The sequence below is a fragment of the Burkholderia sp. 22313 genome (genome assembly GCF_052045245.1).
Lineage (GTDB): Bacteria > Pseudomonadota > Gammaproteobacteria > Burkholderiales > Burkholderiaceae > Burkholderia.
The window spans coordinates 80,767-123,827 of sequence record NZ_JBQEON010000021.1 but is presented as its reverse complement, the minus strand read 5'-3'; the positions used below and the strand labels follow the sequence as shown (position 1 = coordinate 123,827).

Sequence of the window (43,061 nt, the reverse complement as noted above, 5' to 3'; positions counted from 1 at the left end):
GAACCCCTGTACTCACCGTGAAAGGGTGATGTCCTAGGCCTCTAGACGAAGGGGACAACGTACTGCTTACATCTTTAATACAAAAGCCCGCTCAAAAACGTCTTGAACGGGCTTCGTTCTGGCGGAGCGGACGGGACTCGAACCCGCGACCCCCGGCGTGACAGGCCGGTATTCTAACCGACTGAACTACCGCTCCAACTTTCTGCACCGTTACCTGCAGGACGTCGGTTACGTTCCTGCAAGCCTTGCGACACTTCTACGAAACGCCGCTAAAATCTGGCGTCCCCTAGGGGATTCGAACCCCTGTACTCACCGTGAAAGGGTGATGTCCTAGGCCTCTAGACGAAGGGGACAGGATCTTTTCAGATCTGTCTGACTTTCGCTATTCACTCATCGTCAACAGCGAAGGCCGAAATTCTAACTGCTTTAAATCATTCTGTGAAGCATTTATTACTACCACTGCTTCGCAAATCAATTCGGTTTGTTCTGATGGTGGAGGTAAGCGGGATCGAACCGCTGACCTCTTGCATGCCATGCAAGCGCTCTCCCAGCTGAGCTATACCCCCTTGCAGAACAGAAATGAGATTATATGGACCGAATTTGAACTTGTAAATACCCTTTTTGCGATTCGAGCGAAATTTTTTGCGAAGCCGCCGTCACGTCACGTCACGTCCGGACGGCCTCGCTGCCGCCCCAGCCTCAGGCCAGCGCAGCCTCGATACGCGACACGACGGCGTCGCGACCGAACAGCACGAGCACCGCGTCGATCGACGGTGTATGGGTCGTGCCCGCCACCAGCAGGCGCACCGGCATCGCGAGCTGCGGCATCTTCAGCTTGTGCGTCGCGAGCGTCGCCTTCAGCGCGGCAGATACCGCCTCCTTCGTCCAGTCGGCTGCCTTCAGCGCGGCGACCAGGTCGGCCAGCGCCGGACGCACCGCGTCGGTCACGTGCTGCGCGATCGCGTCGGCGTCCGGCGCCGGCACGCGGTAGAACATCGCGGCGCCTTCGGCGATCTCCTTCACCGTCGTCGCGCGATCCTTCATCAGGCCGACTACCGCGTCGAGCGCCGGGCCCGTCGCGATCGCCGTGTCGTCGACGCCGAGCGCGTCGAGGAACGGCTTCGCCAGCGCGGCGAGGCGTGCGTTGTCGGCTTCCTTGATGTAATGGGCGTTCAGCCAGCTCAGCTTGCTGTGGTCGTACTGCGCCGGCGACTTGCCGAGATGCTCGAGATCGAACCATTCGACGAACTGCTCGCGCGAGAAGATTTCGGCGTCGCCGTGCGACCAGCCGAGACGCGCGAGATAGTTGACGACAGCCTCCGGCAGGAAGCCTGCGTCGCGATACGCCATCACGCTCATCGCGCCATGCCGCTTGCTCATCTTCTCGCCCTGCTCGTTCAGCACGGTCGGCAGGTGCGCGTAGACGGGCGGCTCGCCGCCGAGCGCGCGCAGGATGTTGATCTGGCGCGGCGTGTTGTTCACGTGGTCGTCCCCGCGAATCACATGCGTGATGTTCATGTCCATGTCGTCCACGACCACGCAGAAGTTGTAGATCGGCGTGCCGTCCGGGCGCGCGATCACGAGGTCGTCGAGTTCTTCGTTCGAAATCTCGACACGCCCCTTCACCGCGTCTTCCCACGCGACCGTGCCGGTCAGCGGATTGCGGAAACGCAGCACCGGCTTCACGCCGGCCGGCGGCTCGGGCAGCACCTTGCCCGGCTCCGGACGCCACGTGCCGTCGTAGCGCGGCTTGAGGCCGGCCTCGCGCTGGCGTTCGCGCAGCGCGTCGAGCTCCTCGGCCGACATGTAGCACGGGTAGGCAAGACCCTGCTCGAGCATCTGCGCGAGCACCGCGCGATAGCGGTCCATCCGCTGCATCTGGTAGATCGGGCCTTCGTCGAAATCGAGGCCGAGCCACTGCATCCCCTCGAGGATCGCGTCGACGGCTTCCTGCGACGAGCGCTCGACGTCGGTATCCTCGATACGCAGCACGAACGTGCCCTCCATCTTGCGGGCGAACGCCCACGGATAGAGCGCGGAGCGGATGTTGCCGAGGTGGATGAAGCCGGTGGGACTCGGCGCGAAGCGGGTACGGACAGGACGGGTCATAAACGGTAACTCGAACGCCTGGGGCGCATGAATGATTCGACGCGGGATCGACGGCGACAGCCCGGACAGCATGGGGCCGGCCGCGCCCGGAACGGGAAAGAAGCCGGAATTATACTCGCGCCGGTCATCGCGCCAAGCGCGCCGCTTGCTTTATGATGTGCGCGCCGCGGCCGCCAGCCGGCGCCGCGCCGGCCGCACGGATCCCGCCGCACGGCCGCTTGGAACCTACTGCCGCCGCGGGCCGCACGGCCCCGCCGCCAAGCCGCCGGAGAATCATTCGATGTCGTCCCCTCGCCTGTCGCGCCGTCACTTCACGATCGCGTGCGCGTCCGCCAGCCTCGCCGCCTGCACGTCGTTCGGCGACAAGTCCCGTCCCGACAACGCCGCGCAGCCGCACGAGAAGCCCGTGAAGATCGGCATCGCGCTCGGCGGCGGCGCCGCCCGCGGTTTCTCCCACATCGGCGTGCTGAAGGCGCTGGAAGCGCGCGGCATCCCGGTCGAAATCGTCGCGGGCACGAGCGCGGGCTCGGTGGTCGGCGCGCTGTACGCATCGGGGATGAGCGGGCTGCAGATCAACAAGATCGCGCTCGACATGGACCAGGCGTCGATCAGCGACTGGGCGCTGCCGTTCCGCTCGCGCGGGCTGCTGCAGGGCGTCGCGCTGCAGAACTTCCTGAACAAAACGCTCAACAACCGGCCGATCGAAAAGATGGCCAAGCCGCTCGGCATCGTCGCGACCGATCTGCAAAGCGGTCAGCCGATCCTGTTCCAGCAGGGCAACACGGGGCTCGCGGTGCGTGCGTCGTGCAGCGTGCCGTCGGTGTTCGAGCCGGTGAAGATCGGCAACCGCGAGTACGTCGACGGCGGCCTCGTGAGCCCGGTGCCCGCGTCGTTCGCGCGCAAGATGGGTGCGAGCTTCGTGATCGCGGTCGACATCTCGTCGCGGCCGGACGGCGCGGCGACCAACAACCCGATCGAGATGCTGCTGCAGACCTTCACGATCATGGGCCAGACGATCAAGACCTACGAGCTCGACAAATACGCGGACGTCGTGATCCGCCCGAACCTCGCGGCGATGGGCGGCAGCGACTTCAACCAGCGCAATGCGGCGATCCTCGCGGGCGAGGAAGCCGTCGCGCGCATCATGCCCGAGCTGCAGCGCAAGCTCGCGGCGGCCCGCGGCGGCGCGGCCGCGTAAGCGGACGCATCGCCGTGCGCGGCGCGTGACGGCACGCGCCGCCGACACCCCCCACCCCATCGCGTGCCGTTTCCGCGTGCCCTGAAAACAAAAAACCCTGCCGCCTTTCGGTGACAGGGTCTTTTCGATCCGGCAGCGCGCCGGCGAGCGTCAGTTGCTGCCGTTCGCCGCGTCGTCGCCAATCGTCGCGCGCACGCGCTGGCGCAGGTCGTCTGCCTTCATCGGAAACTCCGATTCGAGCCGGCGCGCACCGGTGAAACGCTTTTCCCAATAGCCGCTGTCGAGATCGTCGACGCGAATCGTGCTGCCCGTCGACGGCGAATGCACGAACTTGTTGTCGCCGATGTAGATGCCGACGTGCGAGAACGTGCGGCGCATCGTGTTGAAGAACACGAGATCGCCCGGCTTCAGGTTGCTCATGCTGACCTTCTCGCCGACGCGGCTCATCTCTTCCGCGCGACGCGGCAGCGACATGCCGAGCGTGTCCTGGAACACGTAGCGCACGAAGCCGCTGCAATCGAGGCCGGAATCCGGCGAGTTACCGCCCCAGCGATAGCGCACGCCGATCATGTTGAGCGCGCCAACGACGACGTCGCCTGCCTTCCCCGCCATCCCGGCGAGGAACGACTTCGCGCCGCCGCTCGACGGCTGGGCACTGGTCTGCTGAAGGGAGGAAGTCGACCCGATTTGAGTCGAATTCGTGACATTCTGGTTAAAACTGCTGACTTCGTCGGCGAACGCGCCGGGAGCTGCTGCGAACAGGGCGCCGATGAACAGCCCGGCGAGGGTGCGCGCGCATGCCTGGGTCAGGGATCGATGCTGCATTGGTCGATGGAATTTGCTTAAAAATCAGCTGATTGGCGGAAAATTTCGGTCGATACTAGCCAGCGCGTAATCGTTTGTCAAAACAAATTAAAAAATACAATCGAGATGGTCAGACCATTGGACGCCTATCACGCTTTCCAGACCGCTTCCAACAGCTTTTGTGTGTAAGGATGTGACGGCTTCGTGAAGATGTCGGCGACCTCCCCGGACTCGACCACCACCCCGCCCTGCATCACCGCGACCCGGTGCGCCATCGCGCCGATCACCTCCAGGTCGTGGCTGATGAATACATAGCCGAGGTTGTATTTCTGTTGCAAATTCGCGAGCAGTTTCAGCACCTGCTGCTGGATCGACACGTCGAGCGCGGACGTCGGCTCGTCGAGGATCAGGATGCGCGGCTCCAGCACGAGCGCCCGCGCGATCGCGATCCGCTGGCGCTGGCCGCCCGAGAATTCATGCGGATAGCGATGCAGCACCGTGCGATCGAGGCCGACTTCGCGCAGCACGGCCAGCGACTTCGCTCGGCGCGCGTCGGGCGTCAGTTCCGGGCGGTGCAGTTCGAGCCCCTCGCCGACGATCCGCTCGATCGTGTGGCGAGGCGACAGCGAACTGAACGGATCCTGAAAGACAACCTGCATGTTCGAGCGCAGCGCAGTCTGTTCGCGACCGCGATAAGTCGACAGCGCACGCCCCTGAAACTCGATTTCGCCGTGCGCCGTCCGTTGCAGCCCGAGCAGCGCCATCGCGAGCGTCGACTTCCCGGAGCCGGATTCGCCGACGATCCCGAGCGTCTCGCCCTGCCGTACCGACACGGACACGTCCTCGACCGCCGTCACCGGCATCGTGCCGAACCAGCCCGCGAAGCCCGGCCGCTTGCGCGCGAACTGCACGCTGACGTGGCGCGCATCGAGCACGACGGGCGCGATCGGCATCACCGGCGCGACCGCACGTTGCGGCCGGCTGTTCAGGAGCCGCCGGGTATACGGATGCGCCGGCTCGGCGAAAATCCGCTCGACCGTTCCGCTTTCGACCAGCTTGCCGCGCTCCATCACCGCGACCCGCTCCGCGAAGTGCCGCACGAGGTTCAGGTCGTGCGTGATCAGCAGGATCGCCATCCCGCGCTTTTCCGCCTCCTCGCGCTGCAGTTCGAGCAGCAGGTCGACGATCTGCGCGCGGATCGTCACATCGAGCGCGGTGGTCGGCTCGTCCGCCAGCAGGAGGCGCGGCCGGCACGCGAGCGCCATCGCGATCATCGCGCGCTGCCGCTGGCCGCCCGACAACTGGTGCGGGTAACTGTCGACGCGCTTCTCCGGCTCCGCGATTCCCGTGCGCGCGAGCAGCGCGATCGCGCGCTTGCGCGCTTCGGCCGCCGTCACCCCGTCGTGCAGCACGATCGTCTCGCCGATCTGCGCACCGATCGTATACAGCGGGTTCAGCGCGGTCATCGGCTCCTGGAAGATCATCGCGATGTCCGATCCGCGCAGCCCGCGCATCTCGCGCTCGCTCTTGCCGGCGAGGTCGTGCCCGGCGAAGCGGATCGTGCCGCTCACGTCGGCGTCGCGCAGCAGCCGCAGGATCGACAGCGCGGTCACGCTCTTGCCCGACCCCGACTCGCCGACGAGCGCCACGCGCTCGCCGCGGCCGATCGCGAGCGTCACGTCGTCGACCGCCACCGTGTCGCCGAAGCGCACGTGCAGATGCTCGAGCGACAGCAGCGGTTCGCCCGCGTTCGCGTTCGATACGTTCGGGTCGCTCATCGCTGCCCTCCCGCCGCGCGCACGGAGTCGGCGATCCGCGTGTCGAGCGCGTTGCGCAGCGCGTCGCCCATGAAGGTCAGCAGCAGCAGCGTCGCGACCAGCACGCCGAACGTCGACAGCGAGATCCACCACGCGTCGAGGTTGCCCTTGCCCTGCGCGAGCAGCTCGCCGAGGCTCGGTGTCGGGGGCGGCACGCCGAGCCCGAGGAAGTCGAGGCTCGTGAGCGCAAGGATCGCGCCGCTCATCCGGAACGGCAGGAACGTGATCACGGGCGTCAGGCTGTTCGGCAGCACGTGGCGCCAGATGATCTGCCAGTTGGTGAGGCCCATCGCGCGGGCCGCGCGCACGTAGTCCTGCGTGCGGTTGCGCAGGAACTCGGCGCGCACGTAGTCGGCCAGGCCGATCCAGCCGAACAGCGACAGCAGCACGATCAGCAGCAGGAAGCTCGGCTCGAAGATCGACGCGAAGATGATCAGCAGGTACAGCTCGGGCAGCGAACTCCAGATCTCGATCAACCGCTGCCCGACGATGTCGATGCGCCCGCCGAAGAAACCCTGCACCGCGCCCGCGGCGATCCCGAGCAGCGTGCCGATCACGGTCAGGATCAGCCCGAACTCGACCGACACGCGGAACCCGTATACGAGCCGCGCGAGCAGGTCGCGCCCCTGCGCATCGGTGCCGAGCCAGTTCGCGCGCGACGGCGGCGCCGGGTTCGGCACGGTCGAGAAGTAGTTCAGCGTGTCGTAGTAATAGCGGTTCGGCGGATAGACGACGAAGTTGCCCGGTGCCTCGAGCCGTTTGCGGACGTACGGATCGAGATAGTCGGCCGGCGTCGGGAAATCGCCGCCGAAGGTCGTCTCCGGGTACGCATGGAACATCGGGAAATAGTACTGGCCGTCGTAGTGCACGACGAGCGGCTTGTCGTTCGACCACAGCGGCGCGGCCAGGCTCGCGGCGAACGCGATGACGAAGATCACGAAGCTCCAGTAGCCGAGGCGTTGCTGGCGAAACCGCTGCCACACGCGGCGCGCGGGAGACGGCGACACGCGCGCACGCGCGGCGTCGAGGCGGGACGACATGACGGCCCGGTTCATCGCGCACCTCGCCCGGCGAGCGCGGGCAGGCAGAGGGACGCGCCGGCAAGCAGCGTGCGGACGGACGGTTTCATGTCAGCGCTCCAGGTTGTCGAATTGAATGCGCGGGTCGACCCACACGTAGCAGAGGTCCGAGATCAGCTTGGTCGCCAGTCCGATCAGCGTGAACAGGTACAGCGTGCCGAGCACGACCGGATAGTCGCGCCGCACGACCGACTCGTACGACAGCAGCCCGAGGCCGTCGAGCGAGAACAGCGTCTCGATCAGCAGGCTGCCCGTGAAGAACGCGCCGATGAACGCGGCCGGGAACCCGACGATCAGCGGCAGCATCGCGTTGCGGAACACGTGCTTCCACAGCACGGTGCGCTCGGCGAGCCCTTTCGCGCGCGCGGTCAGCACGTACTGCTTGCGGATCTCGTCGAGGAATGCGTTCTTCGTGAGCATCGTGACGACCGCGAAGCTGCCGACGACCGATGCGGTGATCGGCAGTGCGATGTGCCACAGATAGTCGAGCACCTTGCCGATCGTCGACAGCTGCGAGAAGTTGTCCGACGTGAGCCCGCGCAGCGGGAACAGCTGCCAGAACGAGCCGCCGCCGAACAGCACGAGCAGCAGCACGCCGAGCACGAAGCCCGGAATCGCATAACCGACCAGCACGACGAGGCTCGTCGCGACGTCGAACGGCGAACCGTTGCGGACGGCCTTCGCGATGCCGAGCGGCACCGAGATCAGGTAAGTGACGAAGAAGGTCCACAGCCCGATGCTGATCGACACCGGCAGCTTCTGCACGATCAGCGACCACACGCTCTGGTGACGGAAATAGCTTTCGCCGAGATCGAAGCGCGCGAAGCGCTTCAGCATCAGCCAGTAGCGCTCGAGCGGCGGCTTGTCGAAGCCGTACAGCGCCTTGAGCTGCGCGAGCTGCTGCGCGTCGACGCCGGTATGCGCGCGCATCCCGAACGGCGCCGCGCCCTGCTCCGTCGCGCCCTTGCGCAGTTCCTGCACGGCCTGTTCGACCGGGCCGCCCGGCACGAACTGGATCACGGCGAACGTGAGCGTGAGCACGCCGACGAGCGTCGGGATCATCAGCAGCAGGCGTTTGAGGATGTAGCTCCACATAGGGTGTCGACTCGCGATCGTCAGGCTGGGTTGAACGAAGGGCCGGCAGGCTTCAGTGATCGGGCTTGGCCCACCAGGTCGACACGACCCAGCCCTCGGCCGAATAGTACAGCGGCAGCGTCTGCGGATAGCCGAGCGTGCGCTTGTACGCGATCCGGTGCGTGGTGCTGTACCACTGCGGGACCGCGTAATAGCCATGCATCAGCACGCGGTCGAGCGCATGCGTCGCGTCGAGCAGGTCATCGCGCGTCTGCGCGGTGCCGAGTGCATGCAGCAGTGCGTCGACCGCCGGCGACTTCAGCCCGATGAGGTTGTCGGAGCCCGGTTCGTCGGCGAACTTGCTGGCGTAGCGCGAGTACTGCTCGGCGCCTGGCACCTGCACGCCGGGCAGCCGGACCGTCGTCATGTCGTAGTCGAACGCGTCGAGGCGCTTTTGCAGCAGCGCGTAATCGGCGGTGCGAAAGCGCGCTTCGATGCCGAGCTTCGCGAGATTGCGCTGGTAGGCGGTCACGACACCTTCCATCGCCGCGCCGGAGTCGTCGAGGATCTCGAACGTGAACGGCTCGCCCTTCGCGTTACGCAGCGCGCCGTCGCGGTAGGTCCAGCCGGCCTGTGCGAGCAGCGCGCGCGCCTTGAGCAGGTTCGCGCGCAGCGAGCCCGGCGGATTCGTGTCCGGCTGCGTGACCATCGGGCCGAACACGGCCGGGTCGAGCTGCGCGCGCAGCGGCTCCAGCAACTTCAGCTCGCCCAGGCCGGGCGTGCCGGTCGCCTGCAGGTCGGTGTCGGCGAAATAGCTGTCGAGGCGCGTGTACGCGCTATAGAACAGCTGGCGGTTCAGCCATTCGAAGTCGAACGCCAGATCGAGCGCCTGGCGCACGCGCACATCGCGAAACAGCGGCCGACGCAGGTTCATGAAGAAACCCTGCATGCCCGCGCCGTTATGCTGGCGGAATTCGCGCTTGACGAGTTCGCCGCTGTCGAAGCGCTTGCCGACGTCGCGCCGCGTCCAGTTACGCGCGATGTATTCGACCAGCACGTCGTACTCGCCGGCCTTGAACGCCTCGAGCCGCGCGACGCCATCGCCGTACAGCTTGTAGACGATCCGCTCGAAGTTGTCGGTGCCGACCCGCACCGGCAGATTGGCGCCCCAGTACGCGGGATTGCGCCGATAGGTAATCGTGCGGCCGTTGTCGTAGCGCTCGATCAGGTACGGACCGCTGCCGATCGGCTGCTCGAACGCGAGCTGGTCGAACGGAATCCGCGAACCGTCCGCGCGCAGCCCCCACTTGCGCGAGAACACCGGCACGCCGCCGGCAATCAGCGGCAGCTCGCGATTCGCGCTGCGGAAGTCGAAACGCACGGTCGCGCGGTCGATCACCACGGCCTTCTCGATCTCCGCGAAATACGCGCCGAACTGCGGTGCGGCCAGCTTGCTCTTCAGCGTGTCGAACGAAAACTTGACGTCGTCGGCCGTGACCGGGTCGCCGTTCGAGAAGCGCGCGCGCGGGTTCAGGTGGAACCTGACCGAATGGCGGTCCGGCGCGATGTCGATGTCGTCGGCGAGCAGGCCGTACGCGGACGCCGGTTCATCCGAGCTGCCGGTCGTGAGGCTCTCGAACAGCATGTCGATGCCCGGCGCGGGGTTGCCGCGCATCGTGAACGGATTGAACTTGTCGAACGACGTCAGCCGGTTCGGGTTCGCGAGCACGAGCGTGCCGCCCTTCGGCGCATCGGGGTTCACGTAGTCGAAATGCTTGAAGCCCGGCGGATATTTCGGCTCGCCATACTGCGCGATCGCGTAGGCCGCGTGTGCGGCGGTGGCGGCCAGCACGGCCTGTATTGCCCATACTGCCGCCGTGCGGCCGGCGGAGCGTAACGCATGCGCGGCGCCGAAGCGGATGCGCGTGGCGGCGGCCCGGGGCGAACCCTTCGTCATAGAGGCCCTGTCGATCGATTGAGGGGGTTATCGTGGGTCGATTCTACCCATTCAATTCGACAGCGAGCCAACTCGCGGGTTTTCATGCGTGGCGCCGGCGCGTCGCAACATCCGCGTGCGGCTCGCGCGGGCCAAAAGAAAACCGCCACGCGGGCGGTTTTCCTGTCGTGCGCGCACGCATCGCGCGTGCGCCGTGTGTCGATCAACGCCAGCCGTTGTGGCGGCCGTTGTCCCAGTGACCGCGATCGCGATCGCCGCCCCAGCCGCGGCCATGATGGCGATACCACTCGTCGCGGCCCCAGTAGCGGCGGCCATCCCAGTAGCGATCGCCATGCCAGCCGATCACGATCGCCGGTGCGTAGACGGGCGCCGGTGCATAGACAGGCGCCGGCTGGTAGACGACCGGCGGCGGCGGCGGCGCATACACGGGCGCGGGCGCGACGTAGACCGGAGCCGGCACGCCGACGTTGATCCCGACATTGACTCCCGCCATTGCTGCGCCCGACACGAGCAAGGCCGTCATACCGGTCAAGAGCGAGGCAACACGCAAAGTCTTCATGGATTCCTCTTCGAGTTGTTTCATGTGTGATTCGACTATAACGGCAAGCGCCGTCCCGGCATATTTCAAGTTTGTAAGAACTGATGCGCGGCATCGCAACCGCAAGCGTGCGCTAACGTCTTGTAACAATTGACGGTCCGGAGCAGCGACGACCTTTTCCGCCAGTCGGTCCGAGATTTCGCGCCAGCCACGCCGCTGCCTTGTGTACTTCGCGCACCAGATCATACTGCCGGCTCCGTCCGCGGGCCAACGCCGTCGAAGCGGTGCGCCAGCATCCCGCAGGCGAAAAAAAGGCGACACTCGCGTGCCGCCTTCTCATGACCGGCGCTTCGCGCCGTGATGCCGCTTAACGCGACATCATGTTCATGCTGACGTTGTGCATCACCCACAGCGTGCCGACGATCAGGATCGCCGCCGTCAGCACGGTGTAGCTGAACGCCATGACGTTCCAGCGCTGGCCGGACGAACCGTTCATGTGCAGGAAGTACACGAGGTGCACGACGATCTGCACGAACGCGAGCACGGCCAGCCCGATCAGCGATGCGTGGGGCGACAGCACGCCGCCCATCACGAGGCCGAACGATGCCGCCGTGAGCAGCACCGACAGGATGAAACCGGCGACATAGCCGCCGACGCTGCCGTGCCCTTCTTCGAGTTGAGACGAATGCGAATGGGCCATTTAGATCACGCTCGCAAGATAGACAAAGGAAAACACGCAGATCCACACGATGTCGAGGAAGTGCCAGAAGAGGCTCAGGCACGTCAGGCGCCGCAGGTCGCGATCGGTCAGGTCGCCGCCGCGCATCACGATCTGCCCGGCGAGCACGATCATCCACAGAAGGCCTGCCGTCACGTGCAACCCGTGCGTGCCGACCAGCGTGAAGAATGCCGACAGGAACGCGCTGCGCTGCGGGCCCGCGCCTTCCGCGATCAGGTGCGAGAACTCGCGCAGTTCCATCGCGAGGAACGCCGCGCCGAGCACGAACGTCACCGCGAGCCAGGCGAGCAGCGCGCCGCGCCGCTGCTTGTACGCGGCGAGCATCGCGAAGCCGTAGGTGATGCTCGACAGCAGCAGCGCGGCGGTTTCGACCGCGACGCCCGGAATGTCGAACAGGTCCTTCGCGGTCGGGCCGCCGGCATACTGGTGGCCGAGCACCGCGAACGTCGCGAACAGTGCCGCGAAGATCACGCAGTCGGTCATCAGGTACAGCCAGAAGCCGAATACCGAGTGCGACGGCGGATGGTCGTCGTGCTCGAGCAGGGTTGCGCTCAAGGTTTTCTGCAGCATCAGTTGGCCTCCAGTTCCACGTCGTCGACATGCGTGGCCACGCGCGCCGCCGGTTGCTTCTCTTCGATCTTGCGTACTTTCGACGCCGGGATGTAGTAGCCGTCGTTGTCACGCGAGCTGTAGACCACGAGCGTCGCGACGATGCCGACGAGGCCGCCGATCGCCATCCACCAGATGTGCCACACCAGCGCGAAGCCGAGCACCAGGCTGAAGATCGCGACCACGAGGCCCGCGCACGTATTCGACGGCATGTGGATGTCGCGGATCGTCGCCGGGTTCGGCCGGCCGTCGCCGCGCGCTTTCATGTCGGCGTACGCGTCGAGCGTGCGCACTTGCGGGATCACCGCGAAGTTGTACTCCGCCGGCGGCGACGTGGTGGCCCACTCGAGCGTGCGGCCGCCCCACGGATCGCCCGTGGTGTCGCGGTATGCCGGCAGGTTGCGGTTGCGGATGCTGACGACCAGTTGCAGCAGCTGGCACGCGATGCCGATCGCGATCAGCACGGCGCCGAACGCGGCGATCAGCAGCCACGGATGCCACGCCGGGTTGTCGTAGTGGTTCAGACGACGCGTCATGCCCATGAAGCCGAGCACGTAGAGCGGCACGAACGCGACGTAGAAGCCGACCTGCCAGAACCAGAATGCCGCCTTGCCGAGCTTCTCGTTCAGCTTGAAGCCGAACGCCTTCGGGAACCAGTAGTTGAAGCCCGCGAGATAACCGAACAGCACGCCGCCGATGATCACGTTGTGGAAGTGCGCGATCAGGAACAGGCTGTTGTGCAGCACGAAGTCCGCGCCCGGAATCGCCATCATCACGCCGGTCATCCCGCCGATCGTGAACGTGACCATGAAGCCGATCGTCCACAGCACGGGCGTCGTGAATTCGATCCGGCCGCGGTACATCGTAAACAGCCAGTTGAACACCTTCACGCCGGTCGGGATCGCGATGATCATCGTCATGATGCCGAAGAACGCGTTCACGTTCGCACCGGAGCCCATCGTGAAGAAGTGATGCAGCCACACGAGGAACGACAGCACCATGATCGCGCAGGTCGCGTACACCATCGTCTTGTAGCCGAACAGCGGCTTCCTGGAGAACGTCGCGATGACTTCCGAGAAGATGCCGAACGCCGGCAGGATCAGGATGTACACCTCCGGATGGCCCCACGCCCAGATCAGGTTCAGGTACAGCATCGCGTTGCCGCCGGCTTCGTTCGTGAAGAAGTGCATGCCGAGGTAACGGTCGAGGCCGAGCAACGCGAGCGTCGCGGTCAGGATCGGGAACGACGCCATGATCAGCACGTTCGTGCAGAGGGCCGTCCACGTGAACACCGGCATCTTCATCAGCGTCATGCCGGGCGCGCGCATCTTGATGATCGTCACGAAGAAGTTCACGCCGGTCAGCAGCGTGCCGACGCCGGAGATCTGCAACGCCCACAGGTAGTAGTCGACCCCTACCCCCGGACTGAACTGCAGTTCCGACAGCGGCGGATACGCAAGCCAGCCCGTCTGTGCGAATTCGCCGATCACGAGCGACACGTTGATCAGGATCGCGCTGACCGCCGTCATCCAGAAGGAGAGCGAGTTGATGAACGGGAACGCGACGTCGCGTGCGCCGATCTGCAGCGGCACGACCAGGTTCATCAGGCCGACCATGAACACCATCGCCATGAAGAAGATCATGATCACGCCGTGTGCCGTGAAGATCTGGTCATAGTGGTGCGGCGGCAGATAGCCGGGCGCGTTGTACGCGAGCGCGAGCTGCATGCGCATCATGATCGCGTCGGCGAAGCCGCGCAGCAGCATGATCAGCGCGACGATGATGTACATCACGCCGAGTTTCTTGTGATCGACCGTGGTCAGCCATTCCGTCCACAGCCACTTCCAGCGGCCGGTGATCGTCAGCGCGGCGAGGACGCCCAGCACGGCCAGCCCCATGAAGGCACCGGCCACCATGATGATGGGCTGATCGAACGGGATCGCCGATAGTGTGAGTTTGCCGAACATGCGTTACCCCTTCGTGCCGCAGGCGGCGTCCTTCAGATCGAGGACGTGGCCATCGTTGTATTTCGCGATGATGTTGTGGAAGAGTCGCGGATCGACCGACGAGAAATAGCGCACCGGCGCCTTCTCGCTCGGCTGCGCGACGGTGCCGTACACGGTCGCGTCGAGCCGGTCCGGCGAGGCCTTCACCTTCTGCACCCACGCGTCGAACTGTTCGCGCGGCTCGGCAAGCGTGCGGAACTTCATGTCGGAGAAGCCGCGGCCGCTGAAGTTGGCGGCCGTGCCCGCGTAGTCGCCGGCTTCGTCGGCGATCAGGTGCAGGCGCGTCTGCATGCCGGCCATCGCGTAGACCTGGCCGCCGAGCTGCGGAATGAAGAACGAGTTCATCACCGAATCCGACGTGATGCGGAAGTTCACCGGCGTGCCGACCGGAATCGCGAGCTGGTTCACCGACGCGATGCCGAGTTCCGGATAGATGAACAGCCACTTCCAGTCGAGCGCGACGACTTCGACGTCGATCGGCTTCACCGACGACTCGAGCGGCTTGTACGGATCGAGCTCGTGCGTGGTTTTCCACGTGAGCACGCCAAGGAACAGGATGATCAGCGTCGGCACCGTCCAGATCACGACTTCGATCGCGGTCGAGTGCGACCAGTTCGGCGCATAGGTGGCATTGCGGTTGGACGCGCGATAACGCCACGCGAACCACAGCGTGAGCAGGATCACCGGCACGACGACGATCAGCATCGCCCACGTCGAGGTCGCGATCAGCGCCTTTTCGGCGGCGCCGACGCTTCCTTTCGGATTTAGTACATCTAAATTACAGCCTGACAGGCTTAGCGCCGCGCCGATTGACATCAGCGCGGTCCAGCCTTTTGAAGCTTTTCTTTTCATCACACAGCCCGAGGGTCATTGAAATCGTTGCGTATGCCCGATGCGCATTCGATCCACGAAAGTGGCCGAATCATACGTCGCGCGAGCGCGATGAAAAAACGGGAGACGCGGCAAATCATCATTGCAAAATCCGCAGTGAGACACATTGTCGCGGGGGCAATTTCACGCAGCCGGATACGCGACGTCACGCGACGTCACGCGGTCGCAGGCCGGCCCGGCGCTGCCCGTGCCGGCCTCGATGGAGATGCGCACAACGATCGCATCGTCGATGCGATGCGATCGCGGCGCAGGATGTCACGCGATCAGCCGTGCGCCGATGCCATGTAGGCCGGCTGGGCCGGTGCACCGCCGTCGCCGGTCGGCACCTTCGAATGGCTGGCGTCTTCGATCAGCCGTCCGACGGTCGGATCGATCGCGTCGGTGAACGGTTTCGGATCGACGCCGACCATCAGCACGACCAGCGCGAGCGATGCGAACATCACGATCTCGCGGCGGCTGAGATCGGTGAGCTTCGCGATGCGCGGGCTCGCGATCTTGCCGAACACGACGCGCTTGACCATCCACAGCGTGTACGACGCGCTGAGGATCAGCGTGAGCGCCGCGATCGCGCCGATCCAGAAATTGAAGCGGATCGCGCCCATGATGACCATGAACTCGCCGACGAAGCCCGACGTGCCCGGCAGGCCGACGTTGGCCATCGCGAACAGCAGCGCGAACGTCGCGAAGCGCGGCATCACGCCCGCCACGCCGCCGTACGCGGCGATCTCGCGCTGCTTTGTGCGATCGACCAGCACGCTCACGCACAGCAGCATCGCGCCCGCGACGAAGCCGTACGACACGAGCTGCACGATCGCGCCTTCGACGCCGATCCGGTTGAACAGGAACAGCCCGAGCGTGACGATCCCCATGTGCGCGACCGTCGAATACGCGAGCAGCTTGCCGAGGTCGGTCTGCGCAAGCGCGATCAGGCTCGCATAGACGATCGCGAACAGCGACAGCGCGATCACGGCCGGCGCGAAGAAGTGGCTCGCGTCCGGCGTGATCGGCAGCGCGAAGCGCAGGAAGCCGTAGCCGCCGAGCTTGAGCATCGCGAGCATCAGCGCGGCGCCCGTCGGGCCGTCCGTGTAGACGTCGCGCAGCCACGTGTGGACCGGCCACATCGGCACCTTGACCGCGAACGCGGCGAAGAAGCCGAGGAACACCAGCAGCTGCGGCGCGAAGCCGAGCTGCAGCGTGCGCCATGCATTCATGTCGAACGTGTGCGACTTCGCGAACAGGTACAGCATCGCCATCAGCAGCAACAGCGAACCCGCGAACGAGATGAAGAAGAACTTCACGGCCGCGTACACGCGATGCTCCCTGCCCCACGTGCCGATCAGCAGGTACAGCGGAATCAGCGTCGCCTCGAAGAAGATGAAGAACAGCAACCCGTCCTGCGCGACGAACACGCCGATCATCAGCCCCGACAGGATCAGGAACGACGCGTAGTACTGCGCGACCCGCACCGTGACCGATTCCCACGATGCGATCACGACGACGAGCGTCGTGAAGGCGGTCAGCACGACGAGCCACAGCGACGCGCCGTCGATCCCGACCCGCCAGCCGGCGTTGAAGGCGGCCAGCCAGTTGCGGGTTTCGGCGAACTGCATCGTGGCCGAATGCGAATCGAAGCCAGTGACAAGCGGCACGACGGCGGCCAGCCCCGCGAGGGCACCGACGAGCGCGATTACTCGCGTGCGCTGCGGATGACGGTCGGAACCGGCGCGCAGCAGGCACACGCCGAACAGGATCGGAACCCAGATCGCCAGGCTCAGAAAGGGGAAATCATGCATGTCAACAGGCCTTGAGAGGGTCGCGCACTGCATCGGGAACAGGCGTGACGAAGGAAACGAAATCAAATCGACAGATAGATTTCGCGGATCGCCAATGTTGGCAAAATGTAAAGCGGAATCAGCGCAAAGATTGATGCCGCTCAAACGCAATCGGGTTAACCAGCATAAGGCGATTGACAATTTTTTGCATCGCAGCAGAGTTTCAATTTGCGGAGCACAGGTAATCCGCTGATTTTTATGCGTAATTTTTCGTATTGATCAGCGGTGCCGATCGCAGGAATCGGTGCAATGCCGCATTTTTGCGGAAAACCCGGTGCGCGCGGGCACAAGAGCAAAATAAGGGGCAGGATAGGCGCGCGCGCCTCGATCCTTACATTGACACTTTCATTTTTACTTCATCAACTGCCGACCACCGCGATCGGGAACACCGAAAGCCGCAGCACATTCGGTTGACCAACGCTGATGACTGAGCCGGTCCCGCACGCGCATCGTCATCGCGCGATAGTGATTGTGTTGCGCGGCGAAATGGACGAAGCGGCTGTCGCGAGTCGCATAGAGCGGCGACGATGCGAGCGCGATGGCGTCGACGATGTAGCGCGCGTCGAGCACGCCCGCGTCCCGCAGTTCGACATAGATCGCCTGCTGGTCGCTACCGCTCGCATAGACCGACGACCGATCGTCGAAGCGCTCGATACGCGCACAGATCCGTTCGACCGGTCGCGCATCGGCGCGACGTTGCGCACGCCGATCATGCACGAGTTGATCGCCCAGGCCGTGGTCGGTACCGATCACCCAATCGCGGCCATCGATCACGTTGTCGACCGTCTGACGCGGGTCGATCGCGAGGATGTCGGCGTCGACCCAGAACACGAACGCGATGTCCGCATGCGGGTTCAGGTGCCGCGCCGGCTCGCGCGTACGTTGCTGCGCGGCGCGCCGGTCATCCATCGCGACGAGCTGCGCGATGATCGCGTGGTACTTGTGCAGCACCTGCTGGCGCTCACCGTACACGTGCGTGCCGTCGACGATCGCGTGCCGGCAGCCATGCTCCCGCGCGTAACGCGCGTGATTGTCGACGCGCCCGTCGACAGGACGATGCGGAAGAATGGTCAGTACGGAATGCATGCGTGCCGGAGCTCCAACGTGAGACACGCAAGGCGATACGCCTATTTAGCGCATCAGCGCCGCTCAAGTCGAGCATTGATTGGGTGTCCGGACGAAGCGCGGCACCAATCGGCAAGACCGGGCCAGCCCAAAACGGAAGCGGAAAAAGAAAAAGCCCCGCAAGTCCGAGAACTTGCGGGGCTTTGTCACCGCTTTTGGCGGAGACGGAGGGATTCGAACCCTCGATCCAGGTTTTGGCCCAGATGCTCCCTTAGCAGGGGAGTGCCTTCGACCTCTCGGCCACGTCTCCCAAACTTTCGCTCGCACCAGGGAGGCAGTGCGACGAGAACGAGATAATATAGGGTTTCGAACCGCCCGTCAATTTCCGTGATGCATTTTCTTCAATGCATCACAAAAAATTTACGCAGCCTGATCCAGTTCGAATGCCTTGTGCAGTGCGCGGACGGCCAGCTCCATGTACTTCTCGTCGATCAGTACCGAAATCTTGATTTCGGACGTCGAGATCATCTGGATGTTGATGCCCTCTTCCGACAGCGTGCGGAACATCTTGCTCGCGACGCCCACGTGCGAACGCATGCCGACGCCGACGACCGACACCTTCGACACCTTCGGGTCGCCCTGCACGCGCTCGGCGCTCACATGGCCCTGCACCTGGTTGGTGAGGATGTCCATCGCCTTCTGGTAGTCACCGCGACCGACCGTGAACGTGAAGTCCGTCTTCCCTTCGACGCTCTGATTCTGGATGATCATGTCGACGTCGACGTTCGCGTCGGCGACCGGGCCGAGGATCTGATACGCGATGCCCGGCTTGTCGGGCACGCCCATCACCGCAATGCGTGCTTCGTCGCGCTGGAACGCGATGCCGGAAATGACTGCCTTTTCCATGGTCTCGTCTTCTTCAAAAGTAATCAGGGTGCCCGAGCGCATTTCTTCGTCGAGCGCAATCAGCGGATCGGTCAGGCTCGACAGCACGCGCGTCTTCACCTGGTATTTACCGGCGAATTCGACCGAGCGGATCTGCAGGACCTTCGAGCCGAGGCTGGCCATTTCCAGCATTTCCTCGAACGTCACGCGGTCGAGGCGTCGCGCCTCTTCGACCACGCGCGGGTCGGTCGTGTAGACGCCGTCGACGTCCGTGTAGATCATGCACTCTTCGGCATCCAGCGCGGCCGCGACCGCCACCGCCGACGTGTCCGAACCGCCACGGCCCAGCGTCGTGATGTGGCCATCCGGATCGACGCCCTGGAAGCCCGTGATGATCACGACCTTGCCGGCATTCAGATCGGCCTTCACGCGTTCGTCGTCGATCGAGTGAATGCGCGCCTTCGTGAACGCGCTGTCCGTCTTGATCGGCACTTGCCAGCCTGCGTAGCTCACGGCCTCGACGCCGATTTCCTGCAGCGCGATCGACAGCAGGCCGACGCTGACCTGCTCGCCGGTCGACGCGATCATGTCGAGCTCACGCGGGCTCGGCTGGCTCGAAATCTCTTTCGCGAGACCGAGCAGGCGGTTGGTTTCGCCGGACATCGCGGACGGCACGACCACCATCTGGTGCCCGGCCTGATGCCATTTTGCGACGCGTTTCGCGACGTTCTTGATGCGCTCGACCGAGCCCATCGAAGTGCCGCCGTATTTGTGTACGATGAGTGCCATTGTCGTTCTGAACTGGAGGAGAAACCGCACGGGCGCGCTGGGCAGGCCGCGTTGCCGTTCGGTCACGCGGCTTGTGGCTGTGGACGGACGACGAGAGGAACGGCTGGGACGCAACACGCAAGCGTGACGGATTTTGCCCGGAAGGCCGATCAGGCCGCGCAAACCGGGTACGTCACGCGGAAAACCTGCACAAAACGCTCAAAAATCGAGCCGAGCAAACGACCGAGCGTACCCGATAGAGGCCCGCTTGACAAGCCGCCGCAAGCCGCCGGCCGGCTTGGCAAGCGTTCCGGCGCTGTTTACCAAATGGTGAAAACCGGCGCGCGATCGCGCGGCCGGACGTGTGCCGCCGCTACGCGATCAGCAGGTCGGGACGCCACTCGATCCGGCGCCACGTACCGTCGCCGGATAGCCCGTCGCCGTGATTCACGCCGAGCCGCGGCACGTAGACAAGCCGGTCGCCCGCGAACAGCAGCGGCACGTCGCGCTGCCAGGCCGGCACGCCGCGCTCCTGGAACAGGTTCTTGAGGGTGCGCCCCGGCCCGCCCGGCGCCGTGCGCAGCCGCTCGCCGCCCGCACGGGCGCGCGCGACGAGCGCCGCGCCGCGCAGCAGCGCTTCGGGCACCGCGTCGTCGCTGCCGGCTTCGACCGGCGCGAACACGAACGTGCCGCGCCACGCGGGCACACGCCAGATTTCCTGTCCGTCCCATGCCAGCGAGAATTCGGGGTGCGGCGTCCCCGTGCCGTCGTCGGCCGGCTCGGCGCTGTCGCCCGCCTCCCAGTACACGGCATCGCGATAGAGCCGCAGGCATTGCCCGGCGTGATCGACCCGCAGCGCATGCGCGTCGTGCGCATCGCGCAGTTGCCGCATCATGTTCGCCAGCCGGCCCGCCGACGCGCTCGGCAGGCCGAGCCGGCGCATCCAGAAGCGCAGCAGGTTCGCACCGCGCGCGTCGTCGAACGCGACGAGCGCATCGCGCGACAGCGCGCGGCCTGCGTCGCGCGCGGCGCCGGCGTAATCCAGTTCGGCCAGATCGTCGAGCAGCCGCTGCGCGGCGGCCGCATGCTGGGCCGCGCGACCCAGCGCATCGCGAAAGCCCGGAAAGTGCACGGCAAGGGTCGGCAGCACGTCGATGCGCAATGCATTGCGCGCGTAGCGCGTGTCGCCGTTCGATTCGTCGTCGATCCACGCGAGCTGACGCTCGGCCGCATAGCGCTCCAGTTGCGCGCGCAACAAGCGCAGCAGCGGGCGCACGCGCTCGACGCTCGCACCGTCAGGACGATAGCGCGGCGCCATCGCGGCCAGGCCGGCGATTCCCGCGCCGCGCAACAGCTGCAGCAGCACGGTCTCGGCCTGGTCGTCCGCATGTTGCGCAACCCAGAGCGTGGCCGCGCCGTGACGTTCGCACATCGCGTCGAGCGCGGCATATCGGCGCTCACGCGCCGTTGCTTCGATGCCGAGACCGCTGTCGCGCGGCACGTCGACCCGAGCCGATTCGAACGCGACACCGAGCTGCTCGGCCATCGCCCGCGCATGCGCGACCCATGCGTCGGCGTTCGCGCTCAAGCCGTGATGCACGTGCAGCGCGACGCAACGCGCCGCGCCCGCCACGCGCACGGCCGCGTCGAGCAGCACCGTCGAGTCGAGGCCGCCGCTGTACGCGATCGCGATGCGCGCATCGGACGGCAGATCGGCAAGCGCAACGCCGACCGCGTCGAGTACGACGCGGTCGGCGGAGAATTCGGTCGGGGGAATCACGAGAGAAACGCGCGCCGTGCGGCGCGCGATGCGAGCACGCCGGTCATGCGCCGGGCGTGGTTTCCTTGAACTTGCCGTAGGCCATCAGGCGCTCGAAGCGGCGCTCGCGCAGCGCATCGATGCTCATGCCCTGGAACTGGCGCAGCGAATCGGCGAGCGCGCGGCGCAGCAGCGCGGCCATGCCCTTCGGATCGCGATGCGCACCGCCGAGCGGCTCGTTGATGATCTTGTCGATCAGGCCGAGCGCCTTCAGGCGATGCGCGGTCAGGCCCAGCGCTTCCGCGGCCTCGGGTGCCTTCGCGGCGCTCTTCCACAGGATCGACGCGCAGCCCTCCGGCGAGATCACCGAGTAGGTCGAGAACTGCAGCATCATCACGGTGTCGGCCACCGCGATCGCGAGCGCGCCGCCCGAGCCGCCCTCGCCGATCACGGTCGTGATGATCGGCGTCTTCAGCTCGGCCATCACGTACAGATTGCGGCCGATCGCCTCCGACTGGCCGCGCTCTTCCGCGCCGATGCCCGGGTATGCGCCCGGCGTGTCGACGAACGTGAAGATCGGCAGCCCGAACTTCTCGGCGAGACGCATCAGGCGTTCAGCCTTGCGATAGCCTTCCGGACGCGGCATCCCGAAGTTGCGCGCCGCGCGTTCCTTCGTGTCGCGGCCCTTCTGGTGGCCGATCACCATGCACGGATGACCGCCGAAGCGCGCGAGACCGCCGACGATCGACACGTCGTCCGCGAACGCGCGGTCGCCGTGCAGCTCGTGAAAATCGGTAAACAGTTCCGCAACGTAATCGAGCGTGTACGGACGCTGCGGATGCCGCGCGATCTGCGAGACCTGCCACGGCGACAGGTTCGCGTAGAGGTCCTTCGTCAGTTGCTGGCTTTTCTTCGACAGCCGCTCGATTTCTTCCGAAATATCGACCGCCGAGTCGTCCTGCACGAATCGCAGCTCTTCGATCTTGGCCTCGAGTTCGGCGATCGGCTGTTCGAAATCCAGAAACGTGGTCTTCATGTGTTCGAATCCTTGGGTCTTGCGGCAGCGCGTATTCTACCCGCGCGGGCGATGCGCCAGACCGGCTCTCAACTATTGATGTTTAAAACCTGATAGCCGTCAATCAGCGTCGGTGTCGGGTACGTCGAGGCTGCGCCACATATACCAGGTCGCGACGGTACGCCACGGCTCCCAGTTGGCGGCCACCTCGCGTGCCTCGCTGCGCGTGACGGGCTCTCCGCTGAAGTAATTGACGCTGATCGCGCGGATCAGGCCGGGATCGTCCAGCGGCAGCACGTCCGGCCGCGACAGGTTGAAGATCAGGAACATTTCAGCCGTCCAGCGGCTGATGCCGCGGATCTGCGTGAGTTCCGCGATCACGTCCTCGTCGTCCATCGACGTCCATTTGTCGACGTGCAGCGCGCCGGACACGAAGTGTTGCGCGAGATCGAGAATGTATTCCGTCTTGCGCTTCGACAGTCCGCACGCAATCAGCTTGTCCGCGCCGAGCCGGATCACCGGCTGCGGTGCGAGTTTCGGACACGCATCCTCGATGCGCGCCCACAGCGCCTGCGCCGACGGCACCGAGATCTGCTGGCCGACGACCGAGCGCGCGAGCGTGACGAACGGGTCGCCGCGCTTCACGAGATGGGCAGGGCCGAACTTCGGAATCAGCTTCTTCAGGATGCGGTCGCGCTTGACGAGATCGGCGCACGCCTTGTCCCAGTATGCGGGACGCACGACACCGTCGACGGCGTCCGTGGCCGCATCGGATGCACGCGCCTTGCGGGCCGCGTCGGCAGCCGCCATCACGACTTCCGGCTGCGCCGCGTCCTTCGCGCGCGCGGGCTTCGCATGACCGTTGAGCGCGCCGTTCGGCACGGCGCGCGTCGCGTCCGCTTTCGCCGCTGGCGCGCGCTTGGCTGCCGGACGCGCGGCGACCGGAGTCGCACGCCTGACCGGCGCTTTTCTGGCCGTTGCCATCTTGCCTCCTACCTGACGGATCGGTCAGTGGAACGCGCCGCGCTCATACGCGACGCCATTCGGTCGATCCGCCCGGTTTGTCTTCAAGTGCGATTCCGGCTTCGAGCAGTTCCGCCCGAATCCGGTCCGCTTCGGCATAGTCCTTCGCTTGCTTCGCCGCGACGCGCGCGGCGATCTTCGCTTCGATTTCGTCGGCTGCGAGCCCGCCCGCCTGCGCGGCACCAGTGCCCTGCTGCAGGAACGCGCGCGGTTCGCGGCCGAGCAGGCCGAGCAGGCCCGCCAGCTGTTTCAGTTGCCGCGCGAGCGACGCATCGCGCGTGCGATTGACCTCGCCCGCCAGCTCGAACAGCGTCGCCACTGCGACCGGCGTGTTGATGTCGTCGTTCATCGCGGCTGCGAAACGCTGCGCATGCGGCTCGTTCCAGTCGAGCGCGAGCGTGTCGGGCTCGACATCCTTCAGCGCCGTGTACAGGCGCGTGAGCGATGCGCGTGCATCGTCGAGATGCACGTCGCTGTAGTTGAGCGGCGAGCGGTAGTGCGTGCGCACGATGAAGAAGCGCATGACCTCGGCGTCGTACCGCTCGAGCACTTCGCGGATCGTGAAGAAGTTGCCGAGCGATTTCGACATCTTCTCGTTGTCGACCTGCACGAAGCCGTTGTGCATCCAGTAATTGACGAACGTCTGGCCGGTCGCGCCTTCGCTCTGCGCGATCTCGTTCTCGTGGTGCGGGAATTGCAGGTCCTGCCCGCCACCGTGGATGTCGAAATGCTCGCCGAGCAGCGTGCAGCCCATCGCGGAGCACTCGATGTGCCAGCCCGGCCGGCCCATCCCGTATTTCGACGACCACGACGCACCGTCCGGATCGTCCGCCTTCGCGCGCTTCCACAGCACGAAATCGAGCGGATCGTCCTTCGCGTCGTTCGCGGCGACGCGTTCGCCCGCGCGCAGATCGTCGAGCGACTTGCCCGACAGCTTCCCGTAGCTCGCGAACTTGCGCACCGAATAATTGACGTCGCCGTCGCTCGCCTGGTATGCGTAGCCGTTCGTCTCGAGCGCCTCGATCATCCCGAGCATCTGCGGAATGAAATGCGTCGCACGCGGCTCGATGTCGGGCCGCTGGATGCCGAGCGCGGCTTCATCCTCGTGCATCGCGCCGATGAACCGGTCGGTCAGCGACTTGATCGTCTCGCCGTTCTCGACTGCGCGACGGATGATCTTGTCGTCGATGTCGGTGATGTTGCGCACGTACGTGACCCGGTAGCCGATCGCACGCAACCAGCGCTGGACGAGGTCGAACACGACCAGCATGCGCGCGTGGCCCACGTGACAATAGTCGTAGACGGTAATCCCGCATACGTACATCCGCACTTCGCCGGACTGGCGCGGCACGAAAACTTGCTTGTCACGCGCGAGCGTGTTGTAGATGCGCAGTGATTCCATAGAGATGAACCGTGAGCCGAAGGAAACCGCCCTGGCGAAGCTCGCCCTGCATGCGAAACGGACGGACCCTTGCCGCGGCACGACGCCGGGCGTCCTCGATATCACATGGGGCGGTCAGGCTGCAAGCACAGCGGTGACGGCCACGAGAGGCAAAGAAAGACTGTCTGCGGCTCGCCGGAACGCGCAGACGTTTTGTTAGAATGGCTCGGAGTATAACATTCCGATTTACGCCTATGAAACCTCATCGCGGCCGCGCGCCGAGCGCTGCGACCCTCGTTGCAACCGCCGTCATGGGCGTCGCGCTGACGCTTTTCGCGGCCCCTGCAGCGCATGCGCAAAAGGCCCCGCCCACCGCCGACGGCACCCCCGGAATCGACGCGTCGATCGCCGGCAAGCAGTGGAAACAGGCGCTCGCGCAACTCGACGCGCGCATCGCGGCGAATCCGCACGACGTGCAGGCGCAGTTCAAGCGCGGCACCGTGCTCGCCCGCCTGAACCGCGACGACGACGCGATCCAGCAGTTCGTCGCGATCACGCAGGCCTACCCCGAACTGCCCGAACCCTACAACAACCTCGCGGCGCTGTACGCGAAGCACGGCCGCTACGACGAGGCGCGCAGCGCGCTCGTCACCGCGACGCAATCGAACCCGAGCTACTCGCTCGCGTACGAGAACCTCGGTGACCTGTACCTGCGCCTCGCGGCCGAATCGTACAAGCGCGCGCAATCGCTCGGCCGCACGAGCGGCGCGACCGCGCAGCGCCTCGCCGATCTGCAGAAGATCGTGTCGCCGCCGAAACCGGCCGCCGGCGCGCGCGCCGTCACGCCGGCCACGCGCACCTACACCGATCGTGCCGCCGCGAACGTGAGCACCACCACGCTGCCGATGTCGCCGACGTTCCAGTTCAGCGGTCCGTCCGGTGCGCTGGCGGCGCCGTACGTCGCGCCGTCGCAATAAGCAGGCGGCGCAACCTTCCTTCCCTCCCAACCTGAGGATCGCAATGAAACGTCTGTTGCTGGCGCTTGGCGGCGCCGCCCTTCTCGCGACCGCGCCTGCTTTCGCGCAATCGGCTACCGCACACCCCGTCGTGCAGCTGAAGACCTCGCAGGGCGACATCCGCGTCGAGCTCTACCCGGAGAAGGCGCCGAAGTCGGTCGCCAACTTCCTCGATTACGTGAAGGCCGGCCAGTACAACGGCACGATCTTCCATCGCGTGATCAAGGGCTTCATGATCCAGGGCGGCGGCTACAAGACCAACTTCGAGGAGAAGCCGACCCGCGCGCCGATCCCGCTGGAGAGCCGCAATGGTCTGAAGAACCTGACGGGCACGATCGCGATGGCTCGCACCAGCGATCCGAACTCGGCCACCGCGCAGTTCTTCATCAATACTGTCGACAACAGCGGCCTCGACTACCCGAACCCGGACGGCAACGGCTATGCGGTGTTCGGCAAGGTCGTGTCGGGCCTCGACGTCGTGAAGAAGATCGAAGGCGTGGCGACGACCTCGCGCGGCCCGATGCAGGACGTGCCGGCCCAGCCGGTCGTGATCGAATCGGCCAGCATCGTCTCGAAATAAGCACCTGCCGGCACGTCCGGCGCCACACGCGGCCGCGTCCTACGACCGGCCGCGTGCCATTTAAACCGCCTCACCGAAGGAATTCATCATGGTTGAACTGCACACGAACCACGGCGTGATCAAGCTCGAACTGGACGCCGCGAAGGCACCGAAGACGGTCGAGAACTTCCTCAACTACGTGAAGAAGGGCCACTACGACGGCACGGTGTTCCACCGCGTGATCAACGGCTTCATGATTCAAGGCGGCGGCTTCGAGCCGGGCCTGAAGCAGAAGCCGACCGACGCGCCGATCGACAACGAAGCGAACAACGGCCTGAAGAACGACAACTACACGATCGCGATGGCGCGCACGAACGATCCGCACTCGGCGACCGCGCAGTTCTTCATCAACGTGAACGACAACGACTTCCTGAACCACTCGTCGCCGACGCCGCAGGGCTGGGGCTACGCGGTGTTCGGCAAGGTCGTCGAAGGCCAGGACGTGGTCGACAAGATCAAGGGTGTCAAGACGGGCAACGCGGGCTTCCACCAGGACGTGCCGGCCGACGACGTCGTGATCGAAAAGGCCGTGGTGGTCTGACGCACAGTCTACGGAGGCACTTCGATGTTGCAGGAGAGTCCGCCGCGAAGCGTCTCCGCGGGCGTGCCGGGCGAGCGCGAATACGCGCAAGCCGCACGCCCGTTCCTGTTTCTCTCCGATCTGCACCTGAGCGAGGCGATTCCGAAGACGGTCGCCGCGTTCGAGCATTTCGTGAAATACACGGCCGACAGCGCCGACTCGGTGTTCATCCTCGGCGATCTGTTCGAATACTGGATCGGCGACGACGTGCTCGACAACGATCCGTTTGCCGCGCGCATGGCCGCGCTGATGCATACGTTCTCGGAACGCGGCATCGCGCTCTACGTGATGCACGGCAACCGCGATTTCCTGCTCGGCCGGCGCTTCATGAAGGCGGCCGGCGCGATGCTGCTACCCGACCCGGCGCTGATCACGTCGTTCGGCCAGCGCATCGTGCTCGCGCACGGCGACGCGCAGTGCACGGCCGATCGCGGCTATCAGGTGTTTCGGCGGTTTGCGCGCAATCGCGTCGCGCAGGCGCTGTTTCTCGCGTGGCCGTTCCGCTGGCGCCGCGCGCTCGCGCAACGGATGCGATCGAACAGCGAAGCAGGCCGGATGCGCCCCGCTTCGGCGATCTACGACGTCACGCGCGAAGGCGTGGCGGCGCTATTCCGTAAAAGCCGCGCGAGCGTGATCATTCACGGTCACACGCACCGCCCTGCCCGCCACGTCGAACCGGGCGGGGTTCGCTGGGTGCTGCCCGACTGGGATCTCGACCACGGCATGCCGCGCGGCGGCTACCTGCGCGTCGACGCGGAAGGCATCCACGCAATGCCGCTCGACTGACGCGATCGACGCAACTGTCGCTGCCGGCGGCCGCCGGCAGGCGCTGCACTACGGCTGGCGCTCGACCGCCTTGCCCTCCAGTACCGCCGACAGCCTGCGCAGGTCGAGACGCGCCGCGTCCGCGCCCTGCAGCGTTTCCAGATGCGTACCGAGTTGCTCGAGCGCCGCGACGATCTCGTCGACGCGCCGGCTTTCCTTCGCCGCGTGATCGATCAGCCCGTGAATCGCGAGCGACATCGGGTCGTCCGCATTCGGGGTGATCCCGTATGCGCAGAACGCGGCGCGCTCGGGTTGCGGTTTGGGCTGCGCCGGCATCACGATGCGCGCCGGGTTGCCGACCGCGGTGCCGCCCGCCGGCACCGGCTTCACGACGACCGCGTTCGAACCGATCTTCGCGCCCGCGCCGACCGTGAAACCCCCGAGCACCTTCGCACCCGCACCGACGATCACGCCGGCCTCGAGCGTCGGATGGCGCTTCGCACCGCGCGTGAGCGACGTGCCGCCGAGCGTCACGCCCTGATAGATCGTGCAGTCGTCGCCGATGATCGCGGTCTCGCCGATCACCACCCCCATCCCGTGATCGATGAACACACGCCGGCCGATCGTCGCGCCCGGGTGAATTTCGATCCCCGTCATGAAGCGCCCGGCCTGCGATGCGAAGCGTGCGAGCCAGTAGCGCTTCGCGCGCCAGCATGCATGCGCGAAACGGTGCAGCACGAGCGCATGCAGCCCCGGATAACAGGTCAGCACTTCCCAGGCACTGCGAGCGGCGGGATCCCGCTCGCGAATCGTCGCAACGTCTTCGCGCAGTCTAGTGAACATGATCTGATCGGGGAAATGGCCGGCGCGCCCCGCCGGCGATGGCCGGCCGTTATCGCACCGGGTGATTTGCTTATGACGTCCGGCGATTGTAGGGCCACTCGCACGTGGCCGCACAGCATCGCGCGTTCACCCCGCCGGCGGCGCGGGTATTCGCGCGGAACGCCCGTCGTGGCGACCTTCGGGACCATGCGGTGAGCTGGCGCACACCGGGCGCAAGCGATCCGGTGGCCGGTGCAACGCAGCCGCCGCGGCCCGCAACGCGGCTGTCGCATGCGTAAGCGCCCGGCAGCCGGCGTGTCGACCGCCTACGCGTCGCCTTCGGGCTTGCCGGACTTCAGCAGGATGTGCTTTGCGATGCCGCGCAGGATGTTGACTTCCTCACGCTCGAGGCCGGTGCGCGCGAACAGGCGCCGCAGCCGCGGCATCAGCTTTTTCGGATTGCGCGGGTCGAGAAAATCGAGCGCGATCAGCGCGTTCTCGAGATGCGCGTACATCCGCTCGATCTCGTCGCTCTGCGCGAGCGTGCCGACCTCGGCTTGCACCGGGCGCGACGACTCGCTGCCCTGCGCGAGGAGCGCAACGCGCAGTTCATACGCGAGCACCTGGATCGCCTGCGCGAGATTCAGCGAACTGTAGGCCGGATTCGCCGGGATATGCGCGAGCGCGCTGCACTGCTCGACGTGCTCGTTCGCGAGGCCCGTGCGCTCGTTGCCGAACACGAGCGCGATGTCGCCGGTACCGACCTGCATGCACGCCAGCTCGGCGGCCGTGCGCGGCGCGAGGCGCGGCGGCCCGTATTCGCGCGTGCGCGCGGTCAGCGCGATCGACCAGTGGACGCCGGACAGCGCGTCGCCGAGCGTGGGCACGACGTGCGCGGACGCGAGGACGTCGTCCGCGCCGCTCGCCATCGCGATCGCCTCGGGGTCGCTCTGCACGTGCGGCACACGCGGCGCGACCAGCACGAGGCGCGAAAAGCCCATCGTCTTCAGCGCGCGGGCGGCCGCCCCGACGTTGCCGGGATGGCTCGGCTCGACGAGCACGAAACGGGTGGACGTGAAGCCGCCGGACGGCGGCGCGGACGAGGCCGCGCCCGATTCGGACGGCGCGGCGGGGTTCTGCGGAGTTTCCACTACATACGACTCGGTTCATCGGAATGGCAGTATGGTATCGCCATCGCCCCGGCAAACCCACTCGTCCGGACGGACAGTGGGGTTTCCCCGCATCCTGGTCACCTGAAACTCTCGAAAATCGGGTAAAATCATGCGCTTACGCGTCGCATCCCGTGCGGCGCGGGTCGTACCCCGCTCTTTGTCAATTCGCGTCTCATCTCGCCCGGCCCGTTTGCGCCGTTCCGGGCGGTGTGTTCCACTTCGTGGCGGCCCGTGCCGCCGGCTACAGGATCAGGCTCATGCATCCCATGCTCAACATTGCTGTCAAGGCTGCGCGCCGCGCCGGACAGATCATCAACCGCGCCTCCCTCGATCTCGACCTGATCGAGATCCGCAAGAAGCAGCAGAATGACTTCGTCACCGAAGTGGACAAGGCCGCCGAAGAGGCGATCATCGAGACGCTGAAGACCGCCTACCCCGACCACGCGATCCTCGCGGAAGAATCGGGCGAATCGGAGAACGAATCCGAATTCAAGTGGATCATCGATCCGCTCGACGGCACGACCAACTTCATCCACGGCTTCCCGTACTACTGCGTATCGATCGCGCTCGAGCACAAGGGTGTCGTCACGCAGGCCGTCGTCTACGATCCGAACAAGAACGACCTGTTCACGGCCACCCGCGGCCGCGGTGCGTACCTGAACGACCGCCGCATCCGCGTCGGCCGTCGCGACCGCCTCGCAGACGCGCTGGTCGGCACCGGTTTCCCGTTCCGCGAAAAGGACGGCCTCGACGCGTATGCGCGCCTGTTCACCGAAATGACCCAGGCCTGCACGGGCCTGCGCCGCCCGGGCGCGGCCGCACTCGACCTCGCGAACGTCGCGGCCGGCCGTCTCGACGCGTTCTTCGAGCAAGGCATCAACGTGTGGGACATGGCGGCCGGCAGCCTGCTGATCACCGAAGCCGGCGGCCTCGTCGGCAACTACACGGGCGATGCCGATTTCCTGCATCGTCATGAGATCGTCGCGGCGAACCCGAAGATCTACGCGCAGATGATCCCGATCCTGAACCGCTACAGCCGCGTGCATCCGGCCGCGGAGTAAGCCCGGGCCGCGCCCGCGCGGCGCGGCGGCTTTCGCATCAGCGTCAGCCTCAACCACTCGCCGGCACCGTCACGATGGCGCGCGCGTTGTCTTCCGGTTATCCGGGGGACGCAGTACTCTTCTCCACGCAGGGGACGCTTCGGGCGCCCGTCCTGACATGGCCCGAGTGGTCCGGCCCGGCCGGCGTGCAGCCGCGCGTACCGTGTTGCCCCGCGCCAGCTGGCCTGGCCTCGGGGGGGCTCACGCAGCGAACGACGCCGCCGGCCTGCCGGCCCCGCCTGTCTCAACACCGCCACGACTTCGTGGCGACCGTATCCGACCACTCATGTTACGGCTAAGCGAACTTAAACTCCCGCTCGACCACCCCGAGAGCGCCCTCGAAGCCGCGATTCACGCGCGCCTCGCGGAGCTTGGCGTGGCGGCAGACGGGCTCCTGCGCTACACGGTATTCCGCCGTGCGCACGATGCGCGCAAGCGCTCCGACATCAAGCTCACGTATATCGTCGATGTCGAGGTCAAGGACGAAGCGGCCGTGCTGCCGCGACTCGCCGGCACGCCGCACTGCGCCGTGACGCCCGACATGGCGTACCACTTCGTCACGCAGGCGCCCGAGCACGGCAACTTCCTGCGCCCGGTCGTGATCGGCATGGGGCCGTGCGGCCTGTTCGCCGGGCTGATCCTTGCGCAGATGGGCTTTCGCCCCATCATCCTCGAACGCGGCAAGGCCGTGCGCGAGCGCACCAAGGACACCTTCGGCCTGTGGCGCAAGAGCGTCCTCAACCCCGAGTCCAACGTGCAGTTCGGCGAAGGCGGCGCCGGGACGTTCTCCGACGGCAAGCTGTACAGCCAGATCAAGGATCCGCACCACTACGGCCGCAAGGTGCTCGACGAATTCGTCAAGGCCGGCGCACCGGAAGACATCCTGTACCTGAGCCGGCCGCACATCGGCACGTTCCGCCTCGTCAGCATGGTGGAAAAGATGCGCGCGACCATCCATGAACTGGGCGGCGAAGTGCGCTTCGAAACCCGCGTCGAGGACATCGAAATCGATCAGGGCAAGGTGCGCTCGCTGACGCTGTCGAACGGCGAAACGCTCCGGTGCGACCACGTGGTGCTGGCCGTGGGCCACAGCGCGCGCGACACGTTCCAGATGCTGCACGATCGCGGCGTGTACGTCGAAGCGAAGCCGTTTTCGCTCGGTTTCCGGATCGAACATCCGCAGGGGCTGATCGATCGCAGCCGCTTCGGCAAGTTCGCGGGTCACAAGCAACTCGGCGCGGCCGACTACAAGGTGGTCCACCACTGCAGCAACGGGCGCGCGGTCTACAGCTTCTGCATGTGCCCGGGCGGCACGGTGGTCGCGGCGACGTCCGAGCCGGGCCGCGTGGTCACCAACGGCATGAGCCAGTATTCGCGCGCCGAGCGCAACGCGAACGCGGGCATCGTCGTCGGCATCACGCCGGAAGACTATCCGGGCGGGCCGCTCGCCGGCATCGCGTTCCAGCGCAAATGGGAAGAGCGCGCGTTCGAACTCGGCGGCGGCGACTACAGCGCGCCAGGCCAGTTGGTCGGCGACTTCATCGCCGGCCGGCCGTCGACGTCGCTCGGCTCCGTGGTGCCGTCGTACAAGCCGGGCGTGCGCCCGACGGACCTCAGCACCGCGCTGCCCGACTACGTGATCGAAGCGATTCGTGAAGCGCTGCCGCAGATCGACCGGAAGATCGCCGGCTTCGCGATGCACGATGCGGTGCTCACCGGCGTGGAGACGCGCACGTCGTCACCGATCCGGATCCGGCGCAAGGACGATTACCAGAGCGTGAACGTCGACGGGCTGTATCCGGCCGGCGAAGGTGCCGGGTATGCGGGCGGCATCTATTCGGCAGCCATCGACGGTATCGAAGTCGCGCAGGCGGTGGCGCTCGACATCGCATCGACACACGCGTCCTGATGTGCCGCGGACCGGCGCACGGAGGTTCGTGCGCCGGGTAGAACCGGCCGTTGCATGCCCGCCTCGCGGCAAGATCGAATCGCCATATCGGGGCGACGGCTGCCGATCGTGGCCTCCCGCTACCGGCCAAACGGCGAACTTCGCGCTTGTGCACCGAAGCCACTGGTAAACTCGGGCAACTCAAGCAACAACTTTACGCCGGATCTATGACCACGCTGTCGCCCGAGGCCTTTGCTGGCCACACTCCGATGATGCAGCAGTACCTGCGCATCAAGGCCGATCACCCCGACGCGCTCGTCTTCTACCGGATGGGTGACTTCTACGAGCTGTTCTTCGAGGATGCGGAGAAAGCCGCACGCCTGCTCGACCTGACCCTCACTCAACGCGGCGCATCGGCCGGCACGCCGATCAAGATGGCCGGCGTCCCGCACCACGCGGTCGAACAGTATCTGGCGAAGCTCGTGAAGATGGGCGAATCGGTCGCGATCTGCGAGCAGATCGGCGACCCGGCCACGTCGAAGGGGCCCGTGGAGCGCAAGGTCGTGCGCGTCGTCACGCCCGGCACGCTGACCGATGCCGCGCTGCTGTCCGACAAGAACGACGTCTACCTGCTCGCGATGTGCACGGGCCACAACAAGCGCGGCGTCGCGGTCAACATCGGCCTCGCGTGGCTGAACCTTGCCAGCGGCGCGCTGCGGCTCGCCGAAATCGAACCCGATCAGCTCGGCGCCGCGCTCGAACGCATCCGGCCGGCCGAGATCCTGACGGCGGACGGCGCGACCGACGCCGTGCCCGCGGGCGCCGGTGCGATCAAGCGCGTGCCGGCCTGGCACTTCGACATCGCGTCGGGCACGCAGCGCCTGTGCGACCAGCTCGACGTCGCGGGCCTCGACGGCTTCGGCGCGCATTCGCTGACGAGCGCCTGCGGCGCGGCGGGCGCGCTGCTGCTGTATGCGGCAGCCACCCAGGGCCAGCAACTGCGACACGTGCGCAGCCTGAAGGTCGAAAACGAAACCGAATACATCGGGCTCGATCCGGCGACGCGCCGCAACCTCGAACTGACCGAAACGCTGCGCGGCACCGAATCGCCGACGCTGTATTCGCTGCTCGACACCTGCTGCACGACGATGGGCAGCCGCCTGCTGCGCCATTGGCTGCATCATCCGCCGCGCGCATCGGTCGCGGCGCAGTCGCGCCAGCAAGCGATCGGCGCGCTGCTCGAGGCGCCCGCGCACGCGAGCCTCGACGCCCTGCGCAGCGCGCTGCGCCAGATCGCCGACGTCGAGCGGATCACCGGGCGTCTCGCCCTGCTGTCCGCGCGGCCGCGCGACCTGTCGAGCCTGCGCGACACGTTCGCCGCACTGCCGGCCCTGCGCGAGCGCATCAGCGCGATCGTCGCGAACGCGGATGCGCTCACGCGCGTCGACGCGGCGCTCGCCCCGCCCGCGGAATGCCTCGACCTGCTGACCGGCGCGATCGCCCCGGAACCTGCCGCGATGGTGCGCGACGGCGGCGTGATCGCGCGCGGCTACGACGCGGAGCTCGACGAGCTGCGCGACATCTCCGAGAACTGCGGCCAGTTCCTGATCGATCTCGAAGCACGCGAGCGCACCCGCACGGGCATCGCGAACCTGCGCGTCGAATACAACAAGGTGCACGGCTTCTACATCGAGGTCACGCGCGGCCAGACCGACAAGGTGCCGGACGACTATCGCCGCCGCCAGACGCTGAAGAACGCCGAGCGCTACATCACGCCCGAACTGAAGACCTTCGAGGACAAGGCGCTGTCCGCACAGGAACGCGCGCTGGCCCGCGAGCGCGCGCTGTACGACGGCGTGCTGCAGGCGCTGCTGCCGTTCATTCCCGAGTGCCAGCGTGTCGCATCGGCGCTCGCCGAGCTCGACGTGCTTGCCGCGTTCGCCGAACGCGCCCGCACGCTCGACTGGGTGGCGCCAGCCTTCACCGACGAAATCGGCATCGAGATCGAGCAGGGCCGCCATCCGGTCGTCGAAGCGCAGGTCGAGCAGTTCATCGCGAACGACTGCCGGTTCGGCGCCGAGCGCAAGCTGCTGCTGATCACCGGCCCGAACATGGGCGGCAAGTCGACGTTCATGCGGCAGACGGCGCTGATCGCGCTGATGGCGTACGTCGGCAGCTACGTGCCCGCGAAGTCGGCCTGCTTCGGCCCGATCGACCGCATCTTCACGCGGATCGGCGCGGCAGACGACCTCGCCGGCGGCCGCTCGACGTTCATGGTCGAGATGACCGAAGCCGCCGCGATCCTCAACGACGCGACGCCGCAAAGTCTCGTGCTGATGGACGAAATCGGCCGCGGCACGTCGACGTTCGACGGCCTCGCGCTCGCCTGGGCCATCGCACGTCACCTGCTGGCGCAAAACGGCTGCTACACATTGTTCGCGACGCACTACTTCGAGCTGACGCAACTGCCGGCCGAATTCCCGCAAGCGGCGAACGTCCACCTGTCGGCCGTCGAGCACGGCCACGGCATCGTGTTCCTGCACGCCGTCAACGAAGGCCCGGCGAACCAGAGCTACGGGCTGCAGGTTGCGCAGCTCGCGGGCGTGCCAGCACCGGTGATCCGCGCCGCGCGCAAGCATCTTGCGTATCTCGAGCAGCAGTCGGCCACGCAGCACACGCCGCAGCTCGACCTGTTCAGCGCGCCGCCCGCCGCGGCCGACGAACTCGAATGTGCGGATGCACCGGCACCGTCGAGCGCCCCGCATCCGGCGCTCGACAAGCTGCGCGACATCGATCCCGACGATCTCAAGCCGCGCGACGCGCTCGACCTGCTGTACGAACTGCGCACGCTCGTCCGCTCGCACGATGCCGACGGGCACGCCTGAACGCATCCCGTCGCGCGTGTCGGCCCGCGTCGTCGCCGCGCTGGTCGCGGCGGTGCTCGCGCTGGCCCAGGCGGGCGCGCTGGCCGCGCCGCCGAAGCGGGCCGCCGCGCCCTACTCGTTCGCGATCGTGTCCGGCGTCATCAACGTGCCGGCCGACGAGCCGGCCGCGCAGCGGTTGTTCGAATCGATCGCGCGCGAGCGCAACCTGGCGTTCGTCGTCTATGCGGGTGACATCAAGGGCATGAAGGAAGCGTGCCGCGACGCGCTGTACACGCAGCGCGGCGCGATCCTGAACGCGGTGCGCGTACCGCTCGTGTTCGTTCCCGGCCACGACGACTGGGTGACGTGCAACACCGTGGCCGGCGGAAGCTACGATCCGGTCGAGCGCCTGGACTTCCTGCGGCAGACGCTGCTGGCCGACGCGGCGCTGCCCGACCCCGGCGCACTGCCGATCACACGTGAAAGCGAAGTAGCACGATTCCGGCCGTATCGCGAAAACGCGCGCTGGATGCATGACGACGTCGTCTACGTCGTGCTGAACGCACCGGCGCCGAACAACCATTTCCTGACGGCCGGCGGCCGCAACGGCGAATTCGAGGACCGGGTGATCGCGAACGGCTTCTGGATCGACCATGCGGCCGAATATGCGAAGCGGCGCGAAGCGCGGGCGATGGTGGTGATTTTCGAAGGTGATCCGCAATTCGAGCGCTACGAACGCGCCGAACGGTTTGCGTGGTTGCGTTTCAACCGGCCACGCGTGCGCGACGGCTTCCGTGAACTGAAACGAACGCTGGTGAAGGCGGCGGCGGCATTTCGCGGCCCGATCCTGGTGATGCACGCGAGCAGCGAGCCGCTCGCGAACGGCTTCCTGATCGATCGCCCGCTGCATGCGGACGACGGTGCGCTGGTGGGAAATGTGACGCGTGTCGCGATCGGGCCGCGTCATCCGGCGAATCAGTGGGTGAAGGTCAACGTGTCGCCGGCACGGCAGACGATCTTCAACGTGAGCCTGCAGGACGTCCCGAAGAACCTCCCGCTCCCGCCCGCGCTGCCCGTCGTGCCGCGCGACGATGTCCCGCTGCCCCAGATGCCGGAAATTCCGGCCTTGCCGGCCCTGCCCGACTCGTCGTCGGTCGCGCCGCCGCTGCAGGGCGACGGCACGACACCGGGCAGCGGCGCGTGGCCCGCACCGCCCCCGGCTTCAGGGCCGGCGCCCGGCCTGCCTGCCAGTTCAGTGCAGGGTACGCCCTGACGGCGCGTCGCCGTCCTCGTCTTCGTCCTCGTCGACGATTTCGAGCCCTTCCGCGCCGTGCGCGTGCTCATGCTCGATTTCGTCCTCGGTCGCTTCGCGAACGTCCTTGACCGTGAGCGCGAAACGCAGCGCCATGCCCGCGAGCGGGTGATTGCCGTCGAGCACGACCTTGTCTTCAGCGATGTCGGTGACCGTGTAGATCAGCGAATCGACTTCCTCGTCGCCGTCTTCCGGCGTGCCTTCGAACTGCATGCCCACTTCGATCGGCTCGGGAAAACGATCGCGCGGCTCGATCTTCACGAGTTCGGGATCATAGTCGCCGAACGCGTCCTGCGGCTCGAGCTGAACCTGCGCCTGGTAACCGGGCTCCTGGCCGTCCAGCTGTTCCTCGATCTTGGGGAACGTGCCATCATAGCCGCCGTGCAGATAAACCATCGGCTCGTCGCTTTCCTCGATCAGATTGCCTTGCGCATCCGACAGCTTGTAAGCGACCGACACGACGGTGTTTTTTGCGATTTTCATCCAATTCTCCCAAATACAAGTCTCATTATACGATGCGCAACCGGTCTCAAGCCGAACCGCGGGATGCCGCTGCCGCCCCGCTCGGCGCGCCGCCTTCCGATCTTCCCACGCCTCTGCTGGGCGGTCTCACGCCGGCGCAATTCATGCGCCGCTACTGGCAGAAGAAGCCGCTGCTGATCCGCCAGGCGATCCCCGGCGTGAAGCCGCCGGTCACGCGCGATGCGCTGTTCGAGCTCGCAGCCGACTATGACGCCGAATCGCGCCTGATCACCCATTTTCGTAACAAGTGGCAACTTGCACACGGCCCGTTCGAACCGGACGCGCTGCCGGCCATCTCGCGCAAGTCCTGGTCCTTGCTCGTGCAGGGGCTCGACCTGCACGTCGACGCGGCCCGCGCACTGCTCGACCGCTTCCGCTTCATCCCGGACGCGCGCCTCGACGACCTGATGATTTCGTACGCGACGGACGGCGGCGGCGTCGGCCCGCACTTCGACTCGTACGACGTGTTCCTGCTGCAGGTCGAAGGCCGGCGCCGCTGGCGCATCGGTGCCCAGAAGGACCTGTCGCTGCAGCCGGACGTGCCGCTGAAGATCCTCGAGCATTTCGAGCCGAGCGACGAATGGGTGCTGGAGCCGGGCGACATGCTGTATCTGCCGCCGCACATCGCGCACGACGGCGTGGCAGAAGGCGAATGCATGACCTGCTCGATCGGCTTTCGGGCACCGTCCGACGGCGAGCTCGGCGCGCAATTCCTGTACTACCTCGCGGAACGCGGCGGCCTGCGCGACGCGCGCGGTGACGCGCTGTACCGCGACCCCAAGCAGCCTGCGGTCGACGCGCCGGCCCAGTTGCCGCCGGCAATGGTCGAACGCGTCGCCGAGATCATCGATGCGATCCGCTGGCGCAAACGCGACGTCGCCGAATTCCTCGGCTGCTACCTGAGCGAGCCGAAATCCAACGTCGTTTTCGAGCCGCCGGCACGTCCGCTGTCCGAAGCCGCGTTCGTCGCGCAAGCGTCACGCAAGGGCGTGTATCTCGACAGACGCGCCGCATTGATGTATAACGCGCGCTCGTACTTCATTAATGGCGAGGAAGAACCGATCGAGCAAGCCGGTGAATGGCTGCCCGAACTGGCCAATCTGCGCCACATGGAGGCGAAACGGTTTGTAACACTATCCCGGGCTCCCTCAATGACAGCCTTGCTGCACGAATGGTATTGTGCGGGCTGGCTACGGGTCGGAAACCGGATTTAGTGGGCCGCCCCGTACGCCCGTGCAGATCAAATTCTGTATGGGAAAGACAACGTATTGACCCCGCATTTGTCGACGGTCGATAGGAAAGTGCATATAATTTCCGCCCAAGCCGTAGGGAAGATTCACGCTCTAGAAGTGCGTCTCCACCAGCGGCCCAGGTCGGTGTTGGAGCACATTACCGGTATTGTTTCGCGCTGTTGCTTACCTTTAACCATAAAAGGACGTGATCATGAAGAAATCCCTCCTCGTAGCTTCCCTGTTGGCTGCTGTTGCACTGGCTGCTTGCAACAAGAGCGCTGATCAAGCTGCTTCGTCGGCTGCAAGCGACGCGGCTGCTGCTGCTTCGACGGCTGCTTCGGCAGTTGCTGGTGCTGCGAGCGACGCTTCGGCTGCTGCTTCGTCGGCTACGGCTGCTGCGAGCGACGCAGCTGCTGCTGTGGCGTCGGCTGCTTCGGCAGCGACGGCTGCTCCGGCTTCGGGCGCAAGCCAGTAAGCCTCAGCATCAGCTGAAAAAAAACCGGCCCCTGGGGCCGGTTTTTTTACGTCTGTCGGTTTCCGCGCATCGTACCCGGCAGCCAGGCCGTCAGGAAGCCGTCTTGAGCCCTCCTGCGCCCTCTCCTGCGGCCCGCTCAGCCCAGCGTCAGCCAGTCGAAGCCCGCGTCCTGCGTGGCCACGACGACCTCCTCCCCGTCCGTCCCCAGCACGCCGGCCAACGCCTGGCGGGCCAGTTCGGGCCGGTTGTTCTGCTGGCTCAGGTGTGCCGCGACCAGGTGCTGGAGGCGGCTGCGCTCGAGCGACGCGAGAATGCCCGCGGCGGCATCGTTGCTCAGGTGGCCGTGGTTGCCGCCGATCCGCGCCTTCAGCGACTGCGGATAGCGGCTCCCGGCGAGCAGCGCGGTATCGTGATTGGATTCGAGCACGAGCGCATCGCAGCCGCTCAGGACGGTCGTGATGTGCGGCGTGGCCATCCCGACGTCGGTCAGCACGCCGAGCCGGCGGCAACCGTCCATGAAGACGAACTGGAGCGGTTCCCGCGCGTCGTGGGGCACCGTATAGGGCATCACGGCCAGATCGCGGATCGAAGCCGTCTCGTCGCCCCACAGCACGTGGAGATCGACGTCGGCCTCGTCGGCGCCCACCGCCCGCGCCGTGCCCCAGCTCATGTAGAGCGGCAGCGACCCGCGACGCGCGAGCGTCAGCGCACTGCCGACGTGGTCGCTGTGTTCGTGGGTGATGAGGATCGCATCGAGATCGTCGATGCCGAGATTCAGGCGGCCGAGCCGGCGCTCGACCTCCTTCGCTGAAAAGCCGCAGTCGAGCAGCACGCGGGTGGTCGTCGTGCCGCTCGCGACCTCGACGACCAGCGCGTTGCCTTCGCTGCCGCTACCGAGGCTGGCGAAGCGCACGCGTTCAGTTCAACTCGGCGTGCAGCAGCGAAATGATCCGCTGCGCGTCCGACGAGTTGTCGACCTGGCCGTTCGCGTCGACCACCGCGACCTGCGTGCCGCCATTGCCCTGCGCGCGCACGTTGACCAGATATTCCTTGCCGGGCTTGGCCGCCGACGGGCCGCCGTAGAACAGCTTGCCGAACAGGCCGTCGCGCTTGAGCTCTTCCATCGTATTCGCATAGCGGACGGTGTACAGGCCCTTCTCGCGGTCGCGATTGTCGACCGCGAAGTTGGTGCGATCGAGTGCGAGGCCGACGCGCAGCCATGCGCGGTCGAACGACTCGGCCAGCTGCAGCGTCGCGCCGCCGCTCTTGTCGCCGACCTGCGCCGGTGCGGTCGCGGGACGCGCATCGGTCAGCAGCTGCTTCGCCTGCGCGTCGCTCAGGCCGAATTTCTGCATCAGCTTCGACAGGAACACGGCCTCGAGCACCGGATTGCGCGGACGCTCTTCCCAGCGCGACGACGTGCCGCCCTGCGGACCGACCATCATTTCCTCCATCGCGCTATGCGTGATCGAGATGTCGGTGTTGCCGTTCGCCGTGCGGTTCACGAGCGTACGGAAGCGATCGCGCGTGCCGGACGAGTACGCGAAATCGATGACCTTGCCGATCGTGCGGCGGAACCAGTCGTCGGGAATGTTCGCGCGATTCTCGGCCCAGTCGGTGGCCATGATGCCGGTCGACGGTGCGTCGGTCTTCAGCGAGAAGCCATTCTCCTGCCAGAACTCCTTCAGGATCGGCCACAGCTGCTCGGGCGTGCGCCCGTCGACGACGAGCCAGCGGCGGTCGCCGTCGCGCTCGATATGCATGCCGAGCGGATCCTGCGCGCTCGGGACGCCGTCGGTGGCGTTGCCGGCTGCCGTGGTCGCCCGCGGCGGCAGCGTGCCGAGACCGGCGTTGGTCGGCGGCGCGACGAACTGCTGGGTCGTCGGCACCGGCTTCAGGTCGCTCGGCACCGCGAGCGGCGGCGCCGAGCCCGTGTTCTTGTAGTTGACCCGGTCAGGCGCCAGGTAATCGTTCAGCGTATCGCAGCCAGCGAGCGCGCCCAGCGCCAGCGCCACCACCGAAACCTGGATGGCGCGAGAGGAAAAGGCGAAACGTTTCATGAAATCCTTCGTCTTGCTAGAACGCTCGTCAGGAGCGGCGCCGGACGGAGCCGGCCGGTGCGGGTTGATGAGGGGTCGAGCCGGCGGCCGCAGGACGCGGCCGCCTGTGCATCAGGCGAGGACGCCGGCCTCGACGAGGGCCGAACGCACGACATCGTGGCAGCGCTCGTCGAGCGGCGTAAGGGGCAGGCGGATGCCGCCCTGCATCTTGCCCATCGCCTGCAGCGCCCACTTCACCGGAATCGGGTTGGCCTCGACGAACAGGTTCTTGTGCAGCGACAGCAGCTTCATGTGCAGCTCGCGCGCCGTTGCGACGTCGCCCGCCAGCGCCGCGCGGCACAGGTCGCTCATCGCACGCGGCGCGACGTTCGCCGTCACCGAGATGTTGCCGTGGCCGCCGAGCAGCATCAGCGCGATCGCGGTCGGATCGTCGCCGCTGTAGATCGCGAAGTGCTTCGGCGCGGCCTTGATCAGGTGCGCGGCGCGATCGATGTTGCCGGTCGCTTCCTTCACGCCGATGATGCCCGGCACCTGCGCGAGGCGCAGCGTGGTCTCGTGCGCCATGTCGGCCACCGTGCGGCCCGGCACGTTGTACAGGATCACCGGCAGGTCGACCGCTTCGGCGATCGCCTTGAAGTGCCGGTACATCCCTTCCTGCGTGGGCTTGTTGTAGTACGGCACGACCTGCAGCGTCGCGTCGGCGCCAACGGCCTTCGCGTGCTTGGTCAGCTCGATCGCCTCGGCGGTCGAGTTGCCGCCCGCACCCGCGATGATCGGGATGCGTTTCGCCGCGTGCTCGACCGCCGTGCGGATCATCAGGATGTGCTCTTCGACGTTGAGCGTTGCCGACTCGCCGCTCGTGCCGACCACGACGAGTGCGTCGGTGCCTTCCGCGATGTGCCAGTCGATCAGTTTGCGAAACGCCGGCAGGTCGAGACTGCCGTCTTCGAGCATCGGGGTGACGATCGCGGGGATGCTGCCGCGGATTTGAATGCCGTCTTGGGTGCCGTTAGCCATGAAACGCGATTGATTGATGTACCGGTAAACGTTGAGATTGTAGCGGATTAGCCGGGCAGTTCGTAACGTGGAATTCCCGCCCCCGCCGTCGGGGTCGCGCCCTCGCGTACCGCGCAGATGCGCTGGACGAATGCCTCGCGCGGCGCGGCGGCGAATCCGTCCTCGTACGCGACCACCCGCAGGCGGCCGCGCACCGCGTCCAGCAGCTCGCCCGGGGCGAGCAGGAACGCGGGATTGGACGGTTTGCCGACCGTTTCGTTTCCTTGCGCGAAGGTTTCGTAGATCAGCACGCCGCCCGGCGCCACGGCATCGAGCAGATGGGGCCAGAGCGGACGATGCAGATAATGGGTGACGATCACGGCCGCGAACGACGCGCCGGCCGCCAGCGGCCACGGCGCGCCTTCGAGATCGGCGTCGCGTGCGTCGACGCCCGGCATCGCGCGCAATGCTGCCAGCGCGGCCGGATCGCGATCGAGCGCGACGACCGGATGCCCGTGCGACGCAAACCAGCGCGCATGGCGGCCGCCGCCCGCGGCGACGTCGAGCACCGCGCCGCCCGCCGGGACGAGCCGCGACCAGCGGGCGACCCAGCGCGACGGTTCGGCCTGGGCGACGTGGCCGCCCGCGGCGGCAATGACAGGTTCGCGCATGCCGTCAGGTCAGGTGTACGACAGGCCCATCGCGTCGCGCACGTCGCGCATCGTCTCGACCGCGTGCTTGCGCGCCTTGTCGCAGCCGTCCGCGACGATCGCGCGCAGCAGCGACGGATCGTCCATGTACTTTTGCGCGCGCTCGAGCATCGGCTGCTGTTCGCGCAGGATGCCTTCGACGACCGGCTGCTTGCAGTCGAGGCAACCGATGCCCGCCGAGCGGCAGCCGCTCTGCACCCATTGGTGCGTCGTTTCGTCCGTATAGACCTGATGCAGCTGCCACACCGGGCACTTGTCGGGATCGCCCGGGTCGGTGCGACGCACGCGCGCCGGATCGGTCGGCATCGTGCGGACCTTCTTCGTGATCGTCTCCGCGTCCTCACGCAGGCCGATCGTGTTGCCGTACGACTTCGACATC

37 protein-coding genes, 4 tRNA genes and 1 pseudogene (1 of these 42 running past the window's edge) are annotated in these 43,061 nt (G+C 66.2%); 12 read left to right on the top strand and 30 right to left on the bottom strand.

Annotated features, from left to right (window positions below):
- Positions 1–119: 119 nt before the first annotated feature.
- The 4 genes from ACTJKF_RS18795 to gltX form a co-directional block, all read right to left on the bottom strand.
- Positions 120–196: transfer RNA gene (locus ACTJKF_RS18795), tRNA-Asp, on the bottom strand.
- A gap of 81 nt (positions 197–277) precedes the next feature.
- A tRNA-Glu gene (locus tag ACTJKF_RS18790) sits at positions 278–353 on the bottom strand.
- Positions 354–490: 137 nt separating this feature from the next.
- A tRNA-Ala gene (locus ACTJKF_RS18785) sits at positions 491–566 on the bottom strand.
- A gap of 133 nt (positions 567–699) precedes the next feature.
- Positions 700–2,109 carry a glutamate--tRNA ligase gene (gltX, locus tag ACTJKF_RS18780; protein ID WP_440625056.1) on the bottom strand — a complete coding sequence of 470 codons (1,410 nt, stop codon included), beginning with the start codon at positions 2,107–2,109 and terminating at the stop codon, positions 700–702.
- Between the two features lie 280 nt (positions 2,110–2,389).
- On the opposite strand from gltX, the gene ACTJKF_RS18775 reads away from it, so the two are divergent.
- A complete protein-coding gene (locus ACTJKF_RS18775) occupies positions 2,390–3,307 on the top strand; it encodes a patatin-like phospholipase family protein (RefSeq protein ID WP_440625054.1) in 918 nt (305 codons plus the stop codon).
- Positions 3,308–3,457: 150 nt separating this feature from the next.
- Here ACTJKF_RS18775 and ACTJKF_RS18770 read toward each other — a convergent pair whose 3' ends face one another.
- The 14 genes from ACTJKF_RS18770 to ACTJKF_RS18705 form a co-directional block, all read right to left on the bottom strand.
- Entirely contained in the window at positions 3,458–4,132 is a 675-nt protein-coding gene (locus tag ACTJKF_RS18770) for a C40 family peptidase (RefSeq protein WP_440625052.1), read from the bottom strand.
- Between the two features lie 128 nt (positions 4,133–4,260).
- Positions 4,261–5,889, bottom strand: coding sequence for an ABC transporter ATP-binding protein (locus tag ACTJKF_RS18765; RefSeq protein ID WP_440625050.1), 1,629 nt, complete (start codon positions 5,887–5,889; stop codon positions 4,261–4,263).
- Entirely contained in the window at positions 5,886–6,983 is a 1,098-nt protein-coding gene (locus ACTJKF_RS18760; protein WP_440625049.1) for an ABC transporter permease, read from the bottom strand. The genes ACTJKF_RS18765 and ACTJKF_RS18760 overlap by 4 nt, the downstream gene beginning before the upstream one ends.
- Positions 6,984–7,058: 75 nt before the next feature.
- Positions 7,059–8,102: a microcin C ABC transporter permease YejB gene (locus tag ACTJKF_RS18755; RefSeq protein WP_440625047.1), complete on the bottom strand. Its 1,044-nt coding sequence runs from the start codon at positions 8,100–8,102 to the stop codon at positions 7,059–7,061.
- Positions 8,103–8,154: 52 nt separating this feature from the next.
- Positions 8,155–10,038, bottom strand: coding sequence for an extracellular solute-binding protein (locus ACTJKF_RS18750; protein WP_440625045.1), 1,884 nt, complete (start codon positions 10,036–10,038; stop codon positions 8,155–8,157).
- 202 nt (positions 10,039–10,240) lie between these two features.
- Positions 10,241–10,597, bottom strand: a complete 357-nt coding sequence (locus ACTJKF_RS18745) for a hypothetical protein (RefSeq protein WP_440625044.1) — start codon at positions 10,595–10,597, stop codon at positions 10,241–10,243.
- 346 nt (positions 10,598–10,943) lie between these two features.
- Positions 10,944–11,276, bottom strand: coding sequence for a cytochrome o ubiquinol oxidase subunit IV (cyoD, locus tag ACTJKF_RS18740; RefSeq protein ID WP_059573658.1), 333 nt, complete (start codon positions 11,274–11,276; stop codon positions 10,944–10,946).
- Entirely contained in the window at positions 11,277–11,885 is a 609-nt protein-coding gene (cyoC, locus tag ACTJKF_RS18735; protein WP_440625041.1) for a cytochrome o ubiquinol oxidase subunit III, read from the bottom strand.
- Positions 11,885–13,891, bottom strand: coding sequence for a cytochrome o ubiquinol oxidase subunit I (gene cyoB, locus ACTJKF_RS18730; protein WP_440625039.1), 2,007 nt, complete (start codon positions 13,889–13,891; stop codon positions 11,885–11,887). The genes cyoC and cyoB overlap by 1 nt, the downstream gene beginning before the upstream one ends.
- A 3-nt stretch (positions 13,892–13,894) precedes the next feature.
- Complete coding sequence (gene cyoA / locus ACTJKF_RS18725) at positions 13,895–14,782, bottom strand: ubiquinol oxidase subunit II (protein WP_440625037.1); 888 nt, start codon at positions 14,780–14,782, stop codon at positions 13,895–13,897.
- Between the two features lie 302 nt (positions 14,783–15,084).
- Positions 15,085–16,614, bottom strand: a complete 1,530-nt coding sequence (locus ACTJKF_RS18720; protein ID WP_440625035.1) for a complex I subunit 4 family protein — start codon at positions 16,612–16,614, stop codon at positions 15,085–15,087.
- A 390-nt stretch (positions 16,615–17,004) separates the two neighbouring features.
- Positions 17,005–17,739, bottom strand: a complete 735-nt coding sequence (locus ACTJKF_RS18715) for a hypothetical protein (protein ID WP_440625033.1) — start codon at positions 17,737–17,739, stop codon at positions 17,005–17,007.
- Positions 17,740–17,934: 195 nt separating this feature from the next.
- A tRNA-Ser gene (locus ACTJKF_RS18710) sits at positions 17,935–18,028 on the bottom strand.
- A 110-nt stretch (positions 18,029–18,138) separates the two neighbouring features.
- Positions 18,139–19,392, bottom strand: coding sequence for an aspartate kinase (locus ACTJKF_RS18705; RefSeq protein ID WP_440625031.1), 1,254 nt, complete (start codon positions 19,390–19,392; stop codon positions 18,139–18,141).
- On the opposite strand from ACTJKF_RS18705, the pseudogene ACTJKF_RS18700 reads away from it, so the two are divergent.
- Positions 19,375–19,612: pseudogene (locus tag ACTJKF_RS18700) on the top strand (hypothetical protein); the annotation flags it as partial. The gene ACTJKF_RS18705 and the pseudogene ACTJKF_RS18700 sit on opposite strands and share 18 nt — an antisense overlap.
- A 132-nt stretch (positions 19,613–19,744) precedes the next feature.
- Here the strand turns inward: ACTJKF_RS18700 and tilS are convergent.
- From tilS to cysS, 4 genes are all read right to left on the bottom strand, one after another.
- Positions 19,745–21,151: a tRNA lysidine(34) synthetase TilS gene (gene tilS, locus ACTJKF_RS18695; protein WP_440625029.1), complete on the bottom strand. Its 1,407-nt coding sequence runs from the start codon at positions 21,149–21,151 to the stop codon at positions 19,745–19,747.
- A gap of 43 nt (positions 21,152–21,194) precedes the next feature.
- A complete protein-coding gene (locus tag ACTJKF_RS18690) occupies positions 21,195–22,166 on the bottom strand; it encodes an acetyl-CoA carboxylase carboxyltransferase subunit alpha (RefSeq protein ID WP_039364696.1) in 972 nt (323 codons plus the stop codon).
- A 99-nt stretch (positions 22,167–22,265) separates the two neighbouring features.
- Complete coding sequence (locus ACTJKF_RS18685) at positions 22,266–23,129, bottom strand: DNA-3-methyladenine glycosylase family protein (protein ID WP_440625027.1); 864 nt, start codon at positions 23,127–23,129, stop codon at positions 22,266–22,268.
- A 43-nt stretch (positions 23,130–23,172) separates the two neighbouring features.
- The gene (gene cysS / locus ACTJKF_RS18680) at positions 23,173–24,570 is read right to left on the bottom strand and encodes a cysteine--tRNA ligase (protein WP_440625025.1); all 1,398 of its coding nucleotides are present in this window, start codon (positions 24,568–24,570) and stop codon (positions 23,173–23,175) included.
- Positions 24,571–24,803: 233 nt separating this feature from the next.
- On the opposite strand from cysS, the gene ACTJKF_RS18675 reads away from it, so the two are divergent.
- The 4 genes from ACTJKF_RS18675 to ACTJKF_RS18660 all read left to right on the top strand — a co-directional run bounded on the left by ACTJKF_RS18675 (position 24,804) and on the right by ACTJKF_RS18660 (position 27,550).
- Complete coding sequence (locus tag ACTJKF_RS18675; protein WP_440625023.1) at positions 24,804–25,526, top strand: tetratricopeptide repeat protein; 723 nt, start codon at positions 24,804–24,806, stop codon at positions 25,524–25,526.
- A gap of 43 nt (positions 25,527–25,569) precedes the next feature.
- Positions 25,570–26,145 (top strand): peptidylprolyl isomerase, encoded by a 576-nt coding sequence (locus ACTJKF_RS18670; RefSeq protein ID WP_034188904.1) that lies wholly within the window; start codon positions 25,570–25,572, stop codon positions 26,143–26,145.
- Between the two features lie 88 nt (positions 26,146–26,233).
- Positions 26,234–26,725, top strand: coding sequence for a peptidylprolyl isomerase (locus ACTJKF_RS18665; protein WP_006751616.1), 492 nt, complete (start codon positions 26,234–26,236; stop codon positions 26,723–26,725).
- Between the two features lie 24 nt (positions 26,726–26,749).
- A complete protein-coding gene (locus ACTJKF_RS18660; RefSeq protein WP_440625020.1) occupies positions 26,750–27,550 on the top strand; it encodes a UDP-2,3-diacylglucosamine diphosphatase in 801 nt (266 codons plus the stop codon).
- Positions 27,551–27,598: 48 nt separating this feature from the next.
- Here the strand turns inward: ACTJKF_RS18660 and cysE are convergent, their stop codons facing one another.
- Both cysE and ACTJKF_RS18650 read right to left on the bottom strand, forming a co-directional pair.
- The gene (cysE, locus tag ACTJKF_RS18655) at positions 27,599–28,372 is read right to left on the bottom strand and encodes a serine O-acetyltransferase (RefSeq protein ID WP_440625018.1); all 774 of its coding nucleotides are present in this window, start codon (positions 28,370–28,372) and stop codon (positions 27,599–27,601) included.
- A 305-nt stretch (positions 28,373–28,677) separates the two neighbouring features.
- Complete coding sequence (locus ACTJKF_RS18650) at positions 28,678–29,502, bottom strand: RNA methyltransferase (RefSeq protein WP_440625016.1); 825 nt, start codon at positions 29,500–29,502, stop codon at positions 28,678–28,680.
- 278 nt (positions 29,503–29,780) lie between these two features.
- On the opposite strand from ACTJKF_RS18650, the gene ACTJKF_RS18645 reads away from it, so the two are divergent.
- The 4 genes from ACTJKF_RS18645 to ACTJKF_RS18630 all read left to right on the top strand — a co-directional run bounded on the left by ACTJKF_RS18645 (position 29,781) and on the right by ACTJKF_RS18630 (position 36,648).
- A complete protein-coding gene (locus ACTJKF_RS18645) occupies positions 29,781–30,584 on the top strand; it encodes an inositol monophosphatase family protein (protein WP_006751612.1) in 804 nt (267 codons plus the stop codon).
- A gap of 325 nt (positions 30,585–30,909) precedes the next feature.
- Entirely contained in the window at positions 30,910–32,532 is a 1,623-nt protein-coding gene (locus tag ACTJKF_RS18640; RefSeq protein ID WP_440625013.1) for an NAD(P)/FAD-dependent oxidoreductase, read from the top strand.
- A 206-nt stretch (positions 32,533–32,738) separates the two neighbouring features.
- Positions 32,739–35,396, top strand: a complete 2,658-nt coding sequence (gene mutS, locus ACTJKF_RS18635) for a DNA mismatch repair protein MutS (protein ID WP_440625011.1) — start codon at positions 32,739–32,741, stop codon at positions 35,394–35,396.
- Positions 35,377–36,648, top strand: coding sequence for a hypothetical protein (locus ACTJKF_RS18630; protein ID WP_440625009.1), 1,272 nt, complete (start codon positions 35,377–35,379; stop codon positions 36,646–36,648). The genes mutS and ACTJKF_RS18630 overlap by 20 nt, the downstream gene beginning before the upstream one ends.
- On the opposite strand, the gene ACTJKF_RS18625 is transcribed toward ACTJKF_RS18630, so the two are convergent.
- Complete coding sequence (locus tag ACTJKF_RS18625; RefSeq protein ID WP_044847987.1) at positions 36,628–37,170, bottom strand: FKBP-type peptidyl-prolyl cis-trans isomerase; 543 nt, start codon at positions 37,168–37,170, stop codon at positions 36,628–36,630. The two genes, ACTJKF_RS18630 and ACTJKF_RS18625, sit on opposite strands and share 21 nt — an antisense overlap.
- Positions 37,171–37,202: 32 nt before the next feature.
- On the opposite strand from ACTJKF_RS18625, the gene ACTJKF_RS18620 reads away from it, so the two are divergent.
- Both ACTJKF_RS18620 and ACTJKF_RS18615 read left to right on the top strand, forming a co-directional pair.
- Positions 37,203–38,423 carry a JmjC domain-containing protein gene (locus ACTJKF_RS18620; protein WP_440625006.1) on the top strand — a complete coding sequence of 407 codons (1,221 nt, stop codon included), beginning with the start codon at positions 37,203–37,205 and terminating at the stop codon, positions 38,421–38,423.
- 54 nt (positions 38,424–38,477) lie between these two features.
- The gene (locus ACTJKF_RS18615) at positions 38,478–38,723 is read left to right on the top strand and encodes a hypothetical protein (RefSeq protein WP_011657350.1); all 246 of its coding nucleotides are present in this window, start codon (positions 38,478–38,480) and stop codon (positions 38,721–38,723) included.
- A gap of 329 nt (positions 38,724–39,052) precedes the next feature.
- On the opposite strand, the gene ACTJKF_RS18610 is transcribed toward ACTJKF_RS18615, so the two are convergent.
- The 5 genes from ACTJKF_RS18610 to ACTJKF_RS18590 all read right to left on the bottom strand — a co-directional run.
- Positions 39,053–39,829: an MBL fold metallo-hydrolase gene (locus tag ACTJKF_RS18610; RefSeq protein ID WP_440625004.1), complete on the bottom strand. Its 777-nt coding sequence runs from the start codon at positions 39,827–39,829 to the stop codon at positions 39,053–39,055.
- 4 nt (positions 39,830–39,833) lie between these two features.
- Positions 39,834–40,976 (bottom strand): outer membrane protein assembly factor BamC, encoded by a 1,143-nt coding sequence (gene bamC / locus ACTJKF_RS18605; protein ID WP_440625002.1) that lies wholly within the window; start codon positions 40,974–40,976, stop codon positions 39,834–39,836.
- Between the two features lie 111 nt (positions 40,977–41,087).
- On the bottom strand, positions 41,088–41,993 hold the full coding sequence (gene dapA, locus ACTJKF_RS18600) for a 4-hydroxy-tetrahydrodipicolinate synthase (RefSeq protein WP_440625000.1): 906 nt from the start codon (positions 41,991–41,993) through the stop codon (positions 41,088–41,090).
- Between the two features lie 47 nt (positions 41,994–42,040).
- The gene (locus ACTJKF_RS18595; RefSeq protein ID WP_440624998.1) at positions 42,041–42,643 is read right to left on the bottom strand and encodes a class I SAM-dependent methyltransferase; all 603 of its coding nucleotides are present in this window, start codon (positions 42,641–42,643) and stop codon (positions 42,041–42,043) included.
- Positions 42,644–42,652: 9 nt separating this feature from the next.
- Positions 42,653–43,061 carry the 3' end of a tryptophan--tRNA ligase gene (locus ACTJKF_RS18590; protein ID WP_440624996.1) on the bottom strand. It continues 794 nt past the right edge of the window, so only the last 409 of its 1,203 coding nucleotides appear in the window; the start codon falls outside the window, past its right edge; the stop codon is at positions 42,653–42,655.

Excerpts from the sequence above, each read along its gene's own strand:
- gltX (WP_440625056.1), bottom strand. The coding sequence starts at position 2,109 with ATGACCCGTCCTGTCCGTACCCGCTTCGCGCCGAGTCCCACCGGCTTC.
- ACTJKF_RS18775 (WP_440625054.1), top strand. The coding sequence starts at position 2,390 with ATGTCGTCCCCTCGCCTGTCGCGCCGTCACTTCACGATCGCGTGCGCG.
- ACTJKF_RS18770 (WP_440625052.1), bottom strand. The coding sequence starts at position 4,132 with ATGCAGCATCGATCCCTGACCCAGGCATGCGCGCGCACCCTCGCCGGG.
- ACTJKF_RS18765 (WP_440625050.1), bottom strand. The coding sequence starts at position 5,889 with ATGAGCGACCCGAACGTATCGAACGCGAACGCGGGCGAACCGCTGCTG.
- ACTJKF_RS18760 (WP_440625049.1), bottom strand. The coding sequence starts at position 6,983 with ATGAACCGGGCCGTCATGTCGTCCCGCCTCGACGCCGCGCGTGCGCGC.
- ACTJKF_RS18755 (WP_440625047.1), bottom strand. The coding sequence starts at position 8,102 with ATGTGGAGCTACATCCTCAAACGCCTGCTGCTGATGATCCCGACGCTC.
- ACTJKF_RS18750 (WP_440625045.1), bottom strand. The coding sequence starts at position 10,038 with ATGACGAAGGGTTCGCCCCGGGCCGCCGCCACGCGCATCCGCTTCGGC.
- ACTJKF_RS18745 (WP_440625044.1), bottom strand. The coding sequence starts at position 10,597 with ATGAAGACTTTGCGTGTTGCCTCGCTCTTGACCGGTATGACGGCCTTG.
- cyoD (WP_059573658.1), bottom strand. The coding sequence starts at position 11,276 with ATGGCCCATTCGCATTCGTCTCAACTCGAAGAAGGGCACGGCAGCGTC.
- cyoC (WP_440625041.1), bottom strand. The coding sequence starts at position 11,885 with ATGCTGCAGAAAACCTTGAGCGCAACCCTGCTCGAGCACGACGACCAT.
- cyoB (WP_440625039.1), bottom strand. The coding sequence starts at position 13,891 with ATGTTCGGCAAACTCACACTATCGGCGATCCCGTTCGATCAGCCCATC.
- cyoA (WP_440625037.1), bottom strand. The coding sequence starts at position 14,782 with ATGAAAAGAAAAGCTTCAAAAGGCTGGACCGCGCTGATGTCAATCGGC.
- ACTJKF_RS18720 (WP_440625035.1), bottom strand. The coding sequence starts at position 16,614 with ATGCATGATTTCCCCTTTCTGAGCCTGGCGATCTGGGTTCCGATCCTG.
- ACTJKF_RS18715 (WP_440625033.1), bottom strand. The coding sequence starts at position 17,739 with ATGCATTCCGTACTGACCATTCTTCCGCATCGTCCTGTCGACGGGCGC.
- ACTJKF_RS18705 (WP_440625031.1), bottom strand. The coding sequence starts at position 19,392 with ATGGCACTCATCGTACACAAATACGGCGGCACTTCGATGGGCTCGGTC.
- ACTJKF_RS18690 (WP_039364696.1), bottom strand. The coding sequence starts at position 22,166 with ATGAAGACCACGTTTCTGGATTTCGAACAGCCGATCGCCGAACTCGAG.
- ACTJKF_RS18685 (WP_440625027.1), bottom strand. The coding sequence starts at position 23,129 with ATGGCAACGGCCAGAAAAGCGCCGGTCAGGCGTGCGACTCCGGTCGCC.
- cysS (WP_440625025.1), bottom strand. The coding sequence starts at position 24,570 with ATGGAATCACTGCGCATCTACAACACGCTCGCGCGTGACAAGCAAGTT.
- ACTJKF_RS18675 (WP_440625023.1), top strand. The coding sequence starts at position 24,804 with ATGAAACCTCATCGCGGCCGCGCGCCGAGCGCTGCGACCCTCGTTGCA.
- ACTJKF_RS18670 (WP_034188904.1), top strand. The coding sequence starts at position 25,570 with ATGAAACGTCTGTTGCTGGCGCTTGGCGGCGCCGCCCTTCTCGCGACC.
- ACTJKF_RS18665 (WP_006751616.1), top strand. The coding sequence starts at position 26,234 with ATGGTTGAACTGCACACGAACCACGGCGTGATCAAGCTCGAACTGGAC.
- ACTJKF_RS18660 (WP_440625020.1), top strand. The coding sequence starts at position 26,750 with ATGTTGCAGGAGAGTCCGCCGCGAAGCGTCTCCGCGGGCGTGCCGGGC.
- cysE (WP_440625018.1), bottom strand. The coding sequence starts at position 28,372 with ATGTTCACTAGACTGCGCGAAGACGTTGCGACGATTCGCGAGCGGGAT.
- ACTJKF_RS18645 (WP_006751612.1), top strand. The coding sequence starts at position 29,781 with ATGCATCCCATGCTCAACATTGCTGTCAAGGCTGCGCGCCGCGCCGGA.
- ACTJKF_RS18640 (WP_440625013.1), top strand. The coding sequence starts at position 30,910 with ATGTTACGGCTAAGCGAACTTAAACTCCCGCTCGACCACCCCGAGAGC.
- mutS (WP_440625011.1), top strand. The coding sequence starts at position 32,739 with ATGACCACGCTGTCGCCCGAGGCCTTTGCTGGCCACACTCCGATGATG.
- ACTJKF_RS18630 (WP_440625009.1), top strand. The coding sequence starts at position 35,377 with ATGCCGACGGGCACGCCTGAACGCATCCCGTCGCGCGTGTCGGCCCGC.
- ACTJKF_RS18625 (WP_044847987.1), bottom strand. The coding sequence starts at position 37,170 with ATGAAAATCGCAAAAAACACCGTCGTGTCGGTCGCTTACAAGCTGTCG.
- ACTJKF_RS18620 (WP_440625006.1), top strand. The coding sequence starts at position 37,203 with ATGCGCAACCGGTCTCAAGCCGAACCGCGGGATGCCGCTGCCGCCCCG.
- bamC (WP_440625002.1), bottom strand. The coding sequence starts at position 40,976 with ATGAAACGTTTCGCCTTTTCCTCTCGCGCCATCCAGGTTTCGGTGGTG.
- dapA (WP_440625000.1), bottom strand. The coding sequence starts at position 41,993 with ATGGCTAACGGCACCCAAGACGGCATTCAAATCCGCGGCAGCATCCCC.
- ACTJKF_RS18595 (WP_440624998.1), bottom strand. The coding sequence starts at position 42,643 with ATGCGCGAACCTGTCATTGCCGCCGCGGGCGGCCACGTCGCCCAGGCC.